The 57,671-nt window shown below is 37.7% G+C and carries 43 protein-coding genes, 1 tRNA gene and 3 pseudogenes (1 of these 47 running past the window's edge); 20 read left to right on the plus strand and 27 right to left on the minus strand.

Translation table 11 applies throughout. The features are described 5' to 3' along the window. Nucleotides 1-167 (minus strand): annotated as a pseudogene (locus E0409_RS00005) (IS3 family transposase); the annotation flags it as partial. 488 nt (nucleotides 168-655) lie between these two features. On the opposite strand from E0409_RS00005, the pseudogene E0409_RS16635 reads away from it, so the two are divergent. Next, nucleotides 656-1,031 (plus strand): annotated as a pseudogene (locus E0409_RS16635) (IS66 family transposase); the annotation flags it as partial. A gap of 23 nt (nucleotides 1,032-1,054) precedes the next feature. On the opposite strand, the gene E0409_RS00010 reads toward E0409_RS16635, so the two are convergent. The 6 genes from E0409_RS00010 to E0409_RS00040 form a co-directional block, all read right to left on the minus strand. Then, nucleotides 1,055-7,399 carry a DEAD/DEAH box helicase gene (locus E0409_RS00010; RefSeq protein WP_131286356.1) on the minus strand — a complete coding sequence of 2,115 codons (6,345 nt, stop codon included), beginning with the start codon at nucleotides 7,397-7,399 and terminating at the stop codon, nucleotides 1,055-1,057. Nucleotides 7,400-7,404: 5 nt separating this feature from the next. Beyond that, nucleotides 7,405-10,701, minus strand: a complete 3,297-nt coding sequence (locus tag E0409_RS00015) for an STY4851/ECs_5259 family protein (protein ID WP_131286358.1) — start codon at nucleotides 10,699-10,701, stop codon at nucleotides 7,405-7,407. A gap of 101 nt (nucleotides 10,702-10,802) precedes the next feature. Further along, nucleotides 10,803-14,066, minus strand: a complete 3,264-nt coding sequence (locus tag E0409_RS00020; RefSeq protein WP_131286360.1) for a type I restriction endonuclease subunit R — start codon at nucleotides 14,064-14,066, stop codon at nucleotides 10,803-10,805. Between the two features lie 34 nt (nucleotides 14,067-14,100). Continuing rightward, entirely contained in the window at nucleotides 14,101-15,018 is a 918-nt protein-coding gene (locus E0409_RS00025; RefSeq protein ID WP_131286362.1) for an Abi family protein, read from the minus strand. A gap of 187 nt (nucleotides 15,019-15,205) precedes the next feature. Further along, nucleotides 15,206-16,573, minus strand: coding sequence for a restriction endonuclease subunit S (locus E0409_RS00035; protein ID WP_131286366.1), 1,368 nt, complete (start codon nucleotides 16,571-16,573; stop codon nucleotides 15,206-15,208). Then, a complete protein-coding gene (locus E0409_RS00040; RefSeq protein ID WP_131286368.1) occupies nucleotides 16,573-18,900 on the minus strand; it encodes a type I restriction-modification system subunit M in 2,328 nt (775 codons plus the stop codon). Before E0409_RS00040 ends, E0409_RS00035 begins: the two co-directional genes overlap by 1 nt. A gap of 119 nt (nucleotides 18,901-19,019) precedes the next feature. On the opposite strand from E0409_RS00040, the gene E0409_RS00045 reads away from it, so the two are divergent. The 3 genes from E0409_RS00045 (at nucleotide 19,020) to E0409_RS00055 (ending at nucleotide 20,615) form a co-directional block, all read left to right on the plus strand. Further along, the gene (locus tag E0409_RS00045; protein ID WP_131286370.1) at nucleotides 19,020-19,313 is read left to right on the plus strand and encodes a competence protein CoiA family protein; all 294 of its coding nucleotides are present in this window, start codon (nucleotides 19,020-19,022) and stop codon (nucleotides 19,311-19,313) included. 286 nt (nucleotides 19,314-19,599) lie between these two features. Continuing rightward, nucleotides 19,600-19,974: a hypothetical protein gene (locus E0409_RS00050; protein WP_131286372.1), complete on the plus strand. Its 375-nt coding sequence runs from the start codon at nucleotides 19,600-19,602 to the stop codon at nucleotides 19,972-19,974. A 395-nt stretch (nucleotides 19,975-20,369) separates the two neighbouring features. Next, entirely contained in the window at nucleotides 20,370-20,615 is a 246-nt protein-coding gene (locus tag E0409_RS00055) for a hypothetical protein (protein WP_131286374.1), read from the plus strand. A 633-nt stretch (nucleotides 20,616-21,248) separates the two neighbouring features. Here the strand turns inward: E0409_RS00055 and E0409_RS00060 are convergent. Further along, the gene (locus E0409_RS00060) at nucleotides 21,249-22,508 is read right to left on the minus strand and encodes an acyl-CoA dehydrogenase family protein (protein WP_131286376.1); all 1,260 of its coding nucleotides are present in this window, start codon (nucleotides 22,506-22,508) and stop codon (nucleotides 21,249-21,251) included. 4 nt (nucleotides 22,509-22,512) lie between these two features. Next, nucleotides 22,513-23,763, minus strand: coding sequence for an SfnB family sulfur acquisition oxidoreductase (locus E0409_RS00065; RefSeq protein WP_131286378.1), 1,251 nt, complete (start codon nucleotides 23,761-23,763; stop codon nucleotides 22,513-22,515). Between the two features lie 438 nt (nucleotides 23,764-24,201). Between E0409_RS00065 and E0409_RS00070 the strand changes: the two genes are divergently transcribed. Together E0409_RS00070 and E0409_RS00075 are read left to right on the plus strand one after the other, a co-directional pair. After that, the gene (locus tag E0409_RS00070) at nucleotides 24,202-25,608 is read left to right on the plus strand and encodes an LLM class flavin-dependent oxidoreductase (protein ID WP_131286380.1); all 1,407 of its coding nucleotides are present in this window, start codon (nucleotides 24,202-24,204) and stop codon (nucleotides 25,606-25,608) included. 126 nt (nucleotides 25,609-25,734) lie between these two features. Beyond that, nucleotides 25,735-26,286 (plus strand): annotated as a pseudogene (locus E0409_RS00075) (IS256 family transposase). Between the two features lie 81 nt (nucleotides 26,287-26,367). Here the strand turns inward: E0409_RS00075 and E0409_RS00080 are convergent. The 11 genes from E0409_RS00080 to E0409_RS00130 all read right to left on the minus strand — a co-directional run bounded on the left by E0409_RS00080 (nucleotide 26,368) and on the right by E0409_RS00130 (nucleotide 38,259). Next, nucleotides 26,368-26,976 carry a DUF6088 family protein gene (locus E0409_RS00080; RefSeq protein ID WP_131286382.1) on the minus strand — a complete coding sequence of 203 codons (609 nt, stop codon included), beginning with the start codon at nucleotides 26,974-26,976 and terminating at the stop codon, nucleotides 26,368-26,370. A 55-nt stretch (nucleotides 26,977-27,031) separates the two neighbouring features. Continuing rightward, nucleotides 27,032-27,904: a DUF7281 domain-containing protein gene (locus tag E0409_RS00085; protein ID WP_131286384.1), complete on the minus strand. Its 873-nt coding sequence runs from the start codon at nucleotides 27,902-27,904 to the stop codon at nucleotides 27,032-27,034. Nucleotides 27,905-27,917: 13 nt separating this feature from the next. Further along, a complete protein-coding gene (locus E0409_RS00090) occupies nucleotides 27,918-29,162 on the minus strand; it encodes a hypothetical protein (protein WP_131286386.1) in 1,245 nt (414 codons plus the stop codon). Continuing rightward, nucleotides 29,159-29,797: a hypothetical protein gene (locus E0409_RS00095; protein ID WP_131286388.1), complete on the minus strand. Its 639-nt coding sequence runs from the start codon at nucleotides 29,795-29,797 to the stop codon at nucleotides 29,159-29,161. Before E0409_RS00095 ends, E0409_RS00090 begins: the two co-directional genes overlap by 4 nt. A gap of 12 nt (nucleotides 29,798-29,809) precedes the next feature. Beyond that, on the minus strand, nucleotides 29,810-33,493 hold the full coding sequence (locus tag E0409_RS00100; RefSeq protein ID WP_131286390.1) for an ATP-binding protein: 3,684 nt from the start codon (nucleotides 33,491-33,493) through the stop codon (nucleotides 29,810-29,812). An 863-nt stretch (nucleotides 33,494-34,356) separates the two neighbouring features. Continuing rightward, entirely contained in the window at nucleotides 34,357-34,530 is a 174-nt protein-coding gene (locus E0409_RS16580) for a hypothetical protein (protein WP_213073353.1), read from the minus strand. Nucleotides 34,531-34,706: 176 nt separating this feature from the next. Next, nucleotides 34,707-34,952 carry a helix-turn-helix transcriptional regulator gene (locus E0409_RS00110; RefSeq protein WP_131286392.1) on the minus strand — a complete coding sequence of 82 codons (246 nt, stop codon included), beginning with the start codon at nucleotides 34,950-34,952 and terminating at the stop codon, nucleotides 34,707-34,709. 237 nt (nucleotides 34,953-35,189) lie between these two features. Beyond that, nucleotides 35,190-36,422, minus strand: coding sequence for a type II toxin-antitoxin system HipA family toxin (locus E0409_RS00115; RefSeq protein ID WP_131286394.1), 1,233 nt, complete (start codon nucleotides 36,420-36,422; stop codon nucleotides 35,190-35,192). Continuing rightward, nucleotides 36,419-36,679 carry a helix-turn-helix domain-containing protein gene (locus E0409_RS00120; RefSeq protein WP_131286670.1) on the minus strand — a complete coding sequence of 87 codons (261 nt, stop codon included), beginning with the start codon at nucleotides 36,677-36,679 and terminating at the stop codon, nucleotides 36,419-36,421. The genes E0409_RS00115 and E0409_RS00120 overlap by 4 nt, the downstream gene beginning before the upstream one ends. Before the next feature lie 355 nt (nucleotides 36,680-37,034). Beyond that, on the minus strand, nucleotides 37,035-37,265 hold the full coding sequence (locus E0409_RS00125; RefSeq protein ID WP_235942462.1) for an AlpA family transcriptional regulator: 231 nt from the start codon (nucleotides 37,263-37,265) through the stop codon (nucleotides 37,035-37,037). 175 nt (nucleotides 37,266-37,440) lie between these two features. Then, a complete protein-coding gene (locus tag E0409_RS00130; protein WP_131286396.1) occupies nucleotides 37,441-38,259 on the minus strand; it encodes a DUF3050 domain-containing protein in 819 nt (272 codons plus the stop codon). Nucleotides 38,260-38,954: 695 nt separating this feature from the next. On the opposite strand from E0409_RS00130, the gene E0409_RS17030 reads away from it, so the two are divergent. Next, on the plus strand, nucleotides 38,955-39,209 hold the full coding sequence (locus E0409_RS17030; protein WP_131286398.1) for a hypothetical protein: 255 nt from the start codon (nucleotides 38,955-38,957) through the stop codon (nucleotides 39,207-39,209). Between the two features lie 247 nt (nucleotides 39,210-39,456). Here E0409_RS17030 and E0409_RS00140 read toward each other — a convergent pair whose 3' ends face one another. After that, entirely contained in the window at nucleotides 39,457-40,650 is a 1,194-nt protein-coding gene (locus tag E0409_RS00140) for a tyrosine-type recombinase/integrase (RefSeq protein WP_131286400.1), read from the minus strand. A gap of 193 nt (nucleotides 40,651-40,843) precedes the next feature. Next, a tRNA-Ile gene (locus E0409_RS00145) sits at nucleotides 40,844-40,920 on the minus strand. A gap of 814 nt (nucleotides 40,921-41,734) precedes the next feature. Here E0409_RS00145 and E0409_RS00150 point away from each other — a divergent pair. Then, nucleotides 41,735-42,298: a 1-acyl-sn-glycerol-3-phosphate acyltransferase gene (locus E0409_RS00150; RefSeq protein WP_131286403.1), complete on the plus strand. Its 564-nt coding sequence runs from the start codon at nucleotides 41,735-41,737 to the stop codon at nucleotides 42,296-42,298. A 113-nt stretch (nucleotides 42,299-42,411) separates the two neighbouring features. Beyond that, the gene (locus tag E0409_RS00155) at nucleotides 42,412-43,161 is read left to right on the plus strand and encodes a YebC/PmpR family DNA-binding transcriptional regulator (RefSeq protein WP_131286405.1); all 750 of its coding nucleotides are present in this window, start codon (nucleotides 42,412-42,414) and stop codon (nucleotides 43,159-43,161) included. A 40-nt stretch (nucleotides 43,162-43,201) separates the two neighbouring features. Here the strand turns inward: E0409_RS00155 and E0409_RS00160 are convergent, their stop codons facing one another. Together E0409_RS00160 and E0409_RS00165 are read right to left on the minus strand one after the other, a co-directional pair. Continuing rightward, nucleotides 43,202-43,519 carry a hypothetical protein gene (locus E0409_RS00160; RefSeq protein WP_131286407.1) on the minus strand — a complete coding sequence of 106 codons (318 nt, stop codon included), beginning with the start codon at nucleotides 43,517-43,519 and terminating at the stop codon, nucleotides 43,202-43,204. A gap of 9 nt (nucleotides 43,520-43,528) precedes the next feature. Beyond that, nucleotides 43,529-43,999, minus strand: coding sequence for an Lrp/AsnC family transcriptional regulator (locus E0409_RS00165; protein WP_131286409.1), 471 nt, complete (start codon nucleotides 43,997-43,999; stop codon nucleotides 43,529-43,531). Between the two features lie 391 nt (nucleotides 44,000-44,390). On the opposite strand from E0409_RS00165, the gene E0409_RS00170 reads away from it, so the two are divergent. Then, entirely contained in the window at nucleotides 44,391-45,884 is a 1,494-nt protein-coding gene (locus tag E0409_RS00170; protein WP_131286411.1) for a hypothetical protein, read from the plus strand. 73 nt (nucleotides 45,885-45,957) lie between these two features. Here E0409_RS00170 and E0409_RS00175 read toward each other — a convergent pair whose 3' ends face one another. Further along, nucleotides 45,958-46,722 (minus strand): glutathione S-transferase family protein, encoded by a 765-nt coding sequence (locus tag E0409_RS00175; RefSeq protein WP_131286413.1) that lies wholly within the window; start codon nucleotides 46,720-46,722, stop codon nucleotides 45,958-45,960. Between the two features lie 381 nt (nucleotides 46,723-47,103). Here E0409_RS00175 and E0409_RS00180 point away from each other — a divergent pair, with 381 nt between their 5' ends. The 8 genes from E0409_RS00180 to ychF all read left to right on the plus strand — a co-directional run bounded on the left by E0409_RS00180 (nucleotide 47,104) and on the right by ychF (nucleotide 55,578). Further along, nucleotides 47,104-48,306 carry an SfnB family sulfur acquisition oxidoreductase gene (locus E0409_RS00180; protein ID WP_131286415.1) on the plus strand — a complete coding sequence of 401 codons (1,203 nt, stop codon included), beginning with the start codon at nucleotides 47,104-47,106 and terminating at the stop codon, nucleotides 48,304-48,306. A gap of 11 nt (nucleotides 48,307-48,317) precedes the next feature. Further along, the gene (locus E0409_RS00185) at nucleotides 48,318-49,541 is read left to right on the plus strand and encodes an SfnB family sulfur acquisition oxidoreductase (protein WP_131286417.1); all 1,224 of its coding nucleotides are present in this window, start codon (nucleotides 48,318-48,320) and stop codon (nucleotides 49,539-49,541) included. After that, nucleotides 49,541-50,965, plus strand: a complete 1,425-nt coding sequence (locus E0409_RS00190) for an LLM class flavin-dependent oxidoreductase (RefSeq protein WP_131286419.1) — start codon at nucleotides 49,541-49,543, stop codon at nucleotides 50,963-50,965. The genes E0409_RS00185 and E0409_RS00190 overlap by 1 nt, the downstream gene beginning before the upstream one ends. A gap of 15 nt (nucleotides 50,966-50,980) precedes the next feature. Continuing rightward, nucleotides 50,981-51,811, plus strand: coding sequence for a MetQ/NlpA family ABC transporter substrate-binding protein (locus E0409_RS00195; protein WP_131286421.1), 831 nt, complete (start codon nucleotides 50,981-50,983; stop codon nucleotides 51,809-51,811). A 4-nt stretch (nucleotides 51,812-51,815) separates the two neighbouring features. Continuing rightward, nucleotides 51,816-52,652 (plus strand): MetQ/NlpA family ABC transporter substrate-binding protein, encoded by an 837-nt coding sequence (locus tag E0409_RS00200; protein WP_131286422.1) that lies wholly within the window; start codon nucleotides 51,816-51,818, stop codon nucleotides 52,650-52,652. Between the two features lie 11 nt (nucleotides 52,653-52,663). Next, complete coding sequence (locus E0409_RS00205; protein WP_131286425.1) at nucleotides 52,664-53,734, plus strand: methionine ABC transporter ATP-binding protein; 1,071 nt, start codon at nucleotides 52,664-52,666, stop codon at nucleotides 53,732-53,734. After that, a complete protein-coding gene (locus tag E0409_RS00210) occupies nucleotides 53,715-54,374 on the plus strand; it encodes a methionine ABC transporter permease (protein ID WP_131286427.1) in 660 nt (219 codons plus the stop codon). Before E0409_RS00205 ends, E0409_RS00210 begins: the two co-directional genes overlap by 20 nt. 112 nt (nucleotides 54,375-54,486) lie before the next feature. Then, nucleotides 54,487-55,578 carry a redox-regulated ATPase YchF gene (ychF, locus tag E0409_RS00215; RefSeq protein WP_131286429.1) on the plus strand — a complete coding sequence of 364 codons (1,092 nt, stop codon included), beginning with the start codon at nucleotides 54,487-54,489 and terminating at the stop codon, nucleotides 55,576-55,578. 63 nt (nucleotides 55,579-55,641) lie between these two features. Here ychF and E0409_RS00220 read toward each other — a convergent pair whose 3' ends face one another. Further along, a complete protein-coding gene (locus E0409_RS00220; protein ID WP_131286431.1) occupies nucleotides 55,642-56,181 on the minus strand; it encodes an Mpo1 family 2-hydroxy fatty acid dioxygenase in 540 nt (179 codons plus the stop codon). 136 nt (nucleotides 56,182-56,317) lie between these two features. Between E0409_RS00220 and E0409_RS00225 the strand changes: the two genes are divergently transcribed. Continuing rightward, nucleotides 56,318-56,980, plus strand: a complete 663-nt coding sequence (locus E0409_RS00225; RefSeq protein WP_252151751.1) for a Crp/Fnr family transcriptional regulator — start codon at nucleotides 56,318-56,320, stop codon at nucleotides 56,978-56,980. Further along, a complete protein-coding gene (locus tag E0409_RS00230) occupies nucleotides 56,961-57,266 on the plus strand; it encodes a hypothetical protein (protein ID WP_131286435.1) in 306 nt (101 codons plus the stop codon). The genes E0409_RS00225 and E0409_RS00230 overlap by 20 nt, the downstream gene beginning before the upstream one ends. 233 nt (nucleotides 57,267-57,499) lie before the next feature. Here the strand turns inward: E0409_RS00230 and E0409_RS00235 are convergent, their stop codons facing one another. Further along, nucleotides 57,500-57,671, minus strand: the 3' portion of a protein-coding gene (locus E0409_RS00235) for a hypothetical protein (RefSeq protein WP_131286437.1). It continues 311 nt past the right edge of the window; 172 of the gene's 483 nt are visible here — the last part of the coding sequence; the start codon falls outside the window, past its right edge; its stop codon occupies nucleotides 57,500-57,502.

Below are 57,671 nucleotides of genomic sequence, written 5' to 3' on the forward strand. Positions count from 1 at the left end.
GCTTGCGAGGAAGCTGAAATCAGTTGATTTTTCCAGTCGATAATTTGGTTTTGATGAACATCAAATTCAGCACTCAATTCAGCAAGTGTTTTTTCTGCTTTAATCGCAGCAAGTGCTACCTTAGCTTTAAAATCATTTGAATGATTTCTTCTTGGTCTACGTGCCATAAAATACTCCATATATTGATGTTTATAACATCATTTGGGGAGCAAAATATCACTTATAAGTGTTGTTCAAATTTCCTGATCCACCTCTTTTGAATGATTTATAGCAAATGGTGTCATCAAAGTTTTCCTAACGTTCATATTGTATGAAACATATCATTAGTTAAAAAAAATCTTTGTGGCTGGTTAAAAAAATGAAAAAATAATCAAAATCAGCTCAAATATTCATAAAATTTTATATATTTCACATCATTCATATGAAATGGATAGATACACTACAAATGTCGAATGGGCAAAAATCCACCTCACCGCCACTAAAAATTCACGGATCATAGGCGTAGCGGACAAATAACAGATTATTTCTTAAAGCAATCCCAGGATCACACGAAAAATAGTCGATGGTGAGATTTACCACTAGAATTCGGCAAGTGGAATACAGTCTTTAAATGGTATCGATACTAGTTGAAAGCATCGGCTAACCTATGATTTGACTCAACCAGCCCACATTAGCGGACTGGGTTGATCAATGCGGTGTGGAATTGGAGCCTCTGGCAGATGCTTTCAAACAGATCGTACTGCAACAATAGGTGATCCAGGCCGATGAAACTCTGATAACAGTAATCCAGATCGATGAAGAAAAGCCGAAAAAAGCTATGTTTGGGGCTATGCCACAACACAGTATAATCCGGTTCAGGAGGTCGTATACGACTTCCTACTCAGCCCGTGCTGGCCAGCATGCTTAAGTGTTTTCTTGAAAGGCTGGCACAGCCAGCCAGTCTGTGATGATTACAGTGGTTAAAGCACGTTTTACATCAGGCCAGGTCATTGAGGTTGGCTGCATGGCAGCATGTACGTCATAAATCCCATGTTCACCAAATGCTTCAATATATCTAATTTTTTGTTATATATAAATCAGTCGCAAAGTTCTCTCCATTTTTAACACTAATTTTTTGACTATTACCTTTCACCCAAAATACTTGCTTAACAATATCTTCAGCAAAAGGAAATTTCACTTTTTCCCTTAAATGCGGTTTATCATCAGCATGCTTTAATCTCCAATATCCAACTCCTTGATCCATTCTGACATATACCTCTTTACCAGATTTAAATTTCAATAAGAAATATCTAGCATGATCAATCTTATATTTTGGTATATCTAAATAGATCTTTTGAGATAAGAGATCTTCAAAATATCTGATAAAAAACTGTTCATGGTCACTATGATCTTGAAAGTCTGAATCCAAAAAGTCATTAGACTTAGAATTCGTAGGTAATGTTTTAGAAAAAAAACTCGTCTGTATTATGAATTTAACTCGACCTTCTAATAAATTTTTAAGATAATTAAATAAATTACTTATCAAAATAATATTTGCAGGAGACTTCAAATAACGATCAGAATATTTTACTTCAACAATAGGATCATCATTGATCAAATGATCGAGTTTAGCTATAGGAACAACTGTATTCCAAAAGTTTTGAGCAAATCCCGAAATAGATGCATCATTAAACTTATGTAATATTTTTAAATGATGATACTGATTTTCATATTGTTCTACTATATTAAAATCAAAACTAAAAGGCTGAATTTCTAAACTAGGATATATCATTGATTGATAGCTAGGACTTACACTCTCCAGCCAATTTTCATTAAATTCAAAGATACTATTATCCTGATTAAATAAAGAAATTATTTTATCTTCGAGTATTACTTGTGCGTATAAATAATCTAGACATATAGCACTATTTTTTACAGCAAATTTAATACCAACTTTCTCCAAAGCTAACATTTCTTTTTGAAAATCTAGTGTTAAATTAATATCAGAAGAAAGAACTATTTCCAAATTAATTTCATGATTTAATATAGTAAATATTTTCTTTCTAATTTCCGTACAAAGTATATCCCAATCTTTATTACTTCCATTTAAATTAAAGATAATATTTTTCGCACCCTGATTCAAATAGTATTCAATAATTGAAAATGGTGTTCCAGATATAAATTCAGTATTTGGTATAGGTGATTCTAAATATTTAAGAAAATCTTCTCCCAACCACTCTAATGCAAGTTTTCTATTTAAGTTTTCAACATCATGTCTAGTCTGACTATCTAATAAACATTGACCACAAATTGAAGAGCAAGTTTCATCATTACATTTTAGTTTTTCAATAAGTAATCTTAAGATTTCAGAAATAAACTTCGATGCGGTTGTTGAGAATCCTGCTCCCCCACTTAAATCATCATAGATTTGTAATACCAAAATGGCTTGCCCATCTAGTTTTTTAACCTTAACCGCATAACCAAGCTCATCAGTTGAAATGCCTAAAACACTTGCAATAGCTTGCCTTAAAGCAACAACTAAAGTAGTTGCAATAATTTTCCCATCTTCATTATTTAAAATATATTCATTTCTTACAGGATGCTTTAAAATAATTTCCAATACATCTGTTTGGATTTGGCATCCCAAATGGATATTAGGTTTTACATTACTAGAACCATTACAGTCATGTGGCTTTTTATATCGCTCCCCCTCTTTTTGAGCGTTCAGTGGCTTATGTGGACGATCAGGAGTTAAAGTATTTGGGTAAGATGGTTCACCATCCTGTTCTGCCTCCATAGAGTCTGCACGCCCACACTGCATACAGATCGCGTAACCTGTCCCATTTAAACCTGAACTATATTGAAATACATACCCATCAGTATCAATATTAAAATAGCCTAGATTAGCATTCGGCAGTGGCCAAGTTTCTACATTCTGAGATATACCCACCCAAGGTTTTTGAATTGGAATATATTTTTGTGCTGTTACATCATTATTTGGCTGATCATAAAAGTCCACACTAAACCCATTAGGTCTTAGTACTTTTTTAATATCTGTAATCTCTTTACCACATTCAGGATTACTACAAATTAAACTTTCATTTCCAGCGATCACTCCTTTTTTTAGACCTGTCTGGCCACAATGATGACAAACCCATGCATGGTCAAAACGTTGAGGCTTTTTGTCATGTTCATTTTGCATATTTTGCCAAGACAATGATATTCCTTTAGAAATATAAACTCGACCATCAATAATTACTTCTGCACCTGGCGCATATTCCCGGATGGCAATCGCAATATTTCGACTTGGCATGCCTTTAATACGTGTTAAATTATCTTCGCGATCTAATTGTTTTTCAAAATTTCTCCCTCTAACTTTCTTTGAAAGTTTTTCCCATCGCTCCTTCTCAATTCTGTTTGTATTATTAAATGTTATAACATCAGTAGGAAAACCATAACTTGGCAAGAAGTTACGCATTGCTAATTCAGAAAGTAAGTACGCTTTTAATAAAAGATCCCTTTCTTTTTCAAGTCGAAAAAGATAACTACTTGTAGAATTAACTGAATATTCCTTATTATATTCACTCTCAATAACTGTATATTCTTGTATCCACTCATCTTTAAGTTCACGAATTTTACTTAAACTTTCAGACAAAATCGTTTCATTATCAACATCTTTTAATGCAGTTCCTTGTTTTAAAAAATCTATTAAGTGTTGGTGTTTTTTAATAGCTACGCCTGTGAGCCATTTTTCAAAAAATTCACAAATAGAAGAATCTTTACCATCTTCCTTTAAATAGAACCATTTCAAATCTAATTTAGGACGATCAATATTTGTATCACCAATTTCTTCTATTAGGAACGTAGATAATAATTGGGCATTTATATGACGCTGAATTAAACGACCTGAATTAAAACTCACATGTGGTGCTTGAATTGGTGTGGTATAAGCCCATAAAGAGTTATTAAACACCTGTAAATCATGCGGATTGTTTTTACAAAGCGTATATGAAATCGCACGAGATTGACTGCCACGCCCTGCTCGTCCAGTGCGCTGTAAATAGTTGGCTGGATGCGGTGGAACATTATTCATCACTACTGTTGATATCCCCCCGATATCAACCCCCATTTCCATAGTAGTTGAGCAATTTAAAACATTCACTTTACCCGCTTTAAAATAGGTTTCATATTGCTTAAGCAGACTTGCTGATTGCTGTGCTGAATGTTCCGCTGTTCGATAAAAGAAACCTCCCAATACAGCACTATCAGATAAATCAGTCCATAAGTTTAAAGAACGTAGCAATTGAAGATCTGGATCTTCTTTTAATTCATTGAAGTTTTGTAAACTATATGTCCATAATTTTGGAAATGCCAAAGATTTAGTTAGATATCTTTCTTTATTTTTTGGCAATGACCTTGGTAGGTATGGAGTAAGTCCTTTAAAGGTAGTATCCATTAATCGATGTGTAATTGGACACAAGAAAACTTTATCCATCAAGCTAAACGTAAATTTTTCTTTTCTTAGATGATAACGGTTATTCCCATCATCCGTTAAAAACTCTGTAGTTAATACTTTCCAAGCTTTTTTAAGCCAGTCATCAGCTATATTTTTATGCTGTTTTAAACTAAGATCTAAATTTGCACCTAATACTAAAAGCTTTACTAAACGATGATTAGGTGTTTCTGATGCAAGTGGCCATACTAAAATACTATTATTTTTAGAACCATCTTTATTCTTTTCAATTTTACCTCTAAGTTCAAAACTGACTACATGTTTTGGTCTTACAGGACCACCCATCCATTGCTTCCATTCATCGGCAAGATCTATAACAGTATTTTCACGAATATAAAAATCTAAAATAACTTTTATGAAGTTCTGCCAATCTTGAATAGTTAAGCCACTTTCTTTCCAATGATTTGGTAAATCATTTTGCTCATTTAAGCCTTTATAACTGACTTTTACTAAGCCTAATGTTTCTAAACTATTAGCATTTTTGGGTCTGCGAGAAAACTCTCTTGTGAGCAACATCTGTGCTAATCTAATTGAACCCTTATCTTCAAAAACTGAACCCGCAATATGTCTATTTGCTAATAAAATTCCATTTTTAAAATCGAAATCTTTGGCTAATAAAGTATATAAGTCTTCCCAAGTTACTTCTATAAGATTAGATTTATTATTCGTAATTTTTAAATCATCAATTTCTTTTTGCCAGAGATCAATCATTATCTGATTATTCTGATCCATAGCTACTTTTAATTTTTCTCTTAAAAATTTTAGACTTGGATCTTCATTTTGATTTTGGAATGTATCTTTTGTTTTTTCAATTAAACTGGTAACAACAGCTCCGCGTAAACGTGACCGTTCCGCTTCTTGTTGCATCTTCACAGACAATCGTGCTGTACCTTGACGGCTATCTGTAAATGTAATTAAACGTTTACCCTTAGCTGGCATATCCAAAGGCGTACAGCCCTTCAATTCTTTGAATTCACCTTCAACAAATTCTGGATCACTAAAGTTTTTAACAGCTTCATCGATTTCATCTTGCTCAATATCAGGACAATATTGCAAAAGATGTGGCACTACTTGCGTTATATAATAAGGTGCACCAAGAATTGCGCGATTAAAAGGTAAATCAAACTTTGATCCTTCTGCACCACATTCAGCATTACTACATGGAACAGGATCATTCCATTTTTCAGGTTCAAAGTAATGCACATCCACATTATTTTTAGATTTTTCTCGTAATTTTAGGCTATCTAAATTTAATTCATCATGACGATACCCCTTATCTTTATTTTCATTTACTGAAAAAACAAGTAATCGATTTTTTATTGACTGATTATATTCAACATCTTGTTCCTCATCTTTATCAAGTAATAATGAAAATTCATCAGCAATTTCAACACTCCATTGCTTTAAGACATCGCCTTGTTTTAACGAGCCTAATAAATGGGGTTCTTTACATCCTCGACAGAATGTTAATTCTAAAACAGGTGAACCACAGTCACATTTTTCTTGATGCGTTGCATATACTTGACCAAATCCCCAGTTTTTTAAATCATCTGATTTCGATGTGCATTTTGAATTTATGCAGCTCCAAAGTCCATGTGTCACACGTTGATAATAATTGATACGAACTTTTAAAAATGCTTGTTCTTTAGCATAACATTTTGTATATGTTAATAAATCAATCCAATCCAAAACCTCCATTTCAGAGATTTTATATCCTAATTTGTTAGTTATTCTTACAAGTTTATCCAATGACAATGCACGATGAGACGTAATATTTTCTCTTAATGTTAAGGCGATAGGATGTCCGCATAACAAATTATAACGCTCCTCAGAAACCTCACTGTCACGGTCAATTTGAATAATTTCTTCTAAGGATAAATAGTTATGCTCTACTGTTGGCAGTATTGGAACTTCTCGCTGGCCTCCAAGAACCAAAATATTATCTTTACTTTGCCCAGATATTTCTGACAAAAACTGTTTTAATTTGTCTTCAGCATCTTTACCTGCAATAGTTGCGGATGTCGCCACAAAACGTACATCTTGGGCTGTCACACCGAAAGCATGTAAAACTCGGCGTAACTGAAGTGCCAACTCGGCAGCCTGGGAACCCATATAGCTATGGGCCTCATCTAGGACAATCCAACGCAACTTACCCTTCGATTTCTGTAAAATAGGTGCATCAGTCTGACGTACCATCATATATTCCAGCATAGTGCCATTCGTTACTAGAATAGGTGCTGGATTCAAACGAAGTTCTTCGCGTGTTAGGACCTGATTTGGGCGCTGTTTTTGTTCTTCAGATACTTGAGATTTATATTCCTTAGTATTGCCATTATATAAACAATAGCGGATTGCATCTTTACGATCAAAATTACGTGTCCAAGCATCTAAACGTTCTTGTTGGGAATTAATTAAAGCATTTAATGGGTATAAAAATAATGCATGTACACCTGTTAAAGATTGTTCATTTTGAAGAAACTCTTCATATAAGTCATTTAAAATAGGCACCATAAAGCACTCTGTTTTACCCGAACCAGTACCTGATGTGACCACAATAGATTTTTTATCTTCTAATAATGATTTCCAGCTTTTCAATTGATGAGTATAAGGTTGATAACTTCGATTAAACCTATATGCTCCATTACCCTCATTATCAAGAACATCAATTAGTTTTTTATTTAGTAAATTCCCACCTAATTCATTTAAAGTTGGCTCTGCTTTTTGCCAGGCAAACATCTGTTCTATAATAGGTGACGATAAAAAGGATTGTTGTTCCCCAGCGAACTGTGACATCTGTACACCTAATACTTTCCTTAATTCAGGATGTGTAATACCAAGTATACTTAAAGTTGCTTCTTTATTTTTTTGAATGCTTTCTTGAGTTAGTGGTTTGAAATACTGATACATAAAATTCACTTCGTTTCTAAAATTAAATACTTAACAACTGAACTAAAGATAAAATTAAACCATTGTTCATCAAACAATATAATCTGCTTAATATGTAGAATTTCCTTAGGATTAATCTCAAATTTAGAATTTTTAACTACGTTGAGATATGCTAAACAAAAGGGAAAATACACAACATCTTTATTCCACTGACTTGCTAAATTAATCTTAAAAGGTAGCTGTTGTATACTAGAAAAATATTCCCATCTATTTATGGATAGGTCATTAGGCCATTCACCATTTTCAGTATCTGCTTTATGTCTGTGCAATAGATGTTGATATTCACAATTTTCCTTTCCACCCAAGTTTTTTCCTTCAAATATATAATTCTGTAAAAAATCTAGTCGACCTAAAGGACCAAATTCTTTAGTGCCATTCAGATAAAACTCATGAAAACTCTCATCTAATAAAGGAGTGATTTTTTTCATGTTATTCAGGAGCTTTCTTGCTTTATTTTTGCCATAATAACCATCATCATCTGCTATTTTTGTCCAACTGTGAATTAGCTGATCTATAGCATTATTCCATGATGAAATCGGGATTAAATACCATAAAACAGATAATTCAGTTTCAAAACGTCTCAATATTTCTAATGGCAAATCTAATTTAAATACTGTAATGGCAAGTGCATCAAAATTACGAGCTAAACTTTTTAAAACCTCAAAAGTATTCAATGGCAAATATTCATAATTATCAAATATTGCCTGAACATAGCTCCAAAGCTCTTCATTACCATCAAAATTTAAATTTTGTACATACTGATCGATAGACTCTGTATTTTGACCAAAATTGCGAATTGATTTTGTTAAACCTTCCACCTGAATATCTTGAACATAATCAAATTTAGGAATGAGTTTAGGTCTAAAAAGTGTTGTGCCTTTTGCTGGTATCAATAAATAAGGTGCCAAACTCATATCAAGTTCAGGTAATTGAAAAGATTTTCCTCCTTCCCAAAAATTACCAAGTATTAAATCTTGAGCTTCCAATTGAGGTTGAATCAAAGACATGAATTGTGGCTTTAAAGCAATGTTACTTTGCTGTATTGTTCTTTCTGGATCATAATAAGCATCGAGAAGTTTCCCCCAACTCAGTTGTCTCCCATAATGTTTAATATTCCATGTAGATTTCATTTCATGATTGTAAATTGTACATATGACATAGCTATCTAGATCATCTGACAAACTCAGGATACCCTTAATTTCTTCTATAAAATCATATAAATTAATAAAAGAAATGCCCTGTTTTACTTTAATTTTAGCTCTGTAAAAGGGAGGATTTTTTTTAGATTTTAACAAAACTTCAAAGCAAAACGTCGTTGGTCGTTCATATGAATAAACTATAAGCTCAGTGCTGATTAAATCACTTATAACAAACTCTTTTGACTTCATTTCGCCATGGTCATTTACTAACTTTATCCCTCTAGCAGGAAATGGAACACTTAATAAAAATTCTCCACCAAATTTAAAGGTAATTTTTAGCTTTAATTCCAATGGTACTTCAAGACATCTGATGGAGCATTTATAGATTAAGCCTGAATTAGATATATTTAACAGCGTATCAGGATTCAATACTTCTATTTGGATTTGAGCATCTGAAGTAATACATATTTCAGCCTCTTCCAATTTATACCCTGCTTTAGTTTCAACTTTAAAACTAGGAGGTAAAATAATTACTTGTTTTTTTAATAAGTTTTCACCATTTAAATTTTTTAGGGTGAGCATCTGCTTACCTAATATCAAATGCAGAGGTACTGATTCTAGATCCTGTTGTCCTAGATAAAGCTTATCTCCATAGTTTCTTAGAACAGGTTTTCCTGTAAAAGCCATGGATGGGGTGGTCTTTAATTGACTTAAATTATGTGCTCTAAATAATAATTGCTCAAATTCCGTCTTATCATGACCACATTTTACTTCAATGCTATCACCATCCTGAGTCAGAATATGTTGTAAACCATTAATCTTATAAAGATTAAAATTCTGAAATCCCCCCACTTGTTGAGGGTGGTCTTCTGAATTTGTTAGATCGAAAGAAGCGTCTATAGGTAAACTCAGCAAAATTTCAGTCTCTTGAGTCTTAAATGCCCCTTGTGCTATATATTTAGGTTGTTTAGCTATAGTGAAACCAATAGGTAAAGTATCAAAATCAAGTGCTGTATGCTCAAGTTCAATATGATCAATAGTTAATCCATCGATTTCTAAACAGAGATATAACTTCTCTGTATAAACTTTACGACGGATTTCACTAGAGAATCCTCTATTAATTTCTGCAACAATTTTCTTATCTTGATGTGAAAGATATCCTACACATAGAAATTGACTTCTTCCCTGCCAACCTTCTTTTACAACTAATTGCCCACGTGTTTTAAATAATTCAAAGTCTTGATCTACCTTAAAATTCAATTCCTGTGGTAAATGAATCGCCGTAAATAAGTGTTGAAAATTTTCTGTGAAGTAATTAATACATTTCTGAGACTGACGAAACTCTTTATGCTTCGTCACCTCTACAGAAGCTGATTCAAACAAATTCCTCAAGAACTTATCGACAATCTCTTTATCATCATCAATCGGTAAAGGAAATTCATTTCTCCAATACTTAGATTTTTGATCTAAAACAACGATTGGATCTTTATGTTTATCTAGATCAAATTCTTCAACTTTTTCTATAATAAGTTTTACAATCTCAATCACAAGTTCTAGTGTTTCATCATATTCAAAAGCTTGTGGTAGGCTTTTTAACTCTTGTTGAATAACATCTCTTAACTCATATGGTGCAGATTTATTTTCTAAATATAATGAAATAACTTTTTGAAATATTGAAATATATTTATTACCATCATCTTTTAATAAGCGAGATGGGAAGCCCCCTTCCTTAAAAATAGAACCTAAATAGTTATTTGCTTTCGTATATTTAACTAAGGGTCGTTTCCAAAAGTTAAGACCTTTCGTAACGAGATCATTACGGGTATTAACTGGCATCTCAATCACCCATAATGAGTTTAAAATGGGCTCCCAAGTCCACCCTTCTTTATATTCACGTCTAAACCACTCAGCGACATAAATAGTAAATAGACTAGCCCAGCTATTACTGACTCTGTTTAAATTTTGATTTTTAAACGTGTCTCTTAGGACTTGCTGAATTTGTTTGAACTCTAAATAAGATATTTGATACTTGTATAATGCTTTACCATGTGGGCAAATCATCCCTCTTTTTTCAAGTAATTTTTCTAAACATTTTTCAGAATTTAAAATTGTAATAGTAACCATGTAAAGCTCTAATTAATTTTTTAAGTGGGACTCTTCTTCTCAATAGCTTAAATAAAAGCATCTACCAATATGTGTACTGATATTTGCTATTTACCATTAACTTAGAAGGTTTTGTTTTCCTTACTCACCAACACATCATAAATAATGTGCGCAAACTGCCTCATCTTTGCAGGATCGCTCATGAGCTGTGTCATTTGCTCAGTATGGGCATCATTGCTATCCAATACGGCGTCATCAAGCGCCGTATCAAACTCACCGAGCATCGCCTGTTCACGCGTGTTGTTCTGAATCTGCTTCATCATCCGTGTGTTCTCAGACATCTTATCTGCTACGGTATGAACATAATTAATCATGTCTTTATCCGTCAGCTTATCCGTGATAAAGATCTCATTCACACGGCTTAAAATCACCGACAGGAAGTCTTCCTTCTTGTCTTTCGCCTTGGCTGTACCCAAGTCATTCCCAGGTTCAAGTTTATGCTCAGTACTGTCTGCTTTAAGCTGAATATCCTGCTGACGAAGCTTAGACAAGCGGTAATGGCTCATCGCGACATTACTCAGATCAATCTCATCTTCATCTGCTGCTTGTTCACGCAGCATTGGGCGTAAGTTACGCGCAAAAAGACTGAGCTTCTCAAGTTCTTGATCATCATATTCCACGATTTGAGACATAAATTCATAGAAACGGGTGAAACTGCCTAAATCCTTTTTGAAGATTTCCAGAGCATCACGGGCTTTTTTCGCTTCAGCAAATTCGTTTTCAGCATTGGCAATCAATACAGGCTCACCTGTTCGCTTGGTAATCTCTAAACGGTTCTTGGTGACATCATAATCATTGATGGCTTGTTTATAACGATGCTGCCAGCGTTGTAAAGCGGGCTTACAGATGTTTGCGAGGGCTGCACTGGATTTATTTTTGCTGTAGAAGGCCTCAACGAACTGTTCTACCTCAGTCCAGAGGAAAATGCCTGAGGCTTTCAGCTTTTCAAACAGGTCATAAACCTGATCGGGATTGGATACATCCGCCAGTTCTGCCGTTTGATAATACGGCTGGAAAGCATCGAGAATGTCTTGTGGATCGTTAAAGAAATCGAGCACAAAGGTGCCTGTTTCAGATTTCGCAGGATAGGTCCGGTTTAAACGCGATAAGGTCTGTACGCATTCCACACCACCCAATTTCTTATCGACATACATTGCACAGAGTTTCGGCTGGTCAAAGCCGGTCTGGAACTTATTCGCCACAATCATCACCTGAAAGTCATCGCTATCAAATGCCTTACGCATCTCACGACCTTTCAGATTCGGGTTCATATTGCTTTCAGTAAATTTCTGACCTAACAGATGGCTACTGTCTGCATCATTGGCATTAAATTCTACATCGCCTGAGAATGCCACCATGGCTTGAATGTTGGCATACTTTTGTTCGGCAATGTATTTATCAAATGCCTGTTTATAACGCACCGCTTCTTTACGAGAACTGGTCACCACCATGGCTTTGGCTTGTCCACCGAGTAAGCCCATTATATTCTTCTTGAAATGCTCAATAATGATATGCACTTTTTGCGAGATATTATGATCGTGTAAGCGTACCCACTGATTCAGCTTGGTCTTGGCTTTCTTGGCATCGACCTGAGCATCTTTTTCTTCGATCTTCTGCTTGAGCTTATAGATGACTTTATAGTTGGTGTAATTCTTCAGCACATCCAGAATAAAGCCTTCTTCAATCGCTTGGCGCATGGAATAGACATGGTATGCCACAGGAATATTGGTTTTAGACGGCGGCATGCTTGGATCGGGCAAGCGTCCAAACAGTTGCAAGGTTTTATCCTTTGGGGTTGCGGTAAAGGCATAGAAGCTTAGGTTTGCACTGCCCTTACGTGATGCCATCACCGCATCGAGTACATCTTCCGAAGAAAGCTGTTCATCTTCATCACGCTCTTCAATCATCAGGGTTTCTTTGAGCTGACGCGCCGTGGAACCACTCTGAGATGAATGAGCTTCATCGGCAATGACGGCGTATTTACGTTCTTTTAAACTGGTGCTGTTCTCAATCGCTCGCAAGACAAATGGGAAAGTCTGAATGGTGACGATGATAATCGGCTGCGCCATTTCCAAGGCTTTGGCCAGTTTCTCGGATTTTGAGCCATCACCTTCTTTATTGTTAATCCGTCCTACCACGCCGTCGGCATGTTCAAACTGGTAGATGGTATCTTGTAGCTGTGCATCCAGAATGGTTCGGTCTGTGACCACAATTACAGAATCAAACATCTTTTTATTGTTGGCATCATACAGACTGGATAGTTGATGCGCCGTCCATGCAATCGAGTTGGATTTACCCGAACCGGCACTGTGCTGAATCAGGTATTTTTGCCCTGTACCTTCTGCCAATGAATCTTGAACCAAGTTATTCACCACTTTCCATTGGTGATAACGGGGGAAGATCAGGCTTTCTTTTTTATATTTGCGCCCTTCCCAGTCTTCCTTTTCTTCAATCTGTAAATGAATGAAGTTACCCAAAATATTCAGCAAGCTATCCGGGGTTAAGACTTCATTCCATAAATAGCCTGTGGCGTATTCATTGACATCTTCAGGCACATCATTGCCTGCACCCTGTTCTTTGGTGCCTTTGTTAAATGGCAGGAAGTAGGTGCTGTCACCACTCAAATGCGTCGCCATGTAGACTTCATACTGACTGACCGCAAAATGCACCAATGCCCCGCGTTTAAACATCAGCAAGGGTTCAGGCTTATTGGTTTCAGGGTCTTTGGGCAATCGGGTTTTTCTGTACTGTGTCATGGCATTTTGCACAGCTTGCTTAAACTCTGACTTAAGTTCCATGGTTGCCACAGGAAAGCCATTGATAAACAGAGTCAGATCGATGCGCCATTTTTTGGCTTGTTTGCCTGTTGCCTCTAGTTCGGCTTTGCTGGCGTATGGGCTATACACCAGTTCAGGCACCACACGGCAGATGTTTTGCTGATAGCGTTGATTCAGTTCAGGGTTTAAGCCATGCTCAGGTTTAAACTGGCAAAATGAGAAACGTACCCCACGGGTACGAATACCATGCCGTAATACGCCCAATGTGCCATAGCTGCGAGATTCGACATCGGTAGCATTGATGTCAGCTTTTTTAAGCTGAGCCACGACCGTATCTAAAAAATGGCGTTCGGTATCATTGGGAAAGATGTTTTTAAGTTTCTGCCACTCGACCTGTTGGGTCTTTTGGACAAAGTCGAGTACATCTTGCTCATACAGGGCTTTTTCACGGTTATAGCCTATACCTGAACCAACAAGCCAACCATGGCTTTGCATTTGCGCAATAATATCTTTCTGGAAGATAGTTTCTAAAGTTGCATCCGATCTCATGTTTCCCCTACCCCTAAATACCCAAATTTCTTTATTACTGTTCTATTTGCCAAACTGGATAGCTTTGCCAATCTTCAGGGAATCCCATCGCTGTTTTTGATATGTTGTGATGTGTCAAAAGCAGATCAACCAGACGTTTACGCCATGTATGCTGCGGGGCGATTTTGTCCATAAAATAGAGTAGAAATACCAGACTGTTATAAACTTTTCGATCTGCTGCGTTGGTATTTTCAAAATTGCATTGCACCCGAAGCCCCATCGGCTTACTGCGCGGCTTGGCAATGGTTTTGGTAAATTTGCGGTTCCATAGTCTTGAATGATGTGCACAGGTATTTCTTAAGTAGACAAAATGCTGTAATAAGCCTTCAAACTGTTTTTCATCGCAATCAAAATGACTGGAAATGGCTTTACGTGTCTGAATCGGTGCCAAGAGTTGATACCATTTGGACAGTTGCCCAAAACTCATGACTTCGCAGGTTGCCCAAATCGGTGGTAATTCAGGATCATCATAAGTACGTTTATAGTGTTCTATAAAGACTTCATCTGCCCGGGACACTTCAGTTTTCAGTGATTCAAGTAAGCTGTGCCATCTAAAGGCGGGTTTAAAGTACTGACCTTGCAGATAGGCGTGACAACCATGCCGATGTGCCAATTCATAGGCAAAACGGGTACGAACGGCAACTTCCAGGCGTTCTATGGCATCCAGGATAAGTAACCTTAATTCACGATCAAATACATACAACGCTAACACCTGTTCAAAACTGGTATCTGGTTTAAAGCAATGCGGTGAATGGGTGTATTCAAACGGAAGCCAGTAGGCGCCTAAGCGATAATAATTGATTTGCTCTAGGTAAAATTGTGCATCTTGCTCATTGGCAAATTGCATGCCTCGCGCTTTTAATAGCTCAATTTGTTCAGCAAAGGTTTTGGCAGGCTTGTTAAAAGATTTCATAGATGGCTTGCCCTGATTGTTATATTTTTTAGGGCTCCAGAAACAAGTAACCCGACAGTTTGAGGATGCAATTGCTTGCCTAGCCTTGTCGGGTGTTGTTGAGCATATAGTGAATCATTGCAATTATTTATGCAATGATTTTTTGTATCTGCTTGATTCCACACTTGTTTGAGGCAACTGAGAATATTCATGCGCTAAACTCCGTTTTAGCCTCATTGGGGTGTTGCCAGTTGCTGACATTGATTTTGCCTGTCACCGCAGAGGAAATAAGGGCTGTACGGCGTTCTTGCATCAGTTGAATGGCTGATTCGGCTTTATTAATTAAAGTATTGAACTTTTCAATATTACCCATGATGAAATGAATAATTTTATTTTGTTCTTCTACGCTTGGAACAGAAATAGATATCTGCTTAGTTTTTTCTTGGTTAATAATACCTATAGTAGAAGAATTCGATAATTGCTTGATTTGCTCCAATTGACTCATTAAAGAGAATGTTAGAAATTCAGGATTTATAAGCTTATTACAAGTCAAAACATTAATTTGTTGATTACACGAAAAATCTCTATCACTGATAGCAACTTTACCTAAAGTTGCTCCAATTCCAATCATTAAAACTGACTTCCCTTCATACAATTTACTATCCCCATCTTCTACTGATGAGAATGTGACATATTTGGAAGAATCAACAATTTTAAGATCTCCAGAAAAATCCCCAGGAGTAAACCAATTAATTTCAGGCACTTCAGCAAATGAACTTTGATTTTTAGGTGTTCCTCCTGTCCCAACATATTTAGTTAAATATTTAATAGGTAAAACGTTCCAATGCTCAGGCACTTGCCCTAACCATTCCACGCCTGAATCTTTCATTGCTACATCAGGATTTAAACCCTTTGTCACCGCATGGCTAATCACCGATTGACGTTTTTCTTTCAGCAGCTCAATCAGCTTTTTTTGTTTGGCAATCAAGCTGTCAATTTTTGCAGTTTCATGGTCGAGGAAGTCAGCAATATTTAATGCATCATTGAAAGCAGGAAATGGAATCGGAAAACTATTAATGTTCTCCTGTGTCATTGTAGGCATTCCACTGCCCGTATTGCTTATGTCGATTACTGCTTTATATAAAGTTGATTGAAATAAGTAATACAAGAATCTTGGTTCTAATTTAATTTTCTTGAGAAGAGCCATTTGAGGATTAATCGTCATTGGCTCTTTTTTTTCTAAAATAATTGTTGACTTACCATAAGTAGAACCAGTTTTTACCAACAAGATATCATTGAGTTCAACCATGATTTCTGGTGACTCACAATACTTTTTCCAACTTAAATATGTCTTTTTGTCTAAAGAAAACTGATCACCTAAAATATTAGATGGACTTAAGACTAAAGCTCCTTCACCTTCATCCACGATATCGTCAACGGTATATCCTCTGAAACCTATACGTCCAAAAATATCAGCTATATATTTTAATCTTGAAATACTCCAAGATTTAGGAATCTCACCTAACCATTCATTGCCCGAATCTTTATATTCAGCATATTTCTGATACTTCGCCATTAAGAATGCACCTCTTGCAGAAGTGCCATAATTTCACGGCTGACCGCATCCAAATCCGTATCAATCTCGCTTAAATCACGTGGCGGTTCATATACATAAAAGTGACGGTTAAACGGAATCTCATAACCGACAATACCAATTTCAGCATCCTGCGCATCACGCTTATCGGCATTAATCCACGCATCAGGCACATGCGGTTGCACTTCACGCTTAAAGTAAGACTCGATTAAATCGGTGGTGCTTTGGCTTGGGTCAAGGGCAATGTTTTCCGCATCACGTAAATCACCATCCTGCACAAACTCAACCACTTTGCCTTTATAGCTAAACTGACCATATAGCGGATTTTCTGCGCCTTTCACCACTTTGTTCACAACTGGCTCAGCATCAGCATTTTTCCAGGTAATGGCATCAATAAATTGCTTCTTCTCTTTGCTTTCAAGTTTCACATTGGCATCTTTTAAAGCTTGCTTGAGTACATCATCAAAGGCATTAAAATCATCACATTGCGCTGTACCAATCTTGGCTTGCAGGCTTTCGGCTTTACGCATCAATGAACGCTGTTCTAACCACAGTTTTGGCTCAAGCACTGTCTTGATATCTTTTTCTTTCAGCTCGCTAAATTCCGCTTTAATCAGCGCACGGATTTCCACCTCAAACTCATCAAGCTGACCATAGCTGTCTTCTGTCCAAGTCTTACCGTATTGCTCATAGACCTTTTGCATCACGGCATTAAATGGCTTCGGTGCAAAACGTAACGATGCCACGGCGTCATCACTTACCTGAGCTGATAAACGCAATGGACGCTCAATGGTCACACGGCGGTAGCCAAACTCGTAGCTGTTAAAGATTTTACTAGAAAAGGTTTTAGCAGCTTCATTTTTAGGATTAGCCGATTGACGACCACGATTAGACTTAACCTCTGCGGGTTTATCCAGTTCACGTGCATCCGTCACTTCAAAGTCACCATAACTGCGGGTAATCATCGCAATATCATCTTCGCTCATTTCATTACGTTTAGAGCCAAGAGACTTACGCATTTTGCTGTACAGGTTACTACCATCAATCAGCTGTACTTTGCCCTTACGTTGAGTCTCTTTTTTATTGCTGAGTACCCAAACATAAGTCGCAATACCGGTGTTATAGAACATATCGGTGGGTAGCGCGATAATGGCTTCCAACAAATCTGCTTCTAAAATATAACGGCGGATTTCACTTTCACCACTGCCCGCACTGCCTGTAAACAATGGCGAACCATTCAAGATAATACCAATACGACTGCCTTGCGCCGTGGTGTCGTCTTTATTGCGCATCTTGCTAATCAGATGCATCAGGAACAGCAAAGATCCATCCGATACACGCGGCAAGCCTGCACCAAAACGACCTTCAAAGCCTTTTTGCTCATGCTCGTCTTTGATGTCCGATTCGATCTTTTTCCAGTCCACCCCAAATGGTGGGTTCGACAGCATGTAGTCAAACTTCTCATAGGCCAACTGGTCATTGGACAGCGTATTGCCGAGTTTGATGTTACGCACGTCCTGACCTTTAATCAGCATATCCGCTTTACAGATCGCATAAGACTCTGGGTTTAACTCCTGACCAAAAACGCGCATCACCGCATCAGGATTATGCTCATAGACATATTCCGAACCTGAGGATAAAAATCCACCCGTACCCGCCGTCGGATCGTAAATTGTGCGGATGATACCGTCACCATTCAGCACGTCATCATCCTTGCTGAATACCAGACCCGTGGTTAAACGAACGATGTCACGCGGGGTAAAGTGTTCCCCTGCAGTTTCATTTGAACCTTCGGCAAAACGGCGGATCAGCTCCTCAAACACCAAGCCCATTTCATGGTTAGATATATTTTTTGGACTGAGATCAATTTTAGGGTCTGAAAAATATTGAACGACTTTGTAAAGCAAGTTGGCATCATCCAGGAGACCAGTAAATTCATCGAACTTGAAGTGTTCAAAGATTTCACGTGCATCTTTGGAGAAGTTTTGAATATAAGTATTGAGGTTTGAACGAATGTCTTTTTGACCCAGGCTGCCTAAATCCAGCTCTGAGGTATTAAAAAATGACAGGCCATTGGTTGCCTTCAGCAGCATCTTCTCTTTGGCTTCTTCTGGCAGTGGCATGAGTTTCACTTTTTCATTGGCTGCCAATACATCTGCCTTACTGGCTTCAAGTACACACTCTAAACGGCGCAACAGCGTAAATGGGAGAATGACACGACCATATTGCGATTGTTTGAAGTCACCACGCAGTAAATCTGCCACCGACCAAATGAAAGCTGCTACTTGTGAAAAGTTATTATTTGTCATTAAAAAATACCGCTGGCCCTAAGGCTATAAAACTTGAAATTTATAGTTTCATTGTGCCTGATTTACAATGGATTTTACTAGCCTTAGAATGGGACAAAAGACGATAATTTAGTATAACAATGGGCTTTCTCAGTATTATTGAAAATAAACAAATCTACAGTTTCACGCTCAATGACGAGCAATGGAAAAGATTAAAAGATAAATATAAAAATCTCAGCATGTTTATGCCATGTTGCCAGACACGCGCTATTCCCAAGAAAAATAAACTGGGAACACAATTTTTTGCGCATCATCCATCCAGCAGCTGTGATTTTAATTCAGGTGAAAGCCGTGAACATCAATTATGTAAATATCTCATCTTAAAATACTTACATGAGAATGGATGGGATGTGATTCCTGAATATCGTGGGTAAACGCCAACAGATGAAACATGGATCGCTGATATTTATGCTGAGAAAAATAAAGCAAAAATAACCATAGAAATAATGGGATGTATTAGACTATCAAAGCTATGAACTTCCTGTATTTTCGCTTTGGCTGAATAAAGAAACTTATCAATTAACTGCAAGTGGATCTTTCAATAAGTGGGACTCGGGTGATTTAGTTGAAATAGAGTTTATTCATTTCTTTAAAAAACTCATGACGGGCGCCGTGCAATAGTCTGTAAAGCCTAATTCGAGCAGATTTTTACAATTGACAATGAATACAATCCAGTGTTGGAAATGTAAACAGACCACCAACACCATTATGGAAATCAATTACTTTATTCATCATGGAGAAAAACTCACAAAAATATACCGCCTGGACATTGAAGATTTGTCTCAACCGCATACCGAAGTTTTAAACAGTCCTGAATTACTCCAAAAATATCAATACGGATTTATTATTAAACGGTTTAGTAAAATACGGGGTGAAGCATATTTATCAAATGGCTGTTTTCATTGTGATGCATTGCAAGGAGCATTTTTCTCTTACCACGAACGAGACACTCAAAATATGATTTATAGTGAATCTATAGAAGTAAAGTTGGATCATGAAACAGAGATTGATGGGCTTTGGTACTATTTAAAATAATATGGTTTTTTATTTTAAATAAGTTGAGTGCCTAGAAATAGGCAAATCTTTTATGAGCTAAAAAAGTACATATTTTGATTACTTTGTCGAGTAACAACGCTTACTTTTCAACCACTTTGTCGAGTAACAGTGCTTATACTTTAACCGCTTTGTCGAGTAACAATGCTTATGTTTTAACCGCTTTGTCGAGTAACAAAAATAATTTCATAAAATCCTACGGTGAGTAACAGTAGTCTTGCATATTTTTTATGCACCTCTTGAAAATTCAATCATGATTGTCGCTTAACTAAAAGTTTTCTGTCTTTCGTATTTTTTCTGAGCTTTCAGAGACTTAACATGGTGCAATTTCAAGCAATAAATATTAAAGTTTTATTTTAATTACTTGAGACTTTAAAATGAAAAATGATCTTCTTATTAATCCTGAAATTAAACAAATTGGATATTCCCTAATTTTAGATTTAAATATTCAAAACGAGTATGGTTTAAGTAAACTTCTATCTGTCAATCACTGCCATAGAAATCATGATGCGCTCTTAATATGGCTAGATCGAATTTTAGAAGAGAGTGATAAGAAATTAACAAAACAGGAGATTATAAATAAACTTTTTGAAAAAATACCAGAATCAATGATGAACCATTAAAACAGGATTTAATCCTATTTTTTTATAACTTTCTATTACATCTTTCGTACATTGTTCTAAATTTAAACTAATAAAAATTTTAAATTCTTTATCTGTTAAAATATTTTTTATTTTTAAATAGTCGTTAAATTTAGCTCTTCTTTTTCAATATAATATAAGGCTGATATTACTAGTCCTACCTTCGTCAATGAATGCTGTAGTATTTTTTATTATCTGTATGATAAAATGTTATTTCTATCTCCGCAGACATAGATCACTCTAGAATATCCACTTGTCCAAAAGACTTTATTTAACGGTACTTGAGTATTTAATTGTAAACGATTTTCAGATTGGTCACCTTGGTATATTCAAGTATTCTGCGTTTTAAACGCTTAGCTTAAAAATAATTAAAATATCGTTACTTATCTAATTATTATAAATATAAAACACTGTAATAGCCCTCTTGTAAAAGTATGCTTTTACCTAATTTTTGAATTAGCTAAAACCTTATAAAATATAGCTTGTGGCTGTTTAAATTTCGACTAATGCAAGGTCTAATAATTCGCTCAATTCAAGATAAAACGAAGCCAAATACATAACATAATTGGCTTCGGAGAAAATAAATAGATTCGTTTTTATTATTTTAAGATGGCGTCATGCAATTTTATTTTGATTGTGTTTCTCTACCTTGGGACTTGCACCAATCTGCCAAACGTAAGGTAAATCTGTTTGATTGACCTCCCAGTCTCCAATGACTTTTTCTTTATAGATAAGTGGATTATGAGAAGAAACGACACGGGCATTACGCCAGAAACGATCTAATGATTTTGCACTGGTACTTGCAGAGGCACCTAAGCTATTAAATAATGCACTGGTTAAATCTAACACTAGATTAGAAATGACCACTTGCCCTTGTGAAGATTGCAATTCAGCAATATGATTCGCTTTTTGATCACGTACTTCGTTGGCTTCAAAGTGAGTGGCATATGCATCATCTAAAGCATCAGCCACAGCAAGTGCAATGGTTTTAGCTGAAAATGCTTGCGCGGAAGCTCGACCGATCACTTGAAGTATTTGTGGATCATGTCGAACTAAATCCGCATTACCATGACTAAAAATACGATCACGCTTGCGCACTTCAGCAGTAAAGACTTCCACAGCATTTTGTGCAATACCTGCCAAAGTCGCTAAATGGAATTCTTGATAAAATGCAGTTTGATATTTAAAACGATCTGCAAAAAGTAAAATATGATCACGTTCAATCGCAACATCTTTTAGGGTTAATGTTCCACTACCCGTGGTTCTTTGACCAAATCCATCCCAATCGTCTTGAATATGTACACCAGCCTCACGCGTAGACACAGCGGCAATTACGTGTTGATTGGTTGTTTCATCTAAAGCAAACAGATCAATCCAATCTGCAAAAATGGTTCCTGTCGAATAAAACTTCTGACCATTCACGAGCAACTGACCAGTTTGATTTTGAGTTACACGGGTAATGACATCACCAATTTTGACTTGACCAATTTCAGTCCACGCATTGCCAACTAAATCTCCCGCAACAAAACGTTTAAACCAATGAAACTGAGATTGGTCTCGGTGCGCAATTAAACGATCTTCGACGAAGGCAAAGTGCCCACGCAACGCTTGGACAATATTTGAATCTACAGCTGCTAATTCAATGAGCAACTGAAAGAGCTGATGTTGTGAAAAACCTACGCCACCGTATTCCACAGGCACACGCAATGCACCGAATCCTGCCTGTTTTAACCATTGAATTTCTTCGAATGGCAAACGTCTATGCTGTTCACGATCCAACGTAGTAGCTGCGATTTTTTCAAAAATTGGACGATATTTTGCAGCAATACTTTCATAGTCAGCCACAGCTAAAGATATTTGATTTGTTTTGGTCATTTTGTTAGCTCCAGGCATGACGTGGTAAAGCAATGTCATTTAAATAGTAATTTCCCACCAAATTTAATTTCCAACGTACTGGATCATGTAAGGTATGGGTTCGCGCATTACGCCAATAGCGGTCTAAATTCAGCTCAGACAATGTAGAACGAGTCCCTGCCAATTCGAAAAGTTTATTGGCCGCTAAAATCGCAATCTCCGTGGTTAAAACTTTTGCTTCAGCGACCAGCAAGGTGGCTTCAGACACATTTTCTTCTGTAGCATCTAATAAAGCCTTATCAATTGCAGCACCAGCTAAATCTAAAACAGCTTCGGCTGCACGTAATTTGATTTTGAGCTCACCAATATTTGCAATGGTGTAAGGATCTTCTGTCGCTTTGTTTAAACCAGAATCAATCCAAGGGCGTGTATATTGACGGACATAGTCAATGGTTTCTTGTATCGCACCACGCGCAATCCCTGCATCTACGGCAGCTTGGATAAATTGTGAGATTGCACCTGCCGCAGTTGGTCGCTCAAATGCTTTATGAATCGGGACAATATATTTTAAATCGACTTGGACATCGTCTAATTGAACAGAGCCACTTGCTGTTGTTCTTTGGCCGAACCCACTCCAATCATTTACGATTGTTAAACCTGGTGTGTGCTGTGGTACGAGTGCGGCATATGGAAGTCCATCGTGATCAACAGCCACTACTGGTACCCAATGTGCTAACAATGCACCAGTCGCAAAGAATTTTTGACCATTAATCACCGCGTGATTTTCTTTAAATTCGATACGTGTGGTTAAGTCCGCCACTGTTTTCGAATTCTTTTCAGAAAAGGCATTACCAAAACGGTGACCATTCAGAATTTGCTCAAAGAAAAATTGTTTTTGTTCTTCTGTTGCATCTAGACGAACATGCTCGATAAAAGCCCAATGGTTTTGTGCAATTTGCCCGAGCGATGAATCGACGCTTGAAATAATTTTAACGACTTCTGCCAAAGTCTTATAACTCACCTCCGCACCGCCATATCGTTTTGGAATATTAATACCCCATAAGCCCGACTGTGAATAAGCTTGAATTTCTTTTAATGGGAGGCGTCGCTCATGGTCACGAATGGCTGCTTCAACTTTAAACGATTCAGCTAGCTGTTTTGCAATCTCAATTGCTTCTTGATCTGAGCCAATACGGTGTGCTAGTTGATTCAGGTGATAAAAATCAAATGGAATATTCTTCGCATCATTTAACTGAATTTCTATTTTGGTCGTCATTTATATTCTTCCAACATAATTTATGAATTTAAACTAGCATTAAAAAACTAAATCAATGAAATCAAATAAAATGGAAAGCTTTTTATATTTTTAAATATCCAATCACCAATAAAATTTTAAGTGAAATAATTATTCATTTTTTATATATAGATTTTAAAGATATGCTGTTTACTTTACCTATAAAAATGATTTCCGTTTCTGCTTAGAAAATATCAGTGCCCGTAATGATACGGCTTTTGGTGGTGCGAATGGTTTCGCTGAAGGTAAAAATTCTGATTGGAATCAGCTGACATATTTATCACTTGGCTACTATTTCTAATATGAATATTCCATTTTCATCTAAACACAATATTCAATATTGAATCAAATTATTGTGATTAAACATTTGAAAACTTTTTACATAAGATCAATCTAAATATTAATTTTGAAGTAACAACGATGACAAAACAAATTCGATTTAATGCTTTTGAAATGAACTGTGTGGCACATCAGTCACCCGGGTTATGGCGCCACCCTTTAGACCGCTCAACAGAATACAAAGATATCGAGTACTGGACAGATTTAGCCAAAATTTTAGAACGCGGTAAATTTGACGGGATTTTTCTTGCAGATGTTCTGGGCATTTATGATGTGTATCATGGTTCCAATGAACACGCACTGACTGGTGCAGTACAAGTTCCTGTGAATGACCCATTACAAATTGTGCCTGCGATGGCTGCTGTGACCAAACATTTAGGTTTTGGTGTAACAACATCTATTTCTTTTGAACACCCTTACCCTTTTGCACGTCGTATGAGTACTTTGGATCATCTCACCAAAGGACGTGCAGGTTGGAATATTGTGACATCGTATCTTGAGAGTGGTTCGAAAAACTTAGGCTTAAAAACTCAAGTGAGTCATGACAACCGTTACAATATTGCCGATGAATATCTCGAAGTTTTATACAAACTTTGGGAAGGCTCTTGGGAGAATGAAGCCGTACTACGTGACAAAGAACGCGGTATTTTTGCTGATTTTACCAAAGTGCATCCAATTCAACATGAAGGACAATATTTTACGGTTCCGGGTATCCATGTGTGTGAACCATCTCCACAACGAACGCCAGTTTTATATCAAGCTGGGGCATCGAGTCGTGGACAAAAATTTGCAAGTCAGAATGCCGAATGTGTATTTATTTCTGCACCAACCAAAGTGGCTGTAAAACAGTTAGTCAAAGGCATTCGTACTAAACTTGTTGAAGAAGGTCGTGATCCAAACTCTGTATTGATTTACACCATGCTTTCAATTGTAGTGGATGAAACAGATGAAAAAGCACAGAAAAAGTTTGAAGAATATCAAAGCTACGGAAGCTATGATGGTGGCCTAACTTTAGTGTCAGGTTGGTCTGGCGTTGACTTCTCTCAATATCAATCTACTGATCAAGTTGAGTATATTGAAACCAATGCTATTCAATCTCTGCTCGACTCCTATGTAAAAGCAGATCCTAATCGTGTTTGGACCATTGAGGAAATTGCACGTTGGACCAGCGTTGGTGGTAATGGTCCTGTGATTGTTGGTTCTCCAACAACTGTTGCCGATCGCTTACAAGAATGGATCGAAGAAACGGATATTGATGGTTTTAACCTTGCTTATATTTTGGCGCATAAAACTTTTGAAGATGTGGTTGAATTTGTTGTGCCAGAATTACAGCGTCGTGGTGTATATCAACAAGAATATCGTGAAGGTACGTTACGTGAAAAACTTTTTGCACAAGGCCCTCACCTTGCGGAGAATCATCGTGGTGCAAAATTTAGGAATTTATCGAAGCAAGACCCTACTTTAAGTATTGAAAAACAAATTGCTTAATTTAATTCATATGTGAAAGCTAGGTCTTTGGCTGACACTGAAATTTCAGCATAATTGTTCTTCTAATCACTGATAGAGCATCATCCTATTCATAGATGCATACAGAAAGAACTGCTCGGCATGTGGATGGCTGAGAATGAGGGTGCAAAGTTCTGGCTAAATGTTCTGACTGAGCTGAAAAACCGTGGGTTGCAGGATATTCTGATCGCCTGTGTAGATGGCCTGAAAGGCTTTCCTGATGCCATTAACAGCGTATACCCGCAAACCCATATCCAAGTGTGCATTATCCATATGCTGCGCAACAGCTTGAAATACATGTCATGGAAAGATTACAAGGCCGTCACTCAGGATTTAAAACCGTTTATCAGTCACCCACTGAAGAGGCAGCCTTGATGGCCCTGGATCAATTTGCCCAAACATGGGATGACATAGTACCCACAGATCAGCAAAAGCTGGCGTACGCACTGGGAGAATCTGAATACCTTCTTTGCTTATCCAGCCGAGATACGTAAAGCCATCTATACCACCAATGCGATCGAGTCATTAAACAGCGTAATACGTCAGGCGATCAAAAAGCGTAAAGTCTTTCCAATGGATGATTCTGTACGTAAAGTAATTTACCTGGCAATTGATGCAGCGTCTAAAAGTGGAATATGCCTATTCCCGACTGGCGTTTAGCCATGAGCCGCTTTATTATTGAATTCGGTGACCGCTTAAGCAATCACCTTTAATTTATGAAAAGCAATTACACAAAATTATTTACAGGCTCGATAGATATTCTGAGATTGATTTCTTCATCCATAATTCAATCTCTGCATCTTTTAACAAACTAAAATTTTTATCACCTATATGCAACCTTATCTTTTCTAGCACGGCATCATCGACCTCTGCTTTCCTAAGATAATACATACACGATATTGCGCTACCAATGGCATGCATAGAGTACTGCAATAATCTTTTATTATTTGTATGTATAAATTTCACTCTAGAACCACATATGTTGACCTCTCGCGAATATCCACTTGTAAGAAAAACTTTTGTTAAAGGCATTTGAGTGCTGATACGAAAACGGTTTGCCACATGTGCACCATGTAGCTGAATAACTTCTTGATTTTTTTCTACTATTTTTTCAACCACATCCATAATATCAGGTGGTAATGGAACTCCTCCCAAAATTTCTGAATATTCTGTTTTATAATATATATTTCTATAAGCAACACCGATCGTCTTTTCTTTTTTTAACGCTCTCAAAATTCTATAAATATTACTTTTACTACAAGCGTAATTCAGGTCCTCAATAACAAATACATGGCCGGGTTCCATTTTTTGTATCTGAATAAGGACTTCTTCTTTTAGCAATGACGCCATATTTAAACACTACTTTTCATCAAAATTTTTATTAAAAATCAGGATTAGATAAACTTCAGTCCATCTTTAATTCAATTAGAGGCCCCAAGCGATTCACATTCTCTTGCATAAGTGCAATTTGATTGATCTGTAGATGCTTATACAAATTTCTAAAAGCTAAAGACTGCGTGGTATCAACGGAAAGATCATGACCACTATTAATCTGTTCAAAAAACTTAGTAGTGTTATTGTCCACATGATTTCGGCTTAGCTCTTTCCAACAGCTAGGAATTAATATCGACATTTCCCTCCGCTTAAAGAAATGAGCAGCGATCTTTACCCCGAACGGATCCAAATCACCATAAAATGCAATTTTAGTATGGTCGGGAAGTTTAGCTAGCAATTCAAATACCTGACGAGCATTTTGACCTTGGCCACGATATAAAAATAAACTATCTCGCCATTCTTCAGGCAGCTGCTCATACCAATCAAAAAGTCTGGTCAACATCGTTCCATTTTCAACGATAATCAATTTTTCAATCTTCTTGCAGCATAACTCATTGGCATAAATCGTAGGCACTAAGCCCTTATATCCAATAGTGACATCTCCCTGTTTTAATGGCAGCTTTGCGTGCACTGATGCAAATACAAGCTGGTCTCCAAATACTGAATATCCACCAGACTTTTCATCTTTCAAAAAGTTTAACAGATCCATACGATCAGACTCTAAATTCAGAGACTGTTCAGGAGCGACCTTAACCTGTTTTGCATAGATACAGCGCTCCAAATACTCCAGTTCTTTGGATGTAAGGTGAAGCTCCTTACCATGGACCGTACCAATCTGATAATCCTGATGAACTTTTTGCCAGGTTTTATTGAATGCCATAGACCGCTTTTTTAATTGCAATGCCGTCTGAATTACCGATAGTTCACGTATACCAAATGTCACTCATGTTCTCCTATCAGGCAATCTGTTGCAATTTATCAGTTCGAGAAATGATGACATCAGATACACAACTATTTCCATCAAATATAGGATCTATAGTTTCGACAAATTCCATGTTCAATTTATCTTTGAATCGGTTTCTATAGTGGCTGGTTAAAGCGATCAGCCAAAAATCAATATCGCATCCTGGCATTAGCAGCTCATATGTTTCAACGCCACTCAATTGTTGATGTTTTCCCCCATCCACAAGCAATGCATCAAAGAAATTACTCGTAGCAATTTCTAAAGCAGTTAAAGGCTGTTCAACAACCTCACTCCCTTCTCTAACATCTGGCAGATTTTCTTGATTTTTATTCTGCTCTATCCGTTTTTCACGCTTGGCAAATACTTTTGAGCCAAGTTCACGTAGCGTTTCCTGTTCTTCATCAGCATCCAGATCTGCATAGCTGATGAGTTCACTGCATGGCACATGATAAAAAACTTCTGACGCCGTCGCTTCATCAAACTCCAGGTTTAATGTAGATTTTCCTTTTAAAAAGCGGTGGAAAGCATCCACCATGTTGCTTTTTTTCTGCGAAGATAATTCTTGTTTCCAATCAAACAACTGCTTGTTTAATTTAGAAGCACTGTATTTCACCTCTTTACTACAGATAATGAATACGGGGATCAGCTTATTTACCACCAAACTTTCAAGATCTTTATCTGAAGCACCAAGCTCAAGCATTGCGTTGGTTGAAAGTGCGCCCATCACTTCAGTCAATGAACTTAAAATCCTGATGGTTTTTTCAATGCGTTGAATACGGACCTCAAGATTGTTAAACAATGCCAGGTCTTGAAGTGCTTGGGTGGAGAAATCATAGCAGCTCTCAAAAATAGTATTGGCTAATTCAACAATACCTTCACTAATTTCATCCTTATAAATTTCAGCATCTTCTACACTTTTGAGTTTGGTCGTTTCAAATTCACTGATATTGGCACGAATATCTGAAATAAGTTTATGAATCTGTTTAGAGCTGTCAGTAACCCTACGTTTTTTCTCATAATACGTTACGAATGAAATCACGTGGTTGTATAAGTTAAAGCCATTTTTTTCAGTGTTGAAATAGCCAAGTTCTGCTTTATTCAATACTTTGATTAAATACTCATTGTCATCAGTTACAGGCACAATTGCGTTGTTAAATACAATCGCATTACCGATATGCTCAATGTAGTTGTTGAGCGCTTTTGCCGCTTTGGCTGCTGGATATTCCAACTCACTCATATCAGCTCGCCCTGCTCCGGTTCAGGCATTTCATCGTAATTAATGCCATTAAAAGTACAAATGTATTCCAGCTCATCATAGAAAACAGACCACTTAGCTGTCGCAATGTATGTAGTGCCAGTGTTGCCGGTTGGATGCAGATATTGATTGCTGACAAGATATTGAAGCACAGAGCTAATCTGCTCTTTGGGTGAGGTGGATGCCTTACCTAATTTGATGACCAATTCCTTAAGTTGCGACATAATCAGTGGAGATCGTTCAACCTCAGTGATGAGTTCACCATAAGTCACCGTATCCCCACATTGCATGATACGGCTATTGTCTTTTATTGAACGGCATAAGCGAAGCCAGTCATTCAAGGGCTCCATTTTCGACACAATTTCGCTGAACTGTTTTCTTAGAAGTTCACGGGTTGCTTTGTTCTTGCGACTTTCACTAAAGACACAGTAGAACCCATAATTATCTTTGGTACGGACGCACTTTTTTCCCATCCAATCGAGATAATTATTTATTTCCTCCAAGACCAGATCATCTTGGAGCTTGTGGTAGAGATCTTTGTGGACATGTTCATCAATAATTCCCCCAGAAATTAAAACATTTACAATGTCAGAAAAAATTGATTTAGCAATTTGCATAATAGGTCCCCACTAGGCTAAAAGCGGATTAGGTTTTTCGTTTTTCTGGGTTTTAAACTTGCGTATACCGAAGTTTCGGTCGATATCATTCTTATGCACAAAGCTTTCACTTAATTCACTGGATAAGTTCGGCTGAGCGCAGACCAGATAAATATTCTGCTTTTGCATCAACTCGAATAATCGCATTGTATTTTGTGAATCAAACTGGCCGATTTCATCGAGTGGTATATGGATGACTGTATTGATATCTGGACATAGTTTTCGTGTTAAAGCCGTAAAGATAATAATGACAATTAATCGTGATAAACCAGTACTACTGCCGGAAAGCAAATCAGAATCATTGTTCACATAAACCTTACGGTTATTTTCCTCATAGCTGATACGCAGTTTGACTAAAGAGCGGATATCGTCAGTCTGAACATTCGACTTTTCTAATGCTTTAACAGCTGATTCAAATGACCGTATTAGCTTCTCACTCGGTAGTATGAGCTGAGATGATTCCTGGATTGATTCTTCATCCAGATCTTTTTCAAAGCGATCTAACTGCTCATAGACATTGAGGCCATCAAGTACAGAAAGTAATTCAATCTGAATATTACCTAACGCTGTAAATGGATTGGTTGTATTGGTTTGCTCCGTAAGATCCTTAGATATCGCATTCAGCTTACGGCGGAATTTAGCCAAAGATTGCCCATAATTACGTAAATCATAAGCAGCCAGTTTAAAACTATTGATCGTGAGGTTTTCTTTAGTGGGAATATCCACCAACAGCATATTTTCGATTTCTTTCATACCGTAAAGATCATATGTGGTGGTGTTCACATTACCTAACAGCGCCATACGGTTTTCCCACTGCTTGTAGAGCTCGAAATCACTATTCTGGCGTAAAATACTTAGTACTGTATTGAGGGATTGTTTCAGCTCCTTGAGCTGTTCTTTCTGACGATTAAGATGATCCTCAGTATTCCGGTAAAACCATTCAAAACTAACCGGCTCAGCAACCTCAAGCTGTTCAATATGCGGAATACCTTCCAGTACTGAATTAATACGGTTTCTTAAAGAGGCTATCTTGGTATTTTCCTCTTCAACCTGCTGAAGATTGCTTTCAATAAGGTTAACTTCATGACGTGATTGTTCTTTAAGTTTTTCGGTTTTGACATTCAGTTTGTCAAAATTTTGTCGGAAAGCATAAATTTCTTGTTCGAGATTTCCGATTAAGGTGCAGATCCCCGTTTTACGAGAGTATTCCTGCTCGAACCAAATCTTGTACTGCATCAAGATGATTTCATAATCTTTCACGATATGACATTTATGGTTCAGTTGTTTTAGCTGATCCTGTGCCTTTTGATAAAGCGTAGTATCCAAACCTTTTTGCTGCAATTCACTATTACGTAAAGATTCAAGATCTATGAGTTTATTATCACATTTATGAATCACAGATTTAGATCTTTCATCCAACATTGCTTTACGTTCTAATTGTTCTTTAATTTTGAAATCATAACTCTGCTGAATTTGGTTTTTTTCATTGCCGAAACGATCATGAATCATTTGGCGTTCTACATTTACTTGTTGATTGAATAATTTTAATCGCTGACGAGCCTGATCACGTTGTCCTTCAGCTAATTTTCTCCGATCCATTACATTTGTTTGGATCTTTTGCTTATATTGCTCAAATATACGCTGGGTACTATCAAATGTTTCTCGGCATTGACGCAGCTCATTCTGTAATTTAATGAGGTTTAGCTCAAAATTCTGAACTGCTTTGGCAGCTGCAGCCACTGCTTTTTCAGTACGGCTGTATTTCTCTTTAGCCTCTTCCAAAATAGTGGTTGCCTTTGCAAGGCGCTGCTCCAATTCATTAAGTGATTCGGCTTCAACCGGAAGATCCAGCTTGGAAGTATCAAGATGAAGGCCATAGAAACTAACATGTCCGCTTTGTTGTTCTGAGTCCCAAGAAGGCTTCAACCCGGTATGCAAAAATAATTTAGGATTAATCAGTTTGGCAATGTTGTGTTTCCAATCGTCTTCAGGACATTGTTTCAGAAAGCTCAATAATGTATTTTTCTGATACAAGATATCTCTTAACTGATGTTCCGTTTGTGTAGATTTATCTAAATGGTGTTTAGCTGAATCAAAATCTACATTAGCTCGAGTGTGCTCGCTTTTTAAGCGTGATAAATCAGCGTTTGCTGTGTTGAGTTGCTGTTCCTTATTCCGTATCGCTTTTTGGTGAGTGTGTAGATTCAGCTGGTATTCTTCGATTTGCTGTTGCTCTTCCTGAGTATGATTAGATGCTTCAGCAATCAAATTGTTGCAGTGATCAACCTCATCTTCATAAAATTTGCGCTCATTCTGTTTGCTTTGCTCGAAAGCATTAAGCTCATTTTTTTCATCCAAAGCCAGTTGATCTACTGCATGAGACCTATCCTGTTGCAAATTGTGTATTAAATTAGAAACCTCATTCTTACGTTCATGAATAGCAGCTAAATCTCGGTCTTTTTCTTCCAAGGCATTATTTTTAAGTTTTTCAAATTTATGAACAATTTCTTTCTGGTTCTTCTCTAACTCATCCACATAACGGCGCGCATCTTCAGCTTCCTGCTTGTACTTAGCAAGATTACTGAATTCTTCCTGTTTTTTCAGAATGTCAGCATTTTTATATTTCTGCTCGTTTTCCTCTATTAAAGCTAAACTATGTTGTAAACCTTCCAACTCACCTTTCGCCCGTGATTCATTGGAGCTATTCGCAATAATCTCATTTTCAATCACCTTTAATCCAGCTTTGGCATGTTCAATAGCTTGGCTTCTCTGATAACGAAGCTGTGCGATTGTCGTATTATTAAACTCTAGTTTATTGAGTGCCTGACCTCGATAAGCCTCCAGCAAAGAGTAAGTCTGCATTAAAGCATGTCGCTGCTCGATCCCCAGTTGCAGTTTTGGCTTTTCCTTATCAAACTCCCGTAATGTCTGAACATCAGCAATGAGGCTGGAAGAATTCAGCGTATTTGAGCGCTGATTCATCATCTGCTCATTTTCTAAAAAAGCATCAACCAACATGAGCTTGAAGTTATCTAACAGGTTGGTTTTATTTAGGGTGATCTGGGTGGATGCCCCAATATGCTTTAATTCATAGCCTTTGCCGCTAAGAGAGAAAATAGAAGCAAGATCCCTCAGTTTGAAATCACGATTCAGACGTTTTTTATCGTGGGTTAGAACCGCTACATAATCCAGGCTATTGTCGATCTGTTTACTGACGTAATAACCGTTCATTTCGATTTCTTGCAACAGGCTTTTTACAGTCTGGTGCTCCTTATGAAATTCTATAGAAGATTTTGAAAAAATAGTCTCAGATGCACTTCCTTGAATAAAACGATAGCATTGTTTATCTTGATTACGATAAAAAACAGCGCAGCAAAGTCTAATCGGTGTGTTGTACTCGAACACAATCATGCTTCGCGGATTTGGAAGATAATAATCTGTAAAATTGAGTTTATTAGCAGAGCGATCCATTAATCTGTCTGGACGGGCCCCATAAAATATCGGGATCAAATTTAAGGTAGAGGTTTTTCCTGCCCCATTTGCACCAGTTAAATTAGAGTTCCCCTCACCTAATTCAATTTTTGTAGAATTATTTGGTAAATATGAATCATAAAGATAAATGTTTTTCAAACCATTTAATACATGTAAGTCATTCATTTTACGTGTTTTCCAAAAATATTATCAAAATTCATAAAAAAAATATCATGCTTTATTCTTACTCAAGTACCCCAATAATTTTTTAAACCCAGCATTCAGTCTGGTCACTAAACACCTTTACAAGAAAGAGCATAAATCCTCAAAAGATTATATCAATATAAAAATCAAATATATAATTTTACAGTTAAGTAAACTATTAAACTTCTGCTTAAAAAAACAACTTTCAAAATGATGATAAAATTTTAAACTTAGTACGATACATTAGGAGTTAGATTATTTACCATAAAAGAGTGTGTCGTCATTGCTATTCTGATCCAGTAACCGATGCCCACTTAGGTGATTCATAAAGGCATGTACATTTCAAAGTATGCTGCTAGTATACAACTGTACAGTTAGTATCTGATTTATCGACCAATATGCCAGTGTTGATCTTCCCTATCACAACATTTGAAACTGACTAGATTGGTAAATACTGTTGAGCTAGAGCAACTGACTGAAGCTTTAAAACAGATGAGCCGTGCCGATGAAAAACCGTAACCTAGATGCTTACAAGTTTTCCAGTCGTAAAACCCAATTGATATATGACTGAATTAAAAAATATCCTGAGTTATTCTATTAAGAAAAACTGTTTTAACATTTTTTTAAACATTAAAGCCTTGAAATTGATATTAATATCCTAGACTTTAACAATATATTTTTAAATAGATAGGCTATAAAGCAAAGGCTTTTTAGAGTAGTCGCCCACTAAACCAAACTAATATGCACTTTTTTTCCAAGTGCTGTTGCTACACTTATAAGTGTAGTTAGCGTTAAGCTAGTATCTGATGCATCAAATAATCGATTTAATGATGCACAGCTCATGTTCATTTTAGCTGCCATTGCTTTTTTGAAAGCTGTTGAGCTTTCATTTCCTCTAAAATCTGCGATAGTAAAATTCGTTTAATTGCAATAGCAGTGCAGTGTTCTAAAATGCCCTCTTCTGCTAGAAAATCTTCAAAATTACTTCCAAAATGAGGGTTAATCTTAGTATTAGTCATGGTCTATCATCCTCTAAAACTGCTTCAACAGTTACTGTCAGTCCAAATCAACATTATATTTTTGTATAAAGTCAAATTTATAGTCTATGAGAATATTTAGCCATAAAAAAGCCCCCTCAAATTAGACTAAATGTGTCCAACTTTCGGGGGCAGTTCATAATTGGGCCGTTGTCTTTCTATTCTCTTTTACTGAGCTGTATCTGATGCCATTGCAAAATTTCATTATAATCATAATAAACTGATGACTGCTTCGTAGTTCCATTTTTGATAGCTTTTGGAAATTCTTTATCTTCAATTGTGTACATCCGTAGTTCATTTAAAGATAATCGCAAGAGCGCACAAACTTCTTTTTTAGTTAAACGTACGGGTAAAAGATTTAAGCTTCTTTCAAAACAGTCCGACTTCAAAGCAAATGGAGGCATCATAATTTCCTCAAGTTTCTGTATTTGCCCAAAGCTAGCACTAGTTGAAAAAAATCTCTGTCACAGGTTAAAAAAATACAAAAATAACCAATATTAGTTTAAATATTAATCAAATTTTATTTTTCATCTATTATTTGCATGTTCTTATATAAATATACCCGTCATTTTTGTTCGTACTACTAACATAGTACTAATCAACTGGATTAGTATGAACTACCTTACTGGCTGCTTATCTCACTACTCAAATTTTTTCTTTTTATCGTGGCGATAAGTTTTTACGGAAAAGTTTGAAGTCATAATATTTGATACTGAAGATTCAATAGATTCACGTAGTCCCTCAAATAATTGTATTTCATTTGAATGTTTAAGATAGTCAATGATGTTGTCACTTAGAAATTCTATTATTTCTTTAGCTTTTCTAATTTTAAAATGACTACTTTCAGCCAGCTTCAGCAAGTGTTGCAAATTAGGAAATTCTTTACTATTAGCAAGTTTCAGTGCCATTTTATTGTCGATAGTTGGATAAATTAACGTATGTGTAATATCAAATGGCGGTGAAACAAAGATATTCGACATATCTGGTAAATACTGTAAGGCGAAGTTTTTCAGATGTGCATCACCATTGCCTATTAAACAGTTAAATACGATATATTTATACATTTTTTCAACTTCGGCTTGACTGTTTGTATATAAATACGTTGCTTTTAATAAGGCTTCATAACTTCCTGTATATTTAGCATCTGGATCATTCGACTTTTTCATCAAAGTGGTGAAATCTTCATAGCCTAGCCTTAGACCCTCAGCCGTTTTATCAAAGCGTTCAACCACATAAGTTTCTAAATTTTCAGACAAATAAGTTGTTGGTGGCTCAAGTCCACAATGCCGCGCTGCTTCCATACAAACAAATTCGTTGACTGTCAGTAATGGAAACTCTGAATCAAAAGACTTTACGATAATATCTTTTTGCTGAACTGTTCTATCTGTTCTGATCGTGTTGGCACTCGGTATGCTAACTTTTGGTTGCATGCCTGCCAATGAGTTTCTTAAATAATATTTTTCCAAAAGCTGCGGAAAAAGGGGGCGATTGCTGCTATAAGACAATATTTCATTAAGAGTTAAAGATTCGACTTCGGGTAGATTCAGCTCACTTTTGTAAGAAAGCATTCCAATTCCAAGCTCTCCCTGAAGAGCTAATAAGTACATATCATTGACTTTGGCATATCTTGCCAATTTTTCTGCAATAAATCTTCGATTAAAGCCTTCGGGTAAATTTTGTGAAAATATAGGGTGTAGAGACCCGGAAGAATAACCATCCATGCCTTTTTTGGTCATTGTAAGTGACACATACCGTTTGTCTTGTGTGGGCTGATAGTGATGTACTGAACCATACGTTAGTACACCTGATTCTTCTTGATTAGCACAAACAGTAATATTGGTAATTTTAGCAGGTAGATATAACTCTGAATTCATTCGTTATCCTCAGAAAACATAGCTTCAATATCATCCCAGTCAGGTAGTGAATGCTGTTTTTGAGTCACTTCAAACTGTAAACCAACGGCATCAAGTACACGTTCAAATATGTCAAAAGATCCAGTAAAACGGCCATTTTCAATCTCAGAAATTGTAGTTTTATTTATATTAGTTAGCTCAGAGAGCACTTGTTGTGTATAACCAAGTGACTTTCTAGCCATTCGTGCTTTTTTACCAATATCTACTCTATTTGCCATAGCTTTCTGCCCACCCACAATATTAGCCATATAGCTAATATAACACACTAAAAACCAAATATTAGCCATATAGCTAATTAATTAAATTTTAGTGTACTATTTCTTCGACCCTCTGATACAGTGAAAAGAGATTAATTTATTGTCGAAAGCAACTTAAGCTAGCTTTCTACTGGACTACTAGCCTTCTCTTTAGGTGCATTGCATAAATACTTTAAAAGTAATTTTTTAGTTCAGATTGTTTTCATCAGAAAATGATCAGTTATCTAATCATTAGAACTCCCATTTAAAAAATCTATTACAATTTTATTCCAAAAAAATAGGTTCCTTCAGGAACCTAATTCATTTCAATGGCCTACTACAAATGTGTTTCTTTCCAAAGCATTATTTCATTAAAGTCATAATAAACCCCAGACTGTCTGGTTTGACCTGCCTTCAGCGCTTTTGGAAATTTATCATTAGCAGATGAAGTTTTACGTAACTCACTTTCTGAAAATCCTAAAAGTAAACATACTTCTTTCTTTTTTAAGCGAAGCGGTTTCAGTATGCAATTGTCTAATACCAAATCAAACATATTGTCTGTAGCCATCTACAAAATCCACGACTATTAAGGTGGTTTAAAACTAGCATGCTTTAAAAAAAAGGCCTGTCGTACGTTAAAAAAAACGAAAATAACTAAAAAGCACCCAAAGATTAGACTAAGAGTGTCCAATTTTTGGGTGCAGAATTAGATTTTAGAGGGTGATATTTGCTATTCCACTTGATTAAGCTGATAGTTTACGCAATTCGTAATCTGCCTTAAGCTCCGCTTCCAAAGCATCCCACAATTCAATACGGAGTTCAGCAGATTTAATTGCACTATCGAACAGCTCATGCCAAGAATTTAAATCTTCTTTAAACTGGTCATTGATGATTCTTTTAACCGCAGGCCCGTGTTTATCACCATCTAGCTCAATATGACGATTCAGATAATAAACAAAGGTTTCAGCATCGGCTTGGTTAATATCCCAGGTGTCGAGCAGATGGCGAAACATTTCAGGAATGGAGTCTTCACGACCATAGAAGAAACTGGCGAGAACTTCTGAGGTTTTACCATTCACAGCTGTTTCAATCGTGAAATTCACGAAATTCTGAATAGCTGGAGCAGCCCCCACTCTTTCTAAGGCATCAGTTACAGATGTTTGTGCACCATGGATGCCTTGTTGTACTGTTTGGATAAATTCATCAATTTGTGCAGTTGATGCACCAATTTCTGACATGGCGATTAAGTACATTTCAAAATGTGAACAAAATTTGCCGTTAGGAAGAGAATCCGTTTCTTCTCCTAGAATAATTTCATTAATCAAATGGGCTGCTTTTGAATTTTCATTTGGCATCCACGGTAACGTGACGCACGTTAAGTCTTGCTGTAATCGTTTGGCAAGTGACATAAAATCCCAAACAGCAAAAACATGCCATTCCATGAATTTCTGCAAATCTTGCACGTTTTTAATGCAAGAGAAAACATTATGTTCTCGCATTTCTTTTAGTTTTACTGAAAGTAATGCTTGTTTATTATCAAATTCCACAGGTACTTGAAACATATCTTCCTCACCGTTTATTTAAAATAATTTATTTTATAAAGAACTAAAAGATTAAGATTTTATCTTTAGTTTAATTTATAATAGGCATTATAATAAAACTCTAGCATTAGTCAAAAATTAAACATAAAATTTCTTTTATTTATATATAGTTACTCAAATTTTAAAAAAAACTAAAAACACAAATTATGTAAGATATACAATATAAACTATTAACCCCAATATATTTTATAAAGGTCTGCGATCGAATTATTCAAAAAAACTTATAAATGCTATACCTTTTAAATATTTTTCTATTTTATCACTTTTATTTAAATGGCGAATTTATAGCTAAAATAATTCGTGGACATTTAACCAATATTGCAATAAAAAATTAGATTTTATCGTCAATTTGGGTAATTTTAGATGGGTGATAAACCTAGAGTGTGTTATCAATTTACTTAAGAAAATCTGTACAGTCATCATTATTCTTTTATGAATAAACGCTATGCATTAAGCATCGATCAGTGAGAACAGATTAAATATCTGTTACCTAAACGAGTGGGTACTATTTGAGTAACCACCAAAAATACCCGGTGATTTGTTGAGGCGATTCTATATCGTTATCATTCAGGTATCCTCTGACTAGAATAACCAGAATGCTTTGGTGATTTTAGAGTTTTAGCAGTTATTGATTTCGCAGTTGAGCTAAAATAGGCGTGAGACAGAGAGTTCTTGAAGTACTGTCATATGAAAGTGACAATGAATATGCAATGCTGGACTCAAGTATTGTCAATACAGAGCTGAAAAACAAGATCAGGCGATCCAGACGTAATAAAGGTAGTTTAAGCACCAAAATTCATGCTCGTACTGATGCATTAGGCAACCCAACAGGATTTTTCCTCACTGATGGGCAGGCTCATGACTTAAATAATGCTGATGTCCTGCTGGACTTATCATTAAGCCAGACTTGACTCATGGATAAAGCTTTCAATTCCAAGGATCGGGTGCTTGATCCGATCCATAAGAGCAATCGCCAAATCGTGATACCGGTCAAAAGTAACGCTATTGATCAGCGTGATTATGACTAATATCTTTATAAGACAAGACATCTAATCGAGAACTTTTTTTTGCCAAGCTCAAGCAGTAGCGTGATATTGCAACACGCTATGATAAATTGGCTCAACAATGATCTAGCTTAATAGATGACACATCCTGATTTTACCATATTCGTGCACCACAAATTTGGTCGATATGATCAGCCCAAAATTGCATAATTTCGAACCGTTCTTCCAAATGAGCTTCTTTATCGTATACACCTTTGACACCTGGTTTTAAGTGAGAAAGAGCAGATTCTATGACTTGTGGAATCGCACTAAACTTTTTATTTAAATTTGTACTTGCGATATGCCGAAACCCATGCGGATTTTGCTTTCCTTCATAGCCCATGCGATTCAAAGCAGCATTGAAGGTTAAATTGGAGATTGATTTATTCACACTGTCTCGTGCTGGAAACAAATATTCACTCTCTCGAGTTGATATTGATTTCAACTGTTCTAACAAACTGATTACCTGCCTCGAAAGAGGTATTCCATGAGGTATCCCACGTTTCATTATAGAACCAGGCCTCACCCACACACGTTCTTCAAAGTCAAATTGCTCCCATTTTGCTTGCCTTAATTCACCCGGGCGAGGGAACATTAAGATTAATAATTCCAGCCCAATGCTAATTTCTGGTGAACGATATTGTCTAATTTTAGCGAGCATTGCAGGGAGTTCATTGATCTCCACATGCTTCATATTTTGAGGATTGCCTTTATCTAGAAATTTATTAATCCCAATGAGTGGATTATATTTAATCTTGTCTTTAAAAACAGCGAGATCATATGCATTTCGACAATATGAAATAAGTTTTTCAAATCGATTAAATTTCTCTTCTGTTCTGATCTTCATTTGAAAAAACTCAAGCCACTCTCCAGAGCTAATTTCTTTATAAGATCTTTTTCCAAAAACTGGTAATAAATGGTTTTTTATTGACTGAACTTCTTTTTTAAAAGTATCGCTCTCCCAAGTGTTCTTTTTAGTATCAATCCAATCCTTCATTAATTGTTCAAAAAGTTCACTTTGATCTTTCTGAGCTTTTAGAAGACGATCTTGACGAGTAACGACTTGAAGTTCTCCAGACTGATACTTTACAGTCTGTGAACGGGCAATTTTTACTGAGACATCAGGATAAGCCCCTAATCCAATCCATGTCCATTTACCTTCATTATTTTTCAAACGAAGTTGCCATGACTTCTTACCAGAGGTCTGAACTTTCATATAAAGGCCAGGAATATCCGAAATACGATACTCTTTATCTTTTGATTTTACAGCGGCATATGCTACATCAGATAAAAATTTATTTTTACTCATAATCTATTGATTACTCAGCTGTTATTAACGTTTATGTATCCTCAGTTATAATTGTATTTAGGGATACAAGCAAGGATACAAACAGGCTGTTCCTGTATGAGTGTATATGCGTTTATATTAGGTATAAAAAAACCCCTAATTCGTTAAGAATTAAGGGTTTAGAGATGATATGAGTGCATATGATTATATAATTTGGTGGGCCCAGACAGACTTGAACTGTCGACCAACGGATTATGAGTCCGCTGCTCTAACCAACTGAGCTATAGGCCCTGATAAGCTGAAATTGTTATATATCAACAAGTTCAAGCGAGGCAATACTAACGAAGATTTTTTCAAAAAACAAGCGTTTTTGCTTTCACTTGCACAGTAACACAACAATTGTTTTTATCACTTATTTTATAACGTGTAATTTTCATAAATTCTTAATTCATCGCTAAAATTAAAAGTAGATATTTTTTCTATTTTAGAAATACATTCAGTCAATAAAACCACATTTACTATCACTTAAGCAGCTTAAATGCTGAATATTACAGGATGATAGAATGATGAATTAATTATACTTATAAGGTCTTAATTAATCATTCAACCATTATTTTGAGTAATAATTTAAAAATAAATCCGAGCTATGAACTTTCCTGAAAAGTTTAATTTTCAGCCCAATTCAGAGCCAAAACTGCGTTTTTTACGAGATTCTATGCGAATTTCGATTAAAGACCATACAATAACCAGCATAAACAATCCAAACGCCAATAAAAAAGTCGAAAAATACATCATTCTTTTCAATCCTCATTAAACAAAAGCGAAGTTGAACAATTTGTTCAGAAGCTTTTATCTTCGACAAAAGTCTAATAGGTATTTTTTGATCTGAATAGCCATTTTAAATCATTATTAAGACTTAATTTATATTAAGTGATACATTTTATATATTTATTGACACCTATTTATATATAAAAACAATTAATGCCGCCATTTTTCAAAACTATATACACATCTATTTATTTGTTAACTTTAAACTCATACCCTCTTGACTATACATACGAACAAGCAGAAATTAGCTCACTTTCGAATTGCCTAATTTCCTTCTATGTTAAAAAAATTTCTTGGTGAATCTGCATTTAAACTTGCCGGATGGACTTATCATGTTGAACCAGATGTACTTGAGAATAAACAAGTCATTGTTGGCTTTGAACACACTTCGATGATGGATGCAGTTCTTTCTCTTGCCCTGTTCCAAATTTTTGATATGAAAATTCATACCCTGATTAAAAAAGAACTTTTTAAGGGACCAATGAAACCGTTATTAGAAGCCATTGGCGGGATTGCAGTCGATCGTAAATCCAATAAAGATATCGTCTCATTGATGGTTGAGCATTTTCAGCAAAATGAAAAATTCAATCTGGTGATTGCACCTGAAGCCACCCGTGCAAAAACAGGTGAAATAAGAAGACCGATTCGTACCGGCTTTTGGCATATTGCCAAAGCAGCGGGTGTTCCTATCGTTTTAATGTATGCAAATTCCAATACCAAACAAGGCGGCATTTTAGGGAAAATATACCCGACTGAAATCAACCATGACTTAGCTTTGCTTAAACAACTCTATAAAGATAAGGTTGGTTTGGATATTGTTATTCCAGAACCTAAAAACTAAGTGATATTTGTATAAAAACTCAAAAGCTAGCCCTTTCTAAGAAAAAAGGGCTTATGGTAGAATTTAACACATTCGATTCGGCATAAAGCCAATCTACAAGGAGCATATTTCGCATGGCGGGTCATTCCAAGTGGGCCAATATCAAGCATCGCAAAGCAAAACAAGATGCTAGCCGTGGTAAAGTTTTTACCAAATACATTCGTGAATTAACAACTGCTGCAAAACTCGGCGGTCCAGATGTGGGAAGTAACCCTCGTCTACGTGCTGTAGTCGAAAAAGCATTATCTGTAAATATGACACGTGATGTGATCAACCGTGCTATTCAACGTGGTGCTGGTGGCGAAGATAACGACGACTTAAAAGAAGTCACTTACGAAGGTTATGGTGTTGGTGGCGTAGCTGTTCTAGTCGAAACAATGACAGACAATTTAAACCGTACCGTACCTGACGTTCGTCATTGCTTCTCTAAAACCAATGGTAATTTGGGTACAGCCGGTTCAGTGGCTTACCTCTTTACCAAACGTGGTGAAATTACTTTTGAAGATGTTTCTTTAGAAGATAAAATCATGGACGTGGCTTTAGAAGCGGGTGCTGAAGATATTGAAGTGGGTGAAGATGAAATCTTAGTCATTACCACACCTGAATCATTTGGTGATGTACAGGACGCTTTATCTGCTGCAGGTTTGAAATCTGACAACGCTGAAGTTGTGATGAGCCCCTCCACTAAAGCTGAAATCACAGATATCGATCAAGCAAAACTGATCTTGAAAATGATTGATATGTTTGAAGATCTTGATGATGTTCAAAACGTGTATACCAACGTAGAGTTTTCAGATGAAGTATTAGAGCAACTTGAAGCCTAATATTTTCTCGAATCTAAAACGCACCGCATGGTGCGTTTTTTTATAGCTGCCCACCAATAGAAGTATGTAAAATCAACATTATTGGTAAGACTAAAATCATAAACCCAATCAGAATAAGCAACGCAGCCAATGCCCTTTTTAACCAAGCTTGAGATTTTTGCTCTTCCGTAAAAGCAGAACGAAGGCTAAACAGAAAAATGACATACTGCATCAGATATAAAAAGTAATCAAAATTTATCTCAGTCCATTTCCATACTGTTTTCAGCGCAATCAAATCGATAATTAGCCACAAAAATATACTGCCTGAGAAAACCAATAAAACTTTTATGGGCAAAGAGCTTTGATGATGTCTGAGCATTTAAGCTAATTAAACTTTATTAAGTAATCCACTACAATTAAACACATTATATTCTTTAATCACAAAGCTCGAATGCAGGGCCACTACATGTTCAATTTTTCCAATGCGCTTGAGCAGGATTTCACTATAATTTTCCATATCTCGCGCAACAACTTCGACAATAAAATCCGCCGATTGCCCCGTGACTAAAAATGCATTAATCACTTCCGGAATACTTTCTAATTCCTCAAGAAATTTGGCAAAAGTATCGCTGTCATGTTTGCTTAATGAGACTTGTAGCAATACATGCAAACTAAAGCCAAGTTTTTTATAATTCAATTCACGTTTAAGACCGCTAATAATATTTTGATCAATCAAATGTTTAATTCGTCTATGTACTGAACTGACAGACAAATTAACGCGCTCTGAAAGCTCATTTAAATTCACATCTTCCTGATTCAAAATTTCCAGGATTTGTTTATCGAAACGATCCAGTTCCATTTTTATACTCTTTCTCAATAATCAATAGATACGCAAAATATTGCGCTATCTAAGTTATACAATAATTAGTTATTTTCACAAAGTCTTAATATTCTGAAAATATTTTCCAAAAGTTTGCTCAATTTATAATTAATTTTTTGATTCATGTTGGGTTAGATGACCACTGGTCATTTAATTAGAAAAAATGACCAGTGGTAATTTTTATTAAATCTTTATTTTTAAATCATTTAAATTCAGGGCTAACTTTAAGATCGGGCTGAGCTGTTCGAGTATTCCCCATACCATGACCGCTCATCTTTTACATGTGTATAGAAATAGATTAGAAGATAAGTGCTCTACCAAAAATAAAAATAGCGCATTTTTAAAAATCATATATACACAAGGAATGGTCATGGCTTTTCAACTTCTAAGCTTGATAAAAACTAAAGTGAGTCCTGTCTTAACCACTGAAACGCAAACTAAAAGCTTATTAAGTGGTTTGCTCGGTGGAAGTACATCAGGCACCCTCACCAATCTTATTACTAATCTGACTGGCTCCATCACTCAACCTTCAGTTAGCTCATTATTAAATAACCTCCTCTCTGGAAGCACTCTGAGTACAACAAACCTCAGCACTTTATTGAGTCAGTTTTCTGGTTCGAATGCCTCAAGTTTAAATATTCAAAACCTGATCAACAGTTTGACTCAATCGAATGGTGGTAGTTTTAGTATTCCTCAAATTGCCAATTTATTGAGTGGCCTATTGGGCAGCAATACCAGCAACCTTGATCTTAAAGCGATTTCTCAACTGGTCAGCGGCTTGATCGGTGGCAATACCGGCAATATCGACATTGCTAAAATCACACAACTGGTCGGTGGTTTAATTGGTGGTTCAAGCAACATCAATATCGGTGCGATTGCGGGTCTGGTTAGTAACCTGATTAGTGGCAGTGGCAATATCGATATTGATATTGCTCAGCTGGTGGGTGGTCTCATTGGAGGTTCGAGCAATATCGACATCGGCGCGATTGCAGGTCTAATTGGCAACCTGATTGGTGGAAATGGCGATATTGATATCGCACAGATTACACAACTGGTGGGCAGCTTAGTCGGCGGTTCAGGTAACATCGATATTGGTGTCATTACCGACCTGGTCGGCAAACTGATTACTGGTAATGTTGATTTTGGTGATATTGCCTCTGACCTTACAGAAAACTTAATGCCGATATTGGCATCCATTAATCCAGAGGGTTCATCTGTAGATATGGTGCAATTGTCACAAGCTTTACCGACTGTAGTGGGTAGTGTGACGACCTTGGTGGCAACCTTGACCCAAGCAAATCAAGGCAATATTCCTGAAACCATTTCAGGCGCCATTAAAGGCATTAATCCTTTACTGAAATTATTGGCGGATAGTGGTGCAATTGATGCAAGCCAAGCAGAAACAGTGGATGCAATTTACGATGTATTGAAGGGGGTGAAAGTCATTATCGATACCATCAATGATCCTGACCTCAGCAATATTTCAGCTAGCCTGAATAATGTCATTGAAGCCCTGAAACCTGTGATTGCCCTGATTGATAGCAATGGTGAATTAGATGGATTACTTGCCAATGCCGACCTCCCTGATTTAAGTGGCCTACTGGGCGGCGACTTTAATCTGGATACGATTACAGATACGCTTGGACAGCTCGTTGGCGGTACCCCACCAACCTCCACTAACCTGTCTGATTTATTTCAAGGCAATAGCAATTTAGGTGATATCGATTTAAGCAACATTATCCCAGGGATCACGGACTCATTACTGCAACCTCTGACTAGCAGCACGTTACCAGGTTACGACGCAACAACGTTACCAACATCAACTCCAAGCTTAGAACTCGAGCAGCCGATCGTATTTGGCTAAGTCATTTTTGCGTAAAGGCATTTGGTTTGCATAAAAATACGCGCTTTAGAGCGCGTATTTTTATGCGTTCCTTTTAAACCCCACGCCAATCGACACGTGCATTACGTTCAGTTTGATATATGCGTAGCACATATTGGCCCAGCGGTAATGTCATTAAATGCTCTTTATATTGACGAAATTCTTCAGACAATATTTCAGCATGCTCTTTTTCCCACGGCGTACCGGGAATTTCCAAAAGTGGAGCAAGCATTGAACAGACCGCAATATCCGCCAACCCTAAACGTTCACCGACAAAATAACGTCCATGATTTTCAATGAGACGTCCATTCAGCACCTCAATTAAATCATCCATTCGCTGTTTAGACTCAGCCACTTTACCTGCATTCAGCTGATAGCCTTTAGACAGCAATGCTCTGATAATTGGTTTTGAATATTTTTCAAACTGGCGTAAATAACCTTTTTCACCAATCAGAATATCTAGTGATTCTTCACTTTCTGTCAAAGTATGCGCCAAACCCCAGCGACGTACATGTCTGCCCAATTCTGTCGCTTGATCATTAATTTCTAGAGCTAACTCACGTTGCTGTAAATCAGAACGCAGTAAAGCGTGCTCAGGATAGACTTTATCCAAATACAAGGCAATTTCAGTCGAATCCGCAATCCAGCGGTCTTGGTCACGTAAAATGGGTAAGCGGTTTTGTCCGGTTTTTAATTGTGCAAATGCACGATGCACACCTGGGATCAGATTATGAGCCACATAATCCAATTCTTTATGATCGAGCAACCAGCGCGCTTTCTCACAAAAATGAGACAAAGGAAACTGGTATAAAGTTCGCATAAAATCTCCGCAGTTATTTTTTATTTCTGGCTATAAAGATAACCATCAACCTTAGTCGGATACTTTAGTCACCCTGCCTTAGAAATACAATGGACTTTTTATTCAAAAATCTGGGTACAGAGTCCACTGCCAGATTATTTATTTTTATACATTTTTTTGTCTTGATTATCTTTAAAGCAGATAAACCCATAGATTAAAATTCAAATACAAACACAGATAAAATTAAATTATGTGGATTTTTAAACACTTAACATATTCAAATTTATAAAAAATCTAGCAGTTTTTATCTTAAAGACGATTTTTCATAAGCTTTGCAAAAGCAATTGCTTAATTTTGAATCCAATTACTTGTAGCGTTTTGATATCTATTTAAGGTGTCGTTATGTCTCATTTAATTTCTGACAATGTTCATGTGGTTAAAAATGACCAGGATGCGATTAATGCAGCGTACCAAGTTGCAGATTTTGCTTTGGAAGGTCGTAATGAACGTGATCAAAAACGTCAATTACCGTTTGCTGAAATTGATTTATTCAGTCAAAAAGGCTTAGGCGGAATTCGAATTCCAAAACACTTTGGCGGTGCCTTTGTGTCCAATAAAACCTTGGCACATGTTTTTCGCATTTTAAATAAAGCAGATTCAAGTGTTGGACAAATTCCGCAAAATCAAATCGCCCTGCTCAACATGATTAACATCATGGGTACAGAACCACAAAAGACCTTTATTTTTAATGAAATTTTACAAGGCAAACGCTTAGCCAATGGCGGCCCGGAACGTCATACCAAAGACACCAAAACATTAAATACACGTTTAACGATTGAAGATGGTCATTATTTTTTAGAGGGCGAAAAGTTTTATTCTACCGGCAGCAGTTTTGCCCACTGGCTCGCGATTAAAGCCATTCATCCTGAAGGTCATGTGGTTTTGGTGGTGGTCAACCATCAAGTGGCTGGTGTTGAAGTCATTGATAACTGGAATGGTTTTGGTCAGCGCACCACATCAAGCGGCACCGTTAAACTCCATCATGTTGAAGTTGACCCATTTTTAATTTTTGATGAGCGCCTACTCGGCAATGCGCCAAACTATCGGGGTGCATACTCACAGCTGATGCAAGTTGCAATTGATGTCGGTATTGCAGAAGCGGCTTTTGCCGACACGCTAAGTGCAGTACAGAAAGCACGTCCAATTGTTGATGCCAATGTCGAAAAAGCCAGTTTTGAACATTACACCCTGCAAGAAGTCGGTAAATCTTCAGTGCTGCTCGATGCTGCCATCTTGTTACTGGATGAAGCGGCTGAGTATTTAGATAAACTGGATCAACTCGATGCCGTAACGGATGAACAAGCGGCTAAAGCCTCGGTTCTTGTGGCTGAAGCAAAAATCTATGCCAATGATGCAGCGCTGCACATTTCTGAAAAACTACTCGAACTTGGTGGTAGCCGTTCCAGTCTGAGTCAGCACAATCTGGATCAACACTGGCGCAATGCCCGTGTGCATACCTTACATGACCCAGTGCGTTGGAAATTGCATGCGCTTGGGGATTATTACCTGAATCATAAACTCCCTGCCCGCCACGCCTGGATTTAAGGATACAGCTCATGACTTCATATCAAAATATTATTCCATTTAACGCCGAGCAGCTGGCACATGCACACATTATTCAGTCTGATGCTGAGGCACTGGAAATTGCACACGCGTTAGCAGAACAGTTTAAAACCAATGCCGTGCAACGTGATGCTGAACGTCTCCTGCCCTTTGAAGAAATTGAGGCATACAGCCAATCCGGCTTATGGGCGATTACCGTCCCAAAACAGTATGGTGGTGCAGAAGTATCCAGTTATACCGTAGCTCAAGTCATCGCCTTAATGAGTGGTGTCGATGGTTCAATTGGCCAGATTCCGCAAAATCATTTTTATGGACTGGAAATTTTACGCAATACCGGCACAGAACAACAAAAGCAGAAACTGTATGCCGAAGTTTTAAAAGGTGCTCGCTTTGGTAATGCTTTGGCAGAATTTAAAACCAAGAATGCAGCACAAAAGCAAACCGCCATTAGCTCCACTGAACACGGTTTCTTGGTCAATGGTGAAAAATTTTATTGCACTGGCAGTTTATTTGCACATCGCATCCCAACTTTGGTGAAAGACGAACATGGCCGTGAATTTTTAGCTTTTATTCCTCGTGAAAGTGCTGGCTTAGAATTAGTCGATGACTGGTCTGGTTTTGGACAACGCACCACCGGCAGCGGCACCGTTAAATTTAATAACGTTTTTGTAGAAGCGGAAGATGTTATTCCATTTGATACTGCCTATTCACAACCGACCATTTCCGGCCCATTTGCACAAATTATGCATGCTTCTATTGAAACCGGAATTGCCCGTGCTGCATTTGAAGAAACCCTAAATCGTGTGCGTCAAGCGCGTACATGGATTGATTCAGGTGTCGACAAAGCCACTGATGATCCGCTCACCCTCTTTGAATTGGGTCGTATTGTTGCCGATGTGCGTGCCTCTGAAGTATTACTGAAACAGGCAGCGCGTTCTATTGATGCAGCCAAACCTGCACCTACAGCAGAAAATATTGCCAAAGCCTCAATCGATGTCGCAAAGGTGCGTGCACACAGTACTGAAACAGCCTTGAAAGCATCGTCTAAACTAATTGAACTTGCAGGCAGTCGTGGCAGTCAACGGGAAGATGGTCTGGACCGGTTCTGGCGCAATGCCCGCGTACATACCCTGCATGATGCGGCGCGATGGAAATACTATTTCATTGCCAATCATGTGTTAAACGGTGTATTGCCACCACGTCGGGGGACATTGTAATGACAACAACCTCAACGCCAAATACAGCAAAGAAAATCCTGCTCAATGCCTTTGATATGAACTGTGTCGGTCATATCAACCACGGTTTATGGACCCATCCACGTGATGAGTCACATCGTTTTAATGAACTTAGCTACTGGACGGATTTGGCGAAAACCCTAGAACAAGGTCTGTTTGATGGTTTATTCATTGCCGACATTACCGGGGTTTATGATGTCTATCAAAATGATATTGACCTGACTTTAAAAGAATCAATTCAGCTGCCAAGCCATGATCCGACCACCTTGGTTTCAGCGATGGCTGCCGTGACACAAAATCTAGGCTTTGGAATTACGGTGAACTTAAGCTATGAATCGCCTTATCAGTTTGCACGTCGTTTTGCCAGTCTGGATCATCTCACTCATGGCCGTATCGGCTGGAATATTGTCACGGGTTACTTAGATAGTGCCCAACGCCTGATTGGTGAAAAAGGCTTAAAAGACCATGATTTGCGTTATGAGCAAGCCGAAGAGTTTTTACAGCTTTGCTATAAGTTCTGGGAAGGTTCCTGGGAAAACGACGCCATCTTAAAAGACAAGCAGAATCGTATTTTTACCGATCCAGCCAAAGTGCATCCAGTTCAGCATGATGGTCAGTTTTACCAAAGTCAGGGTGTATTTCAGGTTTCACCTTCTATTCAACGTACCCCTGTTTTATTCCAGGCCGGTGCCTCGCCGCGTGGTTTAGCTTTTGCGACTCAGCATGCAGAAGGTATGTTCATTGGGGGCGATCAACCTGAAAAAATCAAAAAACAGGTGGATCAAATTCGTCAGCAAGCCACAAATCAAGGACGTGATCCTGAAGCGATTAAAATCTTTGTTGGCATTACCGTGGTGACTGCTAAAACTGATGAACTGGCGCAGCAAAAACTGGATGAATATATTGCTTATGCCAGTCCTGAAGCGGGTCTTGCTCACTTCTCCAGTTCAGTCGGTATTGATCTGTCTAAATTTGCCGATGACGAAGCCATTCCCTATCAGAAAACCAACAGCATTGCTTCAGTGAACAATAAGTTTAAAGAACAGAAAATCACTAAAAATGATTTAAAAGCACAGCATGTTCTGGGTGGACGTTATCCCCTGATTGTTGGCAGTGGCGCAACCGTGGCAGAAAAACTGATTCAACTGATAGATGAAACAGGCATTGATGGATTTAACCTGACCCGCACCGTTTCCCCTGAATCGCACCATGATTTTGTTCGATTGGTCATTCCTGAATTACAACAACGCGGTCGTTATAAAACCGCATATAAACACGGTAGTTTAAGACACAAACTATTTAATCAAGGCGACCGACTGTCTGCTTCTCATCCTGTTCAGCAATTTCGATGTCAAAGCTCCGCCTCAACTTCGAATTCCAACTTAAAGCAAAAACAATCCGCATAAATTTTGAGGTGTAACATGGCACAAACAGCAAAAACTAAACTAACCATTATTGGGGTAATTATTGCCGCCGTGATTATTGGACTGGCGGTCTGGAATCAACAAAACAAAGCCGGTTCGGATGAACTGGTGATTGGCATTAGTCCATCCTTTGCCAAGCCTTTACAGGTGGCAGCTACCGAGGCCAAGCAGCAAGGCCTAAATGTCAAACTGGTGGAATTTTCTGACTGGAATACACCCAATATCACATTAAACCATGGCGATATTGATGCCAACTTCTTCCAGCACCAGCCTTTTTTGGATAATGCGAAAAAAGAAACCGACTTTAAGATCAAAGCCTTTGCCAAAGGTGCAGCAACACATGTGGGTTTGTATTCCAAGAAAATCAAAAGCTTTGATGAGTTAAAAGATGGCGCTAAAGTCGTGATTCCAAACGATCCAGTGAATCAAGGCCGTGCTCTACTGCTTTTACAACAGGCAAAACTGATCACCCTTAAAGATCCGGAAAACTACTTATCTAGTCTGAAAGACATCGTGACCAATCCTAAAAAATTACAGTTTATCGAAGTGGAAGGCCCACAAACCGCACGTGCTATTGATGATGTCGATCTGGCGTTTGGCTACCCACATTACTTACGTTTGGCGAAAACGGCTGATCCGGAACAAGCCCTATTATTTGACTCTAACACCGACATCCGTTATGCCATTCTGTTTGCGGTACGTGATGATTACCAAGATAAAAATGACAAGCTGAAAAAGTTTGTCGAGATTTATCAGAACTCGCCAAAAGTGAAACAGGCTTTAGATGCCGATTTTGGTGCCAAACTCTGGTTCCCAGGCTGGAAATAAGATCATGTCAAATACAGTTAAAAACAATACCAAACTTTGGGTTATTACAGCAGTGGTGATTGCGCTTGTGGTCGGGCTGACAGGCTATCGCTGGATCAACAGCAACAAACACAGCGATACACTGAAAATTGGTATTAGCCCACCCTATGCCGAACTTTTAAAAAGTGTGGCTGACGAAGTCAAAGCCCAAGGCATTAATGTCGAACTGATCGAGTTTTCAGACTGGCAAGCCCCCAATGTGGCAGTTCAAAACGGTGATATCGATGCCAACTTTTTTCAGCAGAGTGTATTCCTGGCCAATGCCGTGCGTGAAACAGGTTATAGCCTACATGCCTTTGGTAAAGGTTCTGGCAGTCATGTCGGCTTATATTCCAAAAAATATCAGTCCCTTGATCAAATTCCAAATCAGGCCAAAGTCGTTGTACCGAATGATCCGGTGAACTTATCCCGTGGCTTGACGCTATTGGCTCGTGCAGGTTTGCTCTCTGTAAAAGATGTCAATAATGAATTGACTACATTGCAGGACATCACCAGCAACCCGAAGCAACTCAAGTTAATTGAAGTTGAAGGTCCACAAACAGCGCATGCCTATAACGAAGCTGACCTGATTATGGGCTTCCCCCATTATTTAAAAATGGCAAAAGTCGCTGATCCAAATTCAGCCCTGTTTATTGACCCAGTGGATAAAAAATACGCCATTTTATTTGTGACGCGTAAAGACTACCCAGATCACGATAAAAAACTCGAAACCTTTGTCAAAGCTTTCCAGAACTCCGCAGAAGTAAAAACAATTTTAGACCGGGATTTTGGAACGGGCATGTGGTTTAAAGGCTGGAAATAAGGAAAACAACCATGGTGAGTTTTGGTTCACAAATCGATTTTTCAGTGCCGCATATTCAAATCCGGCACTTGAATAAATTTTATGATGTACAGGACAAACAGGTGCATGCCTTAAAGAATATTAATCTCGATATTCCACCAGGCAAGATTCTGGGCATTATTGGTAAAAGTGGTGCAGGTAAATCCTCACTGCTGCGTACCCTCAATGGATTGGAACAGACCAATGAAGGCAGTATCCATATCCATCAACAGGAAATAGCCACCTTAAATCATCAGGATTTAATTCAGTTGCGCCAAAAAATTGGCATGATTTTCCAGCATTTTAATTTAATGTCCGCCAAAACGGTGTGGGAAAATGTCGCCTTGCCGCTCAAAGTCGCGAATTATCAAAAAGATGAGATTGGCGCTCGTGTCAACGAGGTCCTGCAACTGGTCGGACTCAGCGATAAGGCACAACATTATCCATCACAGCTTTCTGGTGGGCAAAAGCAACGTGTCGGTATTGCCCGTGCTTTGGTCAGCCATCCTGAAATTTTACTCTGCGATGAAGCGACTTCTGCACTGGATCCTGAAAGTACCTCGGTGGTGCTTTCTCTGCTCAAACAAATCAATCAGAAACTAGGGATTACCATCGTGCTGATTACCCATGAAATGCAGGTGATCCGTGAAATTTGCGATCAGGTGGTGGTGATTGAGAAAGGCGAAATCGTGGAATCCGGGCAAGTCTGGTCAGTGTTTTCCAATCCTGAACAACCGATTACCCAAGAGCTACTCAATCTGGAACAACTGGATTTACCCTTTGCGGTTTATCCTGAAAAGGACAATGCGGTTTCACATACAATTTTAAAACTGAAATATGCCAGTGAAGCCAGACACTCTCCTGACCTTGCACAAATTTTAAATCGCTTTGGGCATTCGGTACATCTGTATCAAAGTCACATCGATACCATTCAAAATCATTTGGTCGGCACGTTAATTGTTGGTGTAGCTAATCTAGATATTGATCTCCAGCAACTCACGCAACAATTAAAAAACCAGATTGCGCATCTAGAGGTATTGGGCTATGCACGACCAACTCATTGATCTGTTAATTACCGGCACTATCGATACTTTATTAATGGTCGGGGTTTCGGCATTTTTTGCCTTGCTGATTGGTCTGCCGATGGCCGTGATTTTGGTCAATACTTCGGAACACGGTATTTATCCTTCGAAAAGCATTAATCAGTCTTTAGGCTGGATTGTTAATATCACCCGCTCAATTCCCTTTCTGATTTTAATGGTTGCTCTTATTCCATTAACCCGTCTCATCGTTGGTACCAGTTATGGGGTATGGGCTGCTGTAGTTCCCTTGACCTTAGCTGCAACCCCCTTCTTTGCGCGTATTGCTGAAGTCAGTTTGCGTGAAGTTGATCAAGGCCTGATTGAAGCCGCACAAGCCATCGGCTGTAACCGCAAACAGATTGTTTGGCATGTGCTTCTACCCGAAGCGCTCCCCGGTATTGTGGCAGGATTTACCGTGACTTTAGTCACCATGATCAACTCATCTGCGATTGCCGGTGCCATTGGTGCCGGAGGTTTGGGGGATATTGCCTACCGTTATGGTTATCAGCGTTTTGATATGCAAATCATGTTGGCCGTTATTGTGGTGCTGATTGTTTTAGTCATGCTCATTCAAGCAACGGGCGATACCCTGGCCAACCAACTCGACAAACGTAAAATTTAAAGGATATACATTTCAGTTGTTTTCAATAAACATGAAAGCCATGACCTGACTTTGTGATGGCTTTCATGTAAAATCAGCCACAATTTTTAAAGTATACTTTGTGAGTCATTTCATGGGTTTTAATTGCGGTATTGTCGGCTTGCCGAACGTTGGTAAATCTACACTTTTCAATGCATTGACTAAAGCTGCGATTGCTGCAGAAAACTTCCCGTTCTGTACCATTGAGCCAAACACCGGTATCGTTCCTGTACCTGACCTACGCATGGACAAACTTGCGGAAATCGTTAAACCACAACGTGTTATTCCAACTGCAATGGAATTTGTTGATATTGCAGGTTTAGTTGCGGGCGCATCTAAAGGTGAAGGCTTGGGCAACCAGTTCCTTGCCAACATCCGTGAAACCGATGCAATTGCACACGTGGTTCGTTGTTTTGAAGATGAAAACGTGATTCACGTAAATGGTAAAATTGACCCGCTAGATGACATCGCGACCATCAATACAGAACTTGCACTGGCTGACCTTGAAGCAGTGGCGAAAGCCATTACCCGTTTAGCAAAATCTGCAAAAAGTGGCGACAAAGAAGCGATTGCCGTTAAAGCAATTTTAGAAAAAATCCAACCATTGCTTGATGAAGGTAAACCTGCTCGCGCAGCTGACCTGGATGATGAAGAACGTAAACTGGTGCGTGGTTTTGGTTTAATGACTTTAAAACCAACCATGTACATCGCCAACGTTGCTGAAGATGGTTTTGAAAACAATCCACATTTAGATGCAGTTAAAAAATTAGCTGCTGAAGAAAATGCGATTGTGGTTCCACTTTGCAACCAGATTGAAGCAGAAATTTCTTTGCTTGAAGATGAAGACCGTGCTGAATTCCTTGAAGCCATGGGTATGGAAGAACCAGGTCTTAACGTGGTAATCCGTGCAGGTTATTCACTTCTAGGTTTACAAACTTACTTCACCGCAGGTGTACAAGAAGTTCGTGCATGGACGGTTAAAGTGGGCGCAACTGCACCTCAAGCGGCTGGTGTGATTCACACTGACTTCGAAAAAGGCTTCATCCGTGCTGAATGTATCGCGTATGACGATTTCGTCCAATACAACGGCGAAGCGGGCGCGAAAGAAGCGGGTAAATGGCGTTTAGAAGGTAAAACATACATCGTTCAAGATGGTGATGTTTTACACTTCCGTTTTAATGTTTAATCATTAAAACGAAAAAAGCCCCGACGCATTCGGGGCTTTTTTTATGGCTATGCAATGATTCAATTAATGTGAGGTCGCAGAAATATGTTTGTTATCCATTTCAGCGCGTAACACACGAGCATGTTCGAGCATACGTTGCTCCAGGTCTTTACGAAAACCGAGCAGGAACACCATTTCCGCCAAAACAAATAATGGACCGATGGCTAAACCAATAATGTCATCCATAAATGCCGGTTTTTTCTTTTCATAAAAGTGTCCCACAAACTGAAATACCCACCCAACCACGAAGATGCCAATACTTAAGCTTAACCAAGCGGTAAGTTGCAGATTGGCAATTTTCAAAGCCAAGGGATAGGCCGTGACCAGAACGATCAACATAATCAAAGCAAAAATTCGATCGAGGCTAAAATAGTAAATACTGGTGACTACAATAATCACAAAGGCTAAGTTCAGCTCTATTCCTGACAGCATCAAACCTGCTCTTGCAGTTAAACAAAGAATAGCAAAGACAATTAAAGGAATACCGACAAAATGCGTCAAAATGTTTTTGTGGTCTAAATGATAGGCGGCATACTGGCTGAGCAGCTGTTCTAATTTGGTCATGTTATTCTTCCTTGTTACACTCATTCTTCCACTATATAAAAAAACTCAAGGCGAAGTTGTCGGCTAAATGACAACTCGCATTAAAAAAGGAATTGAAGTGCTCGCGCCCATTTATATAGCTCATTTAGAAAATAACATGTGGTTTTCACAATTGCCTTCACTGTTCAAGGAATTCATTGTGAGCCATGCGGTGCAACAGCATTTTACTAAGGAACAAGCTATCTTTCATTCAGGTGACCCATTCAATGGGATCTATGCCGTTTTAGAGGGTGCTGTTCGCTTAGGCTATATTGATATTGCAGGCAAAGAATCCGTAGCGGCGATTGTGGAACCGATTATGTGGTTTGGTGAAATTTCACTGGTCGATGCCCAACCTCGCTCGCACGATGCCATCGCCATTCAAAAAAGTCTGATCTTGCATATCCCAAGTCCAGCCATGCAAAAGCTGCTCGCAGCACATCCTGTTTTTTGGTATCACATTGCGCAATTGACCAGCCAAAAATTACGTTTTGCTTTTTTAGAACTGATTTCGATTCAGACTCAAAGCATGACCCAGCGTTTAGCACAACGCTTAATGTTCATCTTAAATGGCTATGGCAATCATTTGATGATTGAAACAAATACCATTCATTTATCACAAGAACAATTGGCGCAAATGCTGACCTGTTCCAGACAAACCGTCAACCAGGAACTGCAAGCCTTAGAAAAGCTGAATATTTTGCGGCTTTCTTTCAAGAAAATTGAAATTTTAGATCTGGCAGAATTGCATCGAATCGCACATGCATTTCCCAGCCTTTGAATTAAAAATAAGAAACATTCAATCAAGCTATTCAGATCATGCTATTGCAGTATTTATCTTATTCAGACCTCATCGGGCCTATATTGGATTGCACTCATTATTCTTATATATCCATTACGAACGTAATTGGCAAACATTTACCTCATCAAAACCATTGCTGCATGGTGCAACTTCATTTTCGCTTTCTGATATAGATTGGATTGACTGTAATTGTTCTGCTGCAATTGTCACACTACTACAAACACTTAAAGCCGCCACCATAATTATTGATAAAAACACTTTATGAAACACTTTTTTTACCCCCTACCCATTCAATATATCGAAGTTATTTAGATTTTTATTAAAAAAATAACAAAATTAATGCTATTTATTATACATATATTATCAATTAATGATAATTCTATATATTTATCAATTTATCGTTTTACCCTCTTACTCATTCTTTTTAACTATAAGTAGGAATAAACTTCCAAAAATTAAGATGAAATAAAACGAGGCTTTTGCCTCGTTTTATTTAAGTTAAACCCCTTTCTTTTTCGGGTCAGTATTTCCAAGCGCAGGATGATCAATTGCATCCTTGCACTGTGCTTTATCTCGTTCGTAATCTGCCTGCTTTTGTGCAACCGAACTCGATTGATCAATGCTTTCACGCGCCCAGATTTCCAGACTGGTCAATGCTTTACGACAGAGT

Source organism: Acinetobacter sp. ANC 4862, assembly GCF_004336635.1.
GTDB lineage: Bacteria > Pseudomonadota > Gammaproteobacteria > Pseudomonadales > Moraxellaceae > Acinetobacter.

Bases quoted from the DNA above. Each gene is read 5' to 3' on its own strand.
- E0409_RS00010 (WP_131286356.1), bottom strand. From the start codon at position 7,399: ATGTATCAGTATTTCAAACCACTAACTCAAGAAAGCATTCAAAAAAAT.
- E0409_RS00015 (WP_131286358.1), bottom strand. From the start codon at position 10,701: ATGGTTACTATTACAATTTTAAATTCTGAAAAATGTTTAGAAAAATTA.
- E0409_RS00020 (WP_131286360.1), bottom strand. From the start codon at position 14,066: ATGAGATCGGATGCAACTTTAGAAACTATCTTCCAGAAAGATATTATT.
- E0409_RS00025 (WP_131286362.1), bottom strand. From the start codon at position 15,018: ATGAAATCTTTTAACAAGCCTGCCAAAACCTTTGCTGAACAAATTGAG.
- E0409_RS00035 (WP_131286366.1), bottom strand. From the start codon at position 16,573: ATGGCGAAGTATCAGAAATATGCTGAATATAAAGATTCGGGCAATGAA.
- E0409_RS00040 (WP_131286368.1), bottom strand. From the start codon at position 18,900: ATGACAAATAATAACTTTTCACAAGTAGCAGCTTTCATTTGGTCGGTG.
- E0409_RS00045 (WP_131286370.1), top strand. From the start codon at position 19,020: ATGGGCTTTCTCAGTATTATTGAAAATAAACAAATCTACAGTTTCACG.
- E0409_RS00050 (WP_131286372.1), top strand. From the start codon at position 19,600: ATGAATACAATCCAGTGTTGGAAATGTAAACAGACCACCAACACCATT.
- E0409_RS00055 (WP_131286374.1), top strand. From the start codon at position 20,370: ATGAAAAATGATCTTCTTATTAATCCTGAAATTAAACAAATTGGATAT.
- E0409_RS00060 (WP_131286376.1), bottom strand. From the start codon at position 22,508: ATGACCAAAACAAATCAAATATCTTTAGCTGTGGCTGACTATGAAAGT.
- E0409_RS00065 (WP_131286378.1), bottom strand. From the start codon at position 23,763: ATGACGACCAAAATAGAAATTCAGTTAAATGATGCGAAGAATATTCCA.
- E0409_RS00070 (WP_131286380.1), top strand. From the start codon at position 24,202: ATGACAAAACAAATTCGATTTAATGCTTTTGAAATGAACTGTGTGGCA.
- E0409_RS00080 (WP_131286382.1), bottom strand. From the start codon at position 26,976: ATGGCGTCATTGCTAAAAGAAGAAGTCCTTATTCAGATACAAAAAATG.
- E0409_RS00090 (WP_131286386.1), bottom strand. From the start codon at position 29,162: ATGAGTGAGTTGGAATATCCAGCAGCCAAAGCGGCAAAAGCGCTCAAC.
- E0409_RS00095 (WP_131286388.1), bottom strand. From the start codon at position 29,797: ATGCAAATTGCTAAATCAATTTTTTCTGACATTGTAAATGTTTTAATT.
- E0409_RS00100 (WP_131286390.1), bottom strand. From the start codon at position 33,493: ATGAATGACTTACATGTATTAAATGGTTTGAAAAACATTTATCTTTAT.
- E0409_RS16580 (WP_213073353.1), bottom strand. From the start codon at position 34,530: ATGACTAATACTAAGATTAACCCTCATTTTGGAAGTAATTTTGAAGAT.
- E0409_RS00110 (WP_131286392.1), bottom strand. From the start codon at position 34,952: ATGCCTCCATTTGCTTTGAAGTCGGACTGTTTTGAAAGAAGCTTAAAT.
- E0409_RS00115 (WP_131286394.1), bottom strand. From the start codon at position 36,422: ATGAATTCAGAGTTATATCTACCTGCTAAAATTACCAATATTACTGTT.
- E0409_RS00120 (WP_131286670.1), bottom strand. From the start codon at position 36,679: ATGGCAAATAGAGTAGATATTGGTAAAAAAGCACGAATGGCTAGAAAG.
- E0409_RS00125 (WP_235942462.1), bottom strand. From the start codon at position 37,265: ATGGCTACAGACAATATGTTTGATTTGGTATTAGACAATTGCATACTG.
- E0409_RS00130 (WP_131286396.1), bottom strand. From the start codon at position 38,259: ATGTTTCAAGTACCTGTGGAATTTGATAATAAACAAGCATTACTTTCA.
- E0409_RS00140 (WP_131286400.1), bottom strand. From the start codon at position 40,650: ATGAGTAAAAATAAATTTTTATCTGATGTAGCATATGCCGCTGTAAAA.
- E0409_RS00150 (WP_131286403.1), top strand. From the start codon at position 41,735: ATGTTAAAAAAATTTCTTGGTGAATCTGCATTTAAACTTGCCGGATGG.
- E0409_RS00155 (WP_131286405.1), top strand. From the start codon at position 42,412: ATGGCGGGTCATTCCAAGTGGGCCAATATCAAGCATCGCAAAGCAAAA.
- E0409_RS00160 (WP_131286407.1), bottom strand. From the start codon at position 43,519: ATGCTCAGACATCATCAAAGCTCTTTGCCCATAAAAGTTTTATTGGTT.
- E0409_RS00165 (WP_131286409.1), bottom strand. From the start codon at position 43,999: ATGGAACTGGATCGTTTCGATAAACAAATCCTGGAAATTTTGAATCAG.
- E0409_RS00170 (WP_131286411.1), top strand. From the start codon at position 44,391: ATGGCTTTTCAACTTCTAAGCTTGATAAAAACTAAAGTGAGTCCTGTC.
- E0409_RS00175 (WP_131286413.1), bottom strand. From the start codon at position 46,722: ATGCGAACTTTATACCAGTTTCCTTTGTCTCATTTTTGTGAGAAAGCG.
- E0409_RS00180 (WP_131286415.1), top strand. From the start codon at position 47,104: ATGTCTCATTTAATTTCTGACAATGTTCATGTGGTTAAAAATGACCAG.
- E0409_RS00185 (WP_131286417.1), top strand. From the start codon at position 48,318: ATGACTTCATATCAAAATATTATTCCATTTAACGCCGAGCAGCTGGCA.
- E0409_RS00190 (WP_131286419.1), top strand. From the start codon at position 49,541: ATGACAACAACCTCAACGCCAAATACAGCAAAGAAAATCCTGCTCAAT.
- E0409_RS00195 (WP_131286421.1), top strand. From the start codon at position 50,981: ATGGCACAAACAGCAAAAACTAAACTAACCATTATTGGGGTAATTATT.
- E0409_RS00200 (WP_131286422.1), top strand. From the start codon at position 51,816: ATGTCAAATACAGTTAAAAACAATACCAAACTTTGGGTTATTACAGCA.
- E0409_RS00205 (WP_131286425.1), top strand. From the start codon at position 52,664: ATGGTGAGTTTTGGTTCACAAATCGATTTTTCAGTGCCGCATATTCAA.
- E0409_RS00210 (WP_131286427.1), top strand. From the start codon at position 53,715: ATGCACGACCAACTCATTGATCTGTTAATTACCGGCACTATCGATACT.
- ychF (WP_131286429.1), top strand. From the start codon at position 54,487: ATGGGTTTTAATTGCGGTATTGTCGGCTTGCCGAACGTTGGTAAATCT.
- E0409_RS00220 (WP_131286431.1), bottom strand. From the start codon at position 56,181: ATGACCAAATTAGAACAGCTGCTCAGCCAGTATGCCGCCTATCATTTA.
- E0409_RS00225 (WP_252151751.1), top strand. From the start codon at position 56,318: ATGTGGTTTTCACAATTGCCTTCACTGTTCAAGGAATTCATTGTGAGC.
- E0409_RS00230 (WP_131286435.1), top strand. From the start codon at position 56,961: ATGCATTTCCCAGCCTTTGAATTAAAAATAAGAAACATTCAATCAAGC.